The organism is Streptomyces sp. NPDC059861 (assembly GCF_042731435.1).
In the GTDB taxonomy this organism is placed as follows: domain Bacteria; phylum Actinomycetota; class Actinomycetes; order Streptomycetales; family Streptomycetaceae; genus Streptomyces.
The window spans coordinates 54,896-111,795 of sequence record NZ_JBHWJQ010000022.1; the positions used below are offsets into that span (position 1 = coordinate 54,896).

48 protein-coding genes and 4 tRNA genes (2 of these 52 running past the window's edge) are annotated in these 56,900 nt (G+C 71.2%); 29 read left to right on the top strand and 23 right to left on the bottom strand.

Annotation, left to right across the window (positions count from 1 at the left end):
• Positions 1-431 carry the 5' portion of an alpha/beta hydrolase gene (locus ACFV6X_RS20470; protein WP_385385443.1) on the bottom strand. The gene continues 268 nt to the left of window position 1, outside the view, so the window shows 431 of its 699 coding nt (coding positions 1-431); the start codon lies at positions 429-431; its stop codon lies beyond the left edge, outside the window.
• Positions 432-574: 143 nt separating this feature from the next.
• On the opposite strand from ACFV6X_RS20470, the gene ACFV6X_RS20475 reads away from it, so the two are divergent.
• A complete protein-coding gene (locus tag ACFV6X_RS20475; RefSeq protein ID WP_385385445.1) occupies positions 575-1,228 on the top strand; it encodes a helix-turn-helix domain-containing protein in 654 nt (217 codons plus the stop codon).
• Positions 1,229-1,358: 130 nt separating this feature from the next.
• On the opposite strand, the gene ACFV6X_RS20480 is transcribed toward ACFV6X_RS20475, so the two are convergent.
• A tRNA-Arg gene (locus ACFV6X_RS20480) sits at positions 1,359-1,431 on the bottom strand.
• 191 nt (positions 1,432-1,622) lie between these two features.
• Positions 1,623-1,713: transfer RNA gene (locus tag ACFV6X_RS20485), tRNA-Ser, on the bottom strand.
• Between the two features lie 168 nt (positions 1,714-1,881).
• On the opposite strand from ACFV6X_RS20485, the gene ACFV6X_RS20490 reads away from it, so the two are divergent.
• Positions 1,882-2,376 (top strand): SSI family serine proteinase inhibitor, encoded by a 495-nt coding sequence (locus ACFV6X_RS20490; protein ID WP_385385447.1) that lies wholly within the window; start codon positions 1,882-1,884, stop codon positions 2,374-2,376.
• A 312-nt stretch (positions 2,377-2,688) separates the two neighbouring features.
• Positions 2,689-7,119, top strand: a complete 4,431-nt coding sequence (locus ACFV6X_RS20495; RefSeq protein WP_385385449.1) for a PAS domain-containing protein — start codon at positions 2,689-2,691, stop codon at positions 7,117-7,119.
• A gap of 348 nt (positions 7,120-7,467) precedes the next feature.
• Here the strand turns inward: ACFV6X_RS20495 and ACFV6X_RS20500 are convergent, their stop codons facing one another.
• The 6 genes from ACFV6X_RS20500 to ACFV6X_RS20525 form a co-directional block, all read right to left on the bottom strand.
• The gene (locus ACFV6X_RS20500; protein ID WP_385385451.1) at positions 7,468-9,123 is read right to left on the bottom strand and encodes a long-chain fatty acid--CoA ligase; all 1,656 of its coding nucleotides are present in this window, start codon (positions 9,121-9,123) and stop codon (positions 7,468-7,470) included.
• Positions 9,124-9,274: 151 nt separating this feature from the next.
• The gene (locus ACFV6X_RS20505) at positions 9,275-9,832 is read right to left on the bottom strand and encodes a SigE family RNA polymerase sigma factor (RefSeq protein WP_385385453.1); all 558 of its coding nucleotides are present in this window, start codon (positions 9,830-9,832) and stop codon (positions 9,275-9,277) included.
• Between the two features lie 214 nt (positions 9,833-10,046).
• Entirely contained in the window at positions 10,047-11,186 is a 1,140-nt protein-coding gene (locus ACFV6X_RS20510; RefSeq protein WP_385385455.1) for a lipid-transfer protein, read from the bottom strand.
• On the bottom strand, positions 11,183-11,578 hold the full coding sequence (locus ACFV6X_RS20515; RefSeq protein WP_385385457.1) for a MaoC family dehydratase: 396 nt from the start codon (positions 11,576-11,578) through the stop codon (positions 11,183-11,185). The genes ACFV6X_RS20510 and ACFV6X_RS20515 overlap by 4 nt, the downstream gene beginning before the upstream one ends.
• Positions 11,575-12,846 (bottom strand): OB-fold domain-containing protein, encoded by a 1,272-nt coding sequence (locus ACFV6X_RS20520; protein ID WP_385385459.1) that lies wholly within the window; start codon positions 12,844-12,846, stop codon positions 11,575-11,577. The genes ACFV6X_RS20515 and ACFV6X_RS20520 overlap by 4 nt, the downstream gene beginning before the upstream one ends.
• Positions 12,847-13,069: 223 nt before the next feature.
• Positions 13,070-13,393: a hypothetical protein gene (locus ACFV6X_RS20525; RefSeq protein WP_365452897.1), complete on the bottom strand. Its 324-nt coding sequence runs from the start codon at positions 13,391-13,393 to the stop codon at positions 13,070-13,072.
• A gap of 362 nt (positions 13,394-13,755) precedes the next feature.
• On the opposite strand from ACFV6X_RS20525, the gene ACFV6X_RS20530 reads away from it, so the two are divergent.
• Entirely contained in the window at positions 13,756-14,631 is an 876-nt protein-coding gene (locus ACFV6X_RS20530) for a bifunctional DNA primase/polymerase (protein ID WP_385385461.1), read from the top strand.
• Positions 14,632-14,673: 42 nt separating this feature from the next.
• Positions 14,674-15,114 carry a hypothetical protein gene (locus tag ACFV6X_RS20535; RefSeq protein ID WP_385385463.1) on the top strand — a complete coding sequence of 147 codons (441 nt, stop codon included), beginning with the start codon at positions 14,674-14,676 and terminating at the stop codon, positions 15,112-15,114.
• 355 nt (positions 15,115-15,469) lie between these two features.
• Here the strand turns inward: ACFV6X_RS20535 and ACFV6X_RS20540 are convergent, their stop codons facing one another.
• The gene (locus ACFV6X_RS20540) at positions 15,470-17,926 is read right to left on the bottom strand and encodes a SpoIIE family protein phosphatase (RefSeq protein WP_385385465.1); all 2,457 of its coding nucleotides are present in this window, start codon (positions 17,924-17,926) and stop codon (positions 15,470-15,472) included.
• A 986-nt stretch (positions 17,927-18,912) separates the two neighbouring features.
• Between ACFV6X_RS20540 and ACFV6X_RS20545 the strand changes: the two genes are divergently transcribed.
• Positions 18,913-19,140, top strand: coding sequence for a hypothetical protein (locus ACFV6X_RS20545; protein ID WP_385385467.1), 228 nt, complete (start codon positions 18,913-18,915; stop codon positions 19,138-19,140).
• Between the two features lie 145 nt (positions 19,141-19,285).
• Here the strand turns inward: ACFV6X_RS20545 and ACFV6X_RS20550 are convergent.
• Together ACFV6X_RS20550 and ACFV6X_RS20555 are read right to left on the bottom strand one after the other, a co-directional pair.
• A tRNA-Ser gene (locus ACFV6X_RS20550) sits at positions 19,286-19,372 on the bottom strand.
• A 132-nt stretch (positions 19,373-19,504) separates the two neighbouring features.
• A complete protein-coding gene (locus ACFV6X_RS20555; RefSeq protein ID WP_385385468.1) occupies positions 19,505-20,182 on the bottom strand; it encodes a GAP family protein in 678 nt (225 codons plus the stop codon).
• 438 nt (positions 20,183-20,620) lie between these two features.
• Between ACFV6X_RS20555 and ACFV6X_RS20560 the strand changes: the two genes are divergently transcribed.
• From ACFV6X_RS20560 to ACFV6X_RS20570, 3 genes are all read left to right on the top strand, one after another.
• Positions 20,621-21,211 carry a hypothetical protein gene (locus ACFV6X_RS20560; protein WP_385385470.1) on the top strand — a complete coding sequence of 197 codons (591 nt, stop codon included), beginning with the start codon at positions 20,621-20,623 and terminating at the stop codon, positions 21,209-21,211.
• Between the two features lie 110 nt (positions 21,212-21,321).
• Positions 21,322-22,674 (top strand): Dyp-type peroxidase, encoded by a 1,353-nt coding sequence (locus ACFV6X_RS20565; protein ID WP_385385472.1) that lies wholly within the window; start codon positions 21,322-21,324, stop codon positions 22,672-22,674.
• 56 nt (positions 22,675-22,730) lie between these two features.
• Positions 22,731-23,867: a catalase family protein gene (locus ACFV6X_RS20570; RefSeq protein ID WP_385385474.1), complete on the top strand. Its 1,137-nt coding sequence runs from the start codon at positions 22,731-22,733 to the stop codon at positions 23,865-23,867.
• A gap of 49 nt (positions 23,868-23,916) precedes the next feature.
• On the opposite strand, the gene ACFV6X_RS20575 is transcribed toward ACFV6X_RS20570, so the two are convergent.
• Positions 23,917-25,182: a hypothetical protein gene (locus ACFV6X_RS20575; protein ID WP_385385476.1), complete on the bottom strand. Its 1,266-nt coding sequence runs from the start codon at positions 25,180-25,182 to the stop codon at positions 23,917-23,919.
• A gap of 297 nt (positions 25,183-25,479) precedes the next feature.
• Positions 25,480-26,946, bottom strand: a complete 1,467-nt coding sequence (locus ACFV6X_RS20580; protein ID WP_385385478.1) for a S1C family serine protease — start codon at positions 26,944-26,946, stop codon at positions 25,480-25,482.
• A gap of 237 nt (positions 26,947-27,183) precedes the next feature.
• Between ACFV6X_RS20580 and ACFV6X_RS20585 the strand changes: the two genes are divergently transcribed.
• The 3 genes from ACFV6X_RS20585 to ACFV6X_RS20595 all read left to right on the top strand — a co-directional run bounded on the left by ACFV6X_RS20585 (position 27,184) and on the right by ACFV6X_RS20595 (position 30,071).
• On the top strand, positions 27,184-28,008 hold the full coding sequence (locus tag ACFV6X_RS20585) for a glycerophosphodiester phosphodiesterase (RefSeq protein ID WP_385385480.1): 825 nt from the start codon (positions 27,184-27,186) through the stop codon (positions 28,006-28,008).
• 139 nt (positions 28,009-28,147) lie between these two features.
• Complete coding sequence (locus tag ACFV6X_RS20590) at positions 28,148-28,786, top strand: ATP-binding protein (RefSeq protein WP_385385481.1); 639 nt, start codon at positions 28,148-28,150, stop codon at positions 28,784-28,786.
• 319 nt (positions 28,787-29,105) lie between these two features.
• Positions 29,106-30,071: a DUF5926 family protein gene (locus tag ACFV6X_RS20595; protein ID WP_365452959.1), complete on the top strand. Its 966-nt coding sequence runs from the start codon at positions 29,106-29,108 to the stop codon at positions 30,069-30,071.
• A 263-nt stretch (positions 30,072-30,334) separates the two neighbouring features.
• On the opposite strand, the gene ACFV6X_RS20600 is transcribed toward ACFV6X_RS20595, so the two are convergent.
• The gene (locus tag ACFV6X_RS20600) at positions 30,335-30,922 is read right to left on the bottom strand and encodes a hypothetical protein (protein ID WP_385385483.1); all 588 of its coding nucleotides are present in this window, start codon (positions 30,920-30,922) and stop codon (positions 30,335-30,337) included.
• A 55-nt stretch (positions 30,923-30,977) separates the two neighbouring features.
• Positions 30,978-31,643 carry a bifunctional DNA primase/polymerase gene (locus ACFV6X_RS20605; RefSeq protein WP_385385485.1) on the bottom strand — a complete coding sequence of 222 codons (666 nt, stop codon included), beginning with the start codon at positions 31,641-31,643 and terminating at the stop codon, positions 30,978-30,980.
• A 496-nt stretch (positions 31,644-32,139) separates the two neighbouring features.
• Between ACFV6X_RS20605 and ACFV6X_RS20610 the strand changes: the two genes are divergently transcribed.
• Both ACFV6X_RS20610 and ACFV6X_RS20615 read left to right on the top strand, forming a co-directional pair.
• A complete protein-coding gene (locus ACFV6X_RS20610; protein ID WP_385385543.1) occupies positions 32,140-33,648 on the top strand; it encodes a PP2C family protein-serine/threonine phosphatase in 1,509 nt (502 codons plus the stop codon).
• Between the two features lie 82 nt (positions 33,649-33,730).
• A complete protein-coding gene (locus ACFV6X_RS20615) occupies positions 33,731-35,197 on the top strand; it encodes an aminopeptidase P family protein (RefSeq protein ID WP_385385487.1) in 1,467 nt (488 codons plus the stop codon).
• Positions 35,198-35,283: 86 nt separating this feature from the next.
• On the opposite strand, the gene ACFV6X_RS20620 is transcribed toward ACFV6X_RS20615, so the two are convergent.
• Positions 35,284-35,733: an ATP-binding protein gene (locus tag ACFV6X_RS20620; RefSeq protein WP_385385489.1), complete on the bottom strand. Its 450-nt coding sequence runs from the start codon at positions 35,731-35,733 to the stop codon at positions 35,284-35,286.
• Between the two features lie 268 nt (positions 35,734-36,001).
• Between ACFV6X_RS20620 and ACFV6X_RS20625 the strand changes: the two genes are divergently transcribed.
• From ACFV6X_RS20625 to ACFV6X_RS20665, 9 genes are all read left to right on the top strand, one after another.
• On the top strand, positions 36,002-36,814 hold the full coding sequence (locus ACFV6X_RS20625) for a hypothetical protein (RefSeq protein ID WP_385385491.1): 813 nt from the start codon (positions 36,002-36,004) through the stop codon (positions 36,812-36,814).
• A gap of 348 nt (positions 36,815-37,162) precedes the next feature.
• On the top strand, positions 37,163-37,912 hold the full coding sequence (locus tag ACFV6X_RS20630; RefSeq protein ID WP_385385493.1) for a YcnI family protein: 750 nt from the start codon (positions 37,163-37,165) through the stop codon (positions 37,910-37,912).
• Between the two features lie 75 nt (positions 37,913-37,987).
• Positions 37,988-38,644, top strand: coding sequence for an SCO family protein (locus ACFV6X_RS20635; RefSeq protein WP_385385495.1), 657 nt, complete (start codon positions 37,988-37,990; stop codon positions 38,642-38,644).
• Positions 38,641-39,084: a copper chaperone PCu(A)C gene (locus ACFV6X_RS20640; protein ID WP_385385497.1), complete on the top strand. Its 444-nt coding sequence runs from the start codon at positions 38,641-38,643 to the stop codon at positions 39,082-39,084. The genes ACFV6X_RS20635 and ACFV6X_RS20640 overlap by 4 nt, the downstream gene beginning before the upstream one ends.
• A gap of 13 nt (positions 39,085-39,097) precedes the next feature.
• Entirely contained in the window at positions 39,098-40,993 is a 1,896-nt protein-coding gene (locus ACFV6X_RS20645; RefSeq protein WP_385385499.1) for a copper resistance CopC/CopD family protein, read from the top strand.
• Between the two features lie 8 nt (positions 40,994-41,001).
• Positions 41,002-42,324 (top strand): iron uptake transporter deferrochelatase/peroxidase subunit, encoded by a 1,323-nt coding sequence (efeB, locus tag ACFV6X_RS20650; RefSeq protein ID WP_385385501.1) that lies wholly within the window; start codon positions 41,002-41,004, stop codon positions 42,322-42,324.
• Positions 42,325-42,479: 155 nt separating this feature from the next.
• Positions 42,480-43,412, top strand: a complete 933-nt coding sequence (gene pheA, locus ACFV6X_RS20655) for a prephenate dehydratase (RefSeq protein WP_385385503.1) — start codon at positions 42,480-42,482, stop codon at positions 43,410-43,412.
• Positions 43,413-43,951: 539 nt separating this feature from the next.
• Entirely contained in the window at positions 43,952-45,229 is a 1,278-nt protein-coding gene (serS, locus tag ACFV6X_RS20660; protein ID WP_365451983.1) for a serine--tRNA ligase, read from the top strand.
• Positions 45,226-46,080, top strand: coding sequence for an HAD family hydrolase (locus ACFV6X_RS20665; protein WP_385385505.1), 855 nt, complete (start codon positions 45,226-45,228; stop codon positions 46,078-46,080). The genes serS and ACFV6X_RS20665 overlap by 4 nt, the downstream gene beginning before the upstream one ends.
• Before the next feature lie 442 nt (positions 46,081-46,522).
• Here the strand turns inward: ACFV6X_RS20665 and ACFV6X_RS20670 are convergent.
• The 6 genes from ACFV6X_RS20670 to ACFV6X_RS20695 all read right to left on the bottom strand — a co-directional run bounded on the left by ACFV6X_RS20670 (position 46,523) and on the right by ACFV6X_RS20695 (position 50,816).
• Positions 46,523-46,612 (bottom strand) — tRNA-Ser (locus ACFV6X_RS20670).
• A 270-nt stretch (positions 46,613-46,882) separates the two neighbouring features.
• A complete protein-coding gene (locus ACFV6X_RS20675; protein WP_385385507.1) occupies positions 46,883-47,179 on the bottom strand; it encodes a hypothetical protein in 297 nt (98 codons plus the stop codon).
• Between the two features lie 98 nt (positions 47,180-47,277).
• The gene (locus tag ACFV6X_RS20680; RefSeq protein ID WP_385385509.1) at positions 47,278-47,997 is read right to left on the bottom strand and encodes an ABC transporter permease subunit; all 720 of its coding nucleotides are present in this window, start codon (positions 47,995-47,997) and stop codon (positions 47,278-47,280) included.
• An 11-nt stretch (positions 47,998-48,008) separates the two neighbouring features.
• Complete coding sequence (locus ACFV6X_RS20685) at positions 48,009-48,920, bottom strand: ABC transporter ATP-binding protein (RefSeq protein ID WP_365451989.1); 912 nt, start codon at positions 48,918-48,920, stop codon at positions 48,009-48,011.
• Positions 48,917-49,825, bottom strand: coding sequence for an ABC transporter permease (locus ACFV6X_RS20690; RefSeq protein ID WP_385385511.1), 909 nt, complete (start codon positions 49,823-49,825; stop codon positions 48,917-48,919). Before ACFV6X_RS20690 ends, ACFV6X_RS20685 begins: the two co-directional genes overlap by 4 nt.
• Positions 49,815-50,816: an ABC transporter ATP-binding protein gene (locus ACFV6X_RS20695; protein WP_385385544.1), complete on the bottom strand. Its 1,002-nt coding sequence runs from the start codon at positions 50,814-50,816 to the stop codon at positions 49,815-49,817. Before ACFV6X_RS20695 ends, ACFV6X_RS20690 begins: the two co-directional genes overlap by 11 nt.
• Positions 50,817-51,064: 248 nt before the next feature.
• On the opposite strand from ACFV6X_RS20695, the gene ACFV6X_RS20700 reads away from it, so the two are divergent.
• From ACFV6X_RS20700 to ACFV6X_RS20725, 6 genes are all read left to right on the top strand, one after another.
• On the top strand, positions 51,065-51,907 hold the full coding sequence (locus tag ACFV6X_RS20700; RefSeq protein ID WP_385385513.1) for a M24 family metallopeptidase: 843 nt from the start codon (positions 51,065-51,067) through the stop codon (positions 51,905-51,907).
• Between the two features lie 2 nt (positions 51,908-51,909).
• The gene (locus ACFV6X_RS20705) at positions 51,910-53,661 is read left to right on the top strand and encodes an SDR family oxidoreductase (RefSeq protein ID WP_385385546.1); all 1,752 of its coding nucleotides are present in this window, start codon (positions 51,910-51,912) and stop codon (positions 53,659-53,661) included.
• A gap of 13 nt (positions 53,662-53,674) precedes the next feature.
• Entirely contained in the window at positions 53,675-54,610 is a 936-nt protein-coding gene (locus ACFV6X_RS20710; RefSeq protein ID WP_385385515.1) for a MerR family transcriptional regulator, read from the top strand.
• 123 nt (positions 54,611-54,733) lie between these two features.
• Positions 54,734-55,291 carry an RNA 2'-phosphotransferase gene (locus tag ACFV6X_RS20715; RefSeq protein ID WP_385385517.1) on the top strand — a complete coding sequence of 186 codons (558 nt, stop codon included), beginning with the start codon at positions 54,734-54,736 and terminating at the stop codon, positions 55,289-55,291.
• 71 nt (positions 55,292-55,362) lie between these two features.
• Positions 55,363-56,265, top strand: coding sequence for an LLM class flavin-dependent oxidoreductase (locus ACFV6X_RS20720; protein ID WP_385385519.1), 903 nt, complete (start codon positions 55,363-55,365; stop codon positions 56,263-56,265).
• A gap of 120 nt (positions 56,266-56,385) precedes the next feature.
• Positions 56,386-56,900 carry the 5' portion of a Cof-type HAD-IIB family hydrolase gene (locus tag ACFV6X_RS20725; RefSeq protein WP_385385521.1) on the top strand. The gene runs 355 nt beyond the window's last position, so only the first 515 of its 870 coding nucleotides appear in the window; its start codon is at positions 56,386-56,388; its stop codon lies off the right edge, out of view.

Below are 56,900 nucleotides of genomic sequence, written 5' to 3' on the forward strand. Positions count from 1 at the left end.
CGGTGGAGCGCGCCCATGTCCACGCCGCTGACCGCGGCGACGGCCTTGATGCGACGCTCGGTCTGCGCGGCGTAGGGGACGTATCCGCCCGACGCGCAGATGCCCAGGGCGCCGATACGCTCGGGGTCCACCTCTTCGCGGGTGGTCAGGAAGGTCACGGCGCTCCTGATGTCCTCGGCACGGGCGAAGGGGTTCCCCAGGAACCGCGGCCCTCCCTCGCTCTCGCCCTGGTAGGAGGCGTCGAAGGCCACGGCGACGAAGCCCTCTGCGGCCAGCCGCTGGGCGTACAGACCGGCCGTCTGCTCCTTCACCCCGCCGAAGGGGTGTGACACCACGACGGCAGCGCGGCGGCCGCCGGTGTGGCCGTCCGGGAGATGGAGGTGCCCGGCGACCTTCAGGCCGTTGCTGACAGAACTGACGTTCGTCTTCATGATCTGTTTCTTCTGCGCAGAGACTCGGCCTTGCGCCTTCATGGGGGGAGTAGAGGAATTCCGGTGAATCCGTATTTCACGGCCACCCGATACGGGATCGCCGGGCGCAAAGCCGGACTCACACGCCGATCTGCACGCCGGAAGTGGAGGCTTACCACATAGGAGGAAACCTTCCTGTCCACGATCTTCCAGAAGTCGCGCAGCTCGCGTCGATCAGCACCGACTGCTACACCCGCCTCGAACAGGGCAGCCTCCCGGCGTCCGCCCGGGTACTGGCCGCCCTCGCCCGCGCGCTGCGCCTGGACGAGGACCAGCGGACGTATCTGTACGGCCTGGCCGGAAAGGACACCGCCCGACCCCGCCGCCGTACCGCACGATGCGTGCGCCCCCCGTGGCAGCGGATGCTGGACCAGCTCAGCGAATCTCCGACCTTGGCCCCGGGCAGATATATGGACGTTCTCGCATGGAATGCTCTGGCTGCCGCATTGATCACGGACTTCTCGGCGGTTCCGGAATCTCAGCGGAATCACGTCCTTCTCGCATTCCTGGACCCCGCCGTACGGAATCTTTTCGACGACTGGGAGAGCACGGCGCGCACCTGTGTCGCGTTCCTGCGTATGGAAGCAGCCCAGTCGCCCACCGATTCCCGCTTGGCCGCCCTGGCCGGCGAGGTGTCCGTGCGGGACGCGGACTTCCGGCAGTGGTGGGCCTCGCACGACGTCGCGAACAAGACCAGCGGCACCAAGCTCCTGCACCACCCCGTCGCCGACCCGGCTCACCCTCCCACCAGGCCCTGAGCTTCCTCACCTCCTGGACGAGGGGCACACGCGCTCAGGCGGCCACCGGCAACCGAAGTTGAGCCACCGGTCGCACGGCGCATGAGAAAACGCCAGAGGCCCCGGATCTCTCCGGGGCCTCCAACCTGTGTGCACTCGGCAGGATTCGAACCTGCAACCTTCTGATCCGTAGTCAGATGCTCTATCCGTTAAGCTACGAGTGCTTGTCTGTGTTCTGTTTTCCCGCCGCTCCCGGCCCTTCCGGCCCGCTCGCGGCGACAGGAAGAACATTACATGACTGCCGCCGTCATGTGAAATCCGTTAGCCGCACCCCTTGTGACCTGCGCAAACGCCATTCAGAGCCCCGAGACGACCGAAGCCCCGGTCCGGGGAGGACCAGGGCTTCGGTGATGGGCGGAGGCGGAGGGATTTGAACCCTCGATGGGCTTTAAGGCCCAAACCGCATTAGCAGTGCGGCGCCATAGACCGGACTAGGCGACGCCTCCAGCACAGCCGCTCTCGCGTGCGCGAGCGGTGTGTGCAGATGATGACACAGTCGAGCGTGCTGTCACCAATCGCCCCCCACGGTACTAGGCAGCCGGGCCGCAGGGCAAAGGGCTTCCCCGCCGGTGGGGCGCGCGCAACATCCGGGGGCGTGAGGCGTTGGTCAGGTCATGTTGCAGGTCATGAGTCTCACGCTGCCCCGGCTCGCCCTCGCCGCCGGCGCCTCCCTCGCCGCGCTCACCTCCCTGTCCGCACCCGCGGCCGCCGCCCCGCCCTCCCCTCTCCTCGGCCCGCTCGGCTCCCTCGGCCAGCACCGCGGACACCCCCACGCCGAGGCCGATCACCTCACCGTCACCGTCAGCGGTGTGAGCGGTGGTGCCGACGGGACTTTCGAGGTGCGATGCCATCCGAGTGGCGGGAGTCACCCGGACGCCGACGGAGCCTGTCAGACGCTGGAGAGGGAGACCCGGTGGGGACGGGGCGTCTTCGCGCCGGTGCCCCGGGACACCATGTGCACCATGCAGTACGGCGGTCCCGCCACCGCGCGCGTCACCGGGACGTGGGCCGGACGCCCCGTCGATGCCACGTTCGACCGCAGCAACGGTTGCGAGATCGCCCGCTGGGACCGGCTCGTCCCGTTGCTCCCCGAAGCGGGCCACGCCTAGGCGCCCGACAGCCACCGCTTTCACGGACCCACCCATGAGCCTCACCCCTGCCATCCCCGAGCCGCGCCCCCGCCCTCCCCCCGCTCCCTCACGTAAAGATCCGGCGCAGGCGGCGCAAACGGCGCGTGGCGGTGGTGTGCCGAGAGCCGGTACGCACTCCCGTTCGGTGTCACTTCGTCGTGCGACCTCTCTCTCATCCAGCGTCGCGAGGACAACCCCAGCCCTTAGACTCCCTCGCGTGACACGTCGCGGGCAGGTTGGCAAGATGGCCCGAGCGGTCGGCAAGGTGCGGTAACAGGAGGGAAGCGTCTCGTGAGCAGCAGGCCATCCCGAGGCGCTGCTCGCCTCGCAGCCATACTGGACGCGCTGCCCGACGCGTTGGTGCTGGTCAACGCCAACGGGACCGTCGTCAACGCGAACACCATCGCGCTGGAGGCCTTCGAGACGCCCGGCACCGCCCTGGTCGGGCGCGGGCTGCTGGATCTGCTGCCCCAGTTCGACTCGAAGCTCATCCCGGGCTCCATGCGGCGCCCCGACCACATCGACCCGCGCGGGCGGACCAAGCCGACCCGGATGACCGCCCGGCGGACGGACGGCAGCGAGTTCCCCGTCGAGGTCACCAGCGCGAACCTGGAGAACGGTCAGCAGGCCTACGACAGTTACGGCTACACCAGCGACGAGCTGCTGATGCTCGTCGTGCGCGACCTGTCCGGCACCGTCGACACAGAGGCCGAGCTGGCCCGCTCGCAGCGGCAGACCGAGATGATCCTGCGGGCCGCGTCCGAGGGCGTCGTCGGCACCGACACCGACGGCCGGATCGTGCTCGTCAACCCGGCCGCCGCCCAGATCCTCGGCTACCGCGCCGGTGAACTCGGCGGCAAGGAGCTGCACAACCTCGTCCTCCACTCCCGCGCCGACGGTTCGCCCTTCCCGTACGAGGAGTCCGCGCTCGCCGACACCCTGCGCTCCGGGCGCAAGCACCGGGTGCGGGGGCAGGTGTTGTGGTCCAAGGGCGGGGACAAGGTCTCCGTCGACCTCACGACCGCGCCCGTCCGGGACGGCGACCAGCTCGTCGGCGCCGTGATGACCTTCGCGGACCGGCGCCCGTACGACGTCCTCGCCGAGGAGAAGTCCGCCGTCGAGAAGCGGCACGCCGAGGAACTGGAGCGGCTCTCCGAGGAGCACGCCTCGGACCTCACCGCCCTGCGCCAGCAGCACGTCACCGAGCTGGAGGAGCTGCGCGAGCAGCACACGGAGGAGGTGGCGGCCGGCGAGGAGCGGTACGCCGCGCTCGCCGAGCGGGAGAAGGACCGCTACGAGGCCCTGGCCGGGCGCCACGACCAGCTGCTGACGCTGCTCGCCCGCTCGCTGCGCGGGCCGCTCGACGAACTGCGCCGCGATCTCGCGGCCCTCGCCGCCGACGACGCCGGCCAGCTGTGGCCCGAGGCCAACCAGGTCCTGCACCACCTCTCCGCCGGGTACTCCCGGATCACCCAGCTCATCGACAACGTCCTCGCCTACCAGCGGATCGACGCCGGGGCCGAGACGATCACGCGGACGAAGGTCATGCTCGACGCGGTCGTCGCGGCCGGGGTCGACGGCGCCGTCGAACTCGTCGGCCCGGGGCGCGTGCAGTTCGCCGTGCACGCGCCGCCCATCGAGGCCGAGGTCGACCCTCAGCGCCTCGCCACCGCGCTCGCGCATCTCGTCGCGGACGTGGCGGGCGTCGACGCGACCGGCAACGCGCCCGTCTCGGCGGGCGGTTACATGGACAACACGGTCGTGGTCGCGGCGGCACAGCGCGGCGAGGTCGTACGGATCGAGGTGCGCGGGCCGTACGCCGGGGGAGACCCGGTGCACGAGCCGATCGTGCGCGGCATCGTGCGCGCGCACGGCGGTGTGCTCCAGACGCACGAGGTGCCGGGCATGAGCGGCAGCGCGTACGTGCTGGAAGTGCCGCTCGGCGGCGGGGCGGGGGCCGTTGCCGCTCCGGCCGTGCCGGAAGCCGCGCCCGAGGCGGAGGAGACCTCCGGCGGCGGGCGGCGGCGGGCACGGCGTGCCTCCGTGGACGCGTTCCTGGAGATCGAGGGGCCGCAGGCCCAGGCCAAGGCCGCCGAGATCGAGGCCGCCGCTCCGACCGGACGCCGGCGGCGGCGGGCCGCGCCCGAGGTGGCGCCGGCACCCGCTGCGGCCGACCCCGGTGAGGCCGGTGGCGGTACCGGGCGGCGGCGCGGGCGGCCGGCCGAGGGCGCCGAGCTCGCGCTGCCGGGCGCTGCGACGGACGACGCGGCGGGGGACGACGTCAGCGCGGGCGCCGTCGTCACCGCCGCCGAGCATGCCGCGGGGACCGCGGCGGCCGCGAACGGCCTGGGCGGGACGGTACCGCCGCAGGGCGTACCCGGTTCCGGTGGCGGGCGGCGGGCCCGGCGGGCGGCGGGCGAACAGCACGCTCTGCCTGCGGCGTTGCCCGCCGGAGCCCCGGACACCACGGCGGCACCGGCGCCCGACACGTCCGCCGCGGTCGTGCCGGCCGGGGCCGGTGCCGAGGGGCAGCAGCAGTCGACCGGGCGTCGGCGGCGGGCGCTCGCGGCCGCGCAGGAACGGGCCGCCGCGCAGGAGACCGGCCCGCGCACGGTGTTCGCGCTCCCGCCCGCCGAGGCGGATCGGGGTGCGGCGGCTCAGGCGACGGTTCCGGCGCCCGGGCAGCCTCAGGGTCCGGCGCCGGCGGCCGTCCAGGTGCCGGGGCAGGCCGGTCCACAGGCCGTCCCGCAGATCGGCCCGGCGCAGGCACAGATGCAGGCCCATGCCCAAGCACCGGCGCAGACGCAGGTGCAGGCACAGGTGCCGAACCAGGGCTCCCCCGGTGCCGAGCACCCCGACGATCACGGCCGGCACGACGCCGTACCGCACGACCAGTCCGCGGACCACACCCCGCCGCAGCCACATCCGGCGAGCGCGCCGACGGGGCGCCGCCGTCGGGTGGCCGCCCCGCAGGCGGAGGCCAACGGCGGGCCCGCGCAAACGATCCCGGCCCCGTCGATCCCGGCCCAGGCCCAGCCTGCCGTCCAGCCCCAGCCTCAGCCCCATGCGGTCTCCGCCGCCCAGGGTGCTCCGATGGCTCAGCCGCCTCAGGCCGCTCCGGCCGCCCCGCCGCAGAGCGTCCCCGCACAGCAGCAGCCCGGCGTGCCCGCGCAGGGCGTCGCACAGCAGCAGCCCGGCGTGCCCGCGCAGGGCGTCGCACAGCCGCTGCCGGGCGCGACCGGGCCGGCTCGGCAGGCCCCGGCACAGCAGCCCGGCCCCGGCCGGCCCGCCCCCCCGCAGCCCCAGCCGGCGCAGGCCGCCGTACCGCCGCAGGCCCCGGCCGCCGGGCAGCCCCTGCCCGCCGAGGCGGCACCGGCGCACAGCACGCCGCCCCCGCAACAGTGGCCCGCCAGTGCCGGTGCGGACGAGACGCCCGGCGCGGGCACCCCCGTGCCGAAGCAGCAGCCCGGCGCCGCGACCCCCGCGCCGCGGCCCCCGGCCGCCGGTGCCCCGCTGCCTCCGGAGGCGGCGGCCGGGCCGACCGCCGCGACGCAGGCGCGGATGGCGCAGCCGCTGCCCGCCGAGGCCGGCGGTGCCGCCGCTCCGGTGGATCCGAACTCCACGCAGGGCCGGGCGATCAGCGTGCGGACGCTGGGTCAGGGTGTGCCGTTCACGCGGCAGGCGGCCCAGGTGCAGCAGCCGTCGGCCGGGGCCACCCCGCCGCCGCATCAGTCGACCGCCGGTGGCCGGCGCCGCAAGCTGGGCACGCCGCCGGAACCGGCCGCCGCGCGCCCGCACCCGCAGGGCGAGCCGCAGTCCGCCCAGCAGAAGCAGTCGGGGCAGTCACGGCTCGCGGGGCCGGCGAGCGAGGGCGCCGGACGTTCGTACGCCATAGGCGCACCGGACGAGAACGCCGCCGAGGGTCCCGAACCGCTGGACGGTCCCGGCGGGGCCGTCGAGGTCGCCGACCCGCCGCGGCCGCAGCCGATGGACGACGAACTTCCGCCGGAGCCGCTGGACAACCCGCGCCGGCTGCTGGTGTGGCCCGCGCCGGACGTGTCGACACAGCAGGCGCTGAGCGAGCGCGGCTACCGGCCGGTGATCGTGCACTCGCGCGAGGAGGTCGACGCGCAGATCGCCGCGTTCCCGGCGGCGCTGTTCGTGGACCCGCTGACCGGGCCGATCACGCGGACGGCGCTCCAGTCGCTGCGCCAGGCGGCCGTGGCGGCGGAGGTACCGGTCATGGTGACGGCCGGGCTCGGGCAGGCGACGCGCGAGGCGGCGTACGGCGCCGACCCCGCCGTCCTGCTGAAGGCCCTCGCGCCGCGGGACAGCGAGCAGCACCCGCCGCGCGTGCTGCTCATCGAGGAGCACGCGGAGATCGCGCTGGCGCTCACCGCGACGCTGGAGCGGCGCGGGATGCAGGTGGCGCGGGCGGCGAGCGACGCGGACGCGGTGACGCTGGCGGGGCAGTTCCGGCCGAACCTGGTGGTGATGGACCTGATGCAGGTGCATCGGCGCCAGTCCGGGATCGTCGACTGGTTGCGTGCGAACGGGCAGCTCAACCGCACCCCGCTGGTCGTCTACACGGCCGCCGTCGACCAGGCCGACCTGCCGCGGCTCGCCTCCGGCGAGACGGTGCTGTTCCTCGCGGAGCGGTCCACGAGCACGGAGGTGCAGAGCCGGATCGTGGAACTGCTGGCGCGGATCGGGACAAACTGACCGGCGGCTCCGTTCGGTCTGGGGCGGCTGCGCTCGGTCACCTGGAGTCGGAGGCGGACCGGCGGGAGAAGCGTTCGCCGCGGGCCACGTCCTCCTCGGTCAGGACCCGCCCGCACCATTCGCCCCGCCCCGGCGTGCGGTCGTCGAACGGGACGGCGGCGACCGGGCGGAGCGGGATGCCGCGTGCTCAATACGTCAGGTTCATGACGTACTAGACGATCACTCGACCCGGACGGATGCGGCGAACACCGTGCGTCGTGGATCACTCTCAGCGCGCTGTCGGACGCCGCGCCGGCCACCGCGTCCGTACGGCGGTGGAGGCCGCCGCCGTACGGACCTGTGCGTCTCTCAGAGCTGGGTGATGTCCAGCTCCCCCTCGGCGTACCGGCGGCGCAGCACCTTCTTGTCGAACTTGCCGACGCTCGTCTTCGGGACGGCCGGGATGACCGTCCAGCGCTCCGGGAGCTGCCACTTGGCGATCTTGCCCTCGTCGGCCAGGAACGCGCGCAGGGTCTCGAAGTCGGCCGTGGCGCCCTCCTTCAGCACCACCGTGGCCAGCGGACGCTCGCCCCACTTCTCGTCGGGGACGGCGACCACGGCGGCCTCGGCGACGTCCGGGTGGGACATCAGGGCGTTCTCCAGGTCCACCGAGGAGATCCACTCGCCGCCGGACTTGATGACATCCTTGGCGCGGTCGGTGAGGGTGAGGTAGCCGTCGGCGCTGATCGTGCCGACGTCGCCGGTCTTGAGCCAACCGTCCTCGCTGAACTTGTCGGCGGGGCGCAGGGGGTCGGCGTCGGAGCCGTTGTAGTAGGCGCCCGCGATCCAGGGGCCGCGGACCTCCAGCTCGCCGGCGGACTCGCCGTCCCAGGGCAGGCGCTCGCCGCCGGGACCGGTGAGGCGGGCCTCGACGCCCGCCGGGAAGCGGCCCTGGGTGAGCCGGTAGGCGAACTCCTCGTCGGTGCCGACCGCGTGGGCCGGCGGACGGGCGACCGTGCCGAGCGGGGAGGTCTCGGTCATGCCCCAGGCGTGACAGACCCGCATGCCCAGCTCGTCGAAGGCCGCCATGAGCGAGGGCGGGCAGGCCGAGCCGCCGATGGTGACCTGGGTGAGGGAGCGGACGTCACGCGGGTTGGCGGTCAGCTCGGCCAGCAGGCCCTGCCAGATGGTCGGCACCGCGGCGGCGTGCGTCGGCTTCTCCCGCTCGATCATCTCGGCGAGCGGGGCGGGCTGCAGGAAGCGGTCCGGCATCAGCATGTTGACGCCGGTCATGAAGGTGGCGTGCGGCAGGCCCCAGGCGTTGACGTGGAACTGGGGGACCACCACGAGGGAGGTGTCCTCGTCGGTCAGGCCCATCGACTGGGTCATGTTGACCTGCATGGAGTGCAGGTAGATCGAACGGTGACTGTAGACCACGCCCTTGGGGTCGCCCGTGGTGCCGGAGGTGTAGCACATGGCGGCGGCCTGACGCTCGTCCAGCTCCGGCCAGTCGTAGGTGACAGGCCTGTCGGCGATCAGGTCCTCGTACTCGTGCACCTGGACGTCGGCCTCGGCGAGCAGGGAGCGGTCGCCCGGACCGGCGACGACGACGTGCTTGAGCGTCTTCAGATGCGGCAGGAGGGGTGCCAGCAGCGGGAGCAGGGAGCCGTTGGCGATCACCACGCGGTCGGCGGCGTGGTTGACGATCCAGGCCAGCTGCTCCGCAGGGAGGCGAAGGTTCAGGGTGTGCAGGACCGCGCCCATGCAGGGGATCGCGAAGTACGCCTCGACATGCTCGGCGTTGTTCCACATCAGGGTGGCGACCCGGTCGTCGGCCTCGACCCCGAGGTCCTCACGCAGGGCGTTCGCCAGCTGGGCGGCGCGGGCGCCGATCTCGGCGTAGGAGCGGCGCTGCGGATCACCCTCGCCGGTCCAGGTGATCACCTGCGACGATCCGTGGATCGTGGCCCCATGGGTCAGGATCCTTGAGATCAGCAGCGGTACGTCCTGCATGGTGCTCAGCACGGCGGTCCTCCCGGGGCGACATTGCCTACGCGGCGGTAAGGCGTGCGCTGATTCTGCGCACATACCGCGCGGTATGTCACTAGATCCGGCTGATCGATCACCGCACGTTGCCGGACAGAATGCCGCGAGAACGAACAACTCGCCGCTCAGCTCAGCGGACCAGCCCGAGCTCGGCGTCCTCACGCAGCTTGCCCAGCGCCCGTGAGACCGCCGACTTCACCGTGCCGACGGACACATCGAGCACCTCGGCCGTCTGGGCCTCGCTCAGGTCCTCGTAGTACCTGAGGACGACCATCGCCCGCTGCCGGGCCGGGAGTCTCATGATCGCCCGCCACATGGCGTCGCGCAGCGCCTGCTGCTCGGCCGGGTCGTCACCGCCGGTCAGCGGCTCGGGCTCGGGCAGCTCGTCGCAGGCGAACTCGTCCACCCGGCGCTTGCGCCACTGCGAGGTACGGGTGTTCAGCAGCGCGCGGCGGACATAGCCGTCCAGCGCGCGGTGGTCCTCGATGCGCTCCCAGGCGACATACGTCTTGGTGAGCGCGGTCTGCAGCAGGTCCTCCGCGTCGCACGGGTTCGCGGTGAGCGACCGGGCGGTGCGCAGCAGCACGGGCTGGCGGGCCCGGACGTACGACGCGAAGGACGGGTACGTGGGGGTCTGCGTCCGAGGTGCGGCCGCGTTCGAGGCGGTGGTGCAGACGGGTGTGGTCATGGCTACAAGCTAGGTTCGGGACCCCCTCTCGCGGATCGCCCGCAGGTCCCGAAGCCGGGTCCCCCTCAGGGTGTAGAGGTGGGGCCCGCTGCACCTCCTGGAGGTGGACGAGCGGTGGACCCGGCCTGCGGGTGCGCCCCCTAGGGGGCGCGAGGAACGGGGCCTGGAACGGGGGCTTCCGGAGGGCGCCGCCCTTGTGGGGTGCCGGGTGCGTTCACCTCCCGGACGTCAGCACCAGTCCCGACGTCGGCACGCCCGTCCCCGCCGTCACCAGCGCCCGTTCCGCCCCCCGCACCTGGTTCACGGACGTGCCGCGCAGCTGCCGTACCGCCTCCGCGATCCCGTTCATGCCGTGCAGGTACGCCTCCCCGAGCTGGCCCCCGTGCGTGTTCATCGGCAGCCGGTCCTCGGCGACGAAGGCGGCCGCCTCGCCGCGTCCGCAGAACCCGTACTCCTCGAGTTGCATGAGCACGAACGGCGTGAAGTGGTCGTACAGGATCCCCACGTCGATGTCGGCCGGGCCGCAGCCCGCCGTCCGCCACAGCCGCCGCGCCACCACCGCGGCCTCCGGCAGCCCGGTCAGGTCGCCGGTGTAGAAGCTCGTCATCTGCTCCTGCGCGCGCCCCGCCCCCTGGGCTGCCGCCGCGATAACGGCGGGGCGGTGCCGCAGATCCCGCGCGCGTTCGGGCGAGGTGACGACGAGGGCCTGGCCGCCGTCCGTCTCCTGGCAGCAGTCCAGCAGCCGCAGCGGTTCGGCGATCCAGCGGGAGGCGGCGTGGTCGGCGAGGGTGACGGGGCGGCCGTGGAAGTACGCCGCCGGGTTGGCCGCGGCGTGCCGGCGGGCCATGACGGCGACCGGCCCGAAGGCATCCGTGGAGGTCAGCCCGTACGTGTGCAGATACCGCTGCGCCGCCATCGCCACCCAGGACGCGGGCGTCAGCAGCCCGAAGGGCATCACCCAGCCCAGCGCGACGCCCTCAGCCGTCGGCTCCCGGTGCCGGACGCCGGAACCGAAGCGGCGGCCCGAACGTTCGTTGAACGCGCGATAGCAGACGACCACTTCCGCCGCCCCGGACGCCACCGCCAGCGCCGCCTGCTGCACGGTCGCGCACGCCGCGCCACCGCCGTAGTGGACGCGGGAGAAGAAGGACAGCTCGCCGATGCCGCATGCCCGGGCGACGGTGATCTCCGGGTTGGTGTCCATGGTGAAGGTCACCATGCCGTCCACGTCGGCGGGCGTCAGCCCGGCGTCGTCGAGCGCCGCACGCACCGCCTCGACGGCCAGGCGCAGTTCGCTGCGCCCGGAGTCCTTGGAGAACTCGGTCGCGCCGATGCCGGCGATCGCGGCCCTCACGAGGTGCCCCCGGCGGGCAGCGTGAGGGTCACCGTGCCGGTGACGTGCCGGCCGATGCCGTTGTCGCCGGTCACGCGGATCACGGCGGTCGGCCCGTCGACCGCCTCGACGCGGCCGTTCAGCACCATGGTGTCGCCCGGGTGGTTGGGCGCGCCGAGCCGGATGGCGACCTTGCGCAGGACGGCGGCGGGGCCGAAGTGGTCGGTGAGATAGCGGCCGACGAGGCCGTTCGTGGTCAGGATGTTCATGAAGACGTCCGGCGAGCCCTTCTGCCGGGCGAGCTCCGGGTCGTGGTGCACGTCCTGGTAGTCGCGCGAGGCGATCGCCCCGGCCACGATCAGGGTGCGGGTGATCGCGATCTCCAGCGGCGGCAGCTCGTCCCCCACCTTCACGACAGCCCTCCCCGGAAGACGGGCAGCACCAACTCGTCGTCGTACCGCCGGAACTCCAGCCGCACCCGCATCCCGATCCGCACCTTGTCGTACGGCACCCCGACCACGTTGCTGACGATCCGCACGCCCTCCGCCAGCTCGACCAGGCCGACGGCGTAGGGCGGGCCGAAGGCCGGGAAGGGCGGGTGGTGCATGACGACGTACGAATGGACCGTGCCGTCCCCGGCCGCCCGGACGGTGTCCCAGTCGAGGCCGCCGCACGCGGCGCAGCCGGGGAGCCAGGGGAACCGCAGGGTGCGGCAGCCGGTGCAGCGCTGGATCAGCAGCTCGTGCCGCCGGACACCCTCCCAGAAGCCGGCGTTGTCTCGGCTCACGACGGGGCGGGGCCGGGTCTCTGCCGGGGTCCGCTGCCGCTGGGCGGGGGCGTACTTGAGGATGCGGAAGCGGTGGGTCCCGGCGAGTTCGCCGGCGGCGTGGACGCGGGTGCGGGTGGTGACGAAGTAGCCGGTGCCCAGCTTGGTGGTCTTCCTCGGCGAGACCGACTCGATCACCGTGTCGAAGGTGATCTCGTCGCCGGGGCGCAGGGGGCGCAGATACTCCTGCTCGCAGTCGGTGGCGACGACCGAGGTGCAGCCGGCCTCGTCGAGCATCCCGAGAAGTTCGTCGTAGGCCGGTGTCCGGTCCGGGGGGCCGGAGGGGCGGGCAGGGGCGGAAGCGGCAGAACCTGCCGAGCGGGCCGGGGCGGAGGCGGGACCGGAGCCGGGGGCGGCGGGATCAGGGGCAGGGGCAGAAGTGGCGGGACCTGCCGGGCGGCCTGGGGCGGAGGCGGCGGAACCTGCCGAGCGGCCAGGGGCGGAAGCGGCGGAACCTGCCGAGCGGCCAGGGGCGGAAGCGGCGGAACCTGCCGAGCGGGCCGGGGCGGAGGCGGCGGGACCGGAGCCGGGGGCGGCCGGAGCACTCGGGCCCGGGACGGCCGGCACGTCGGGCCCCGGGACGCCCGGAGCACTGGGCCCCAAGACGGCCGAAGCGTGGAAGCCCGGGTGGGCCGGAGCCTTGGGCCCGGAGAGGCCGGCCATCGTCCAGGCCTGGAGCATGGTGGGCGGGGCGACGGCGCCAGGGCCGGTGTACGCCGGGTTGGTGTCGCCGAGGGCCTCGCACCAGTGCCGGATCATGGGCAGGTTGACCGGGTCCTTGCCGGTGCCGGCGAGCGTGGCGGGACGCCCCTCGTAGGCCTTGAGGCGCGCGAACAGGTCGTCGTCGTCAGCCATGGCCGTCGTAATCCCTTCCCTCGGACGGTTTCTGACTGTCCGTCAGGCAAGGGGGGACTGTCAAGGCCGGTACACGCAAGGGACGGGCGCGACCGACGGCGGGAGGGAGAACGTCTGCGCGGCGGTGCAGAAGCACCGCCGCGCGGACTGACCTTGTTCACCCCACTGAACACGCCCCACACGCGAGTCGAGGGGACCGGCGCCGCGCACCGGCCCCCTCAGATCACCACCAGGGGTAGAAGTTGACGGCGACGTTCTCGTTGCCCTGCTGGATGGCCGTGTACGCCGAGTCGTCGACCTGCGCGGTGTTGCTCTGGTTCGAGGCGCCCGCGCCGACCGCCTGCTGCTGCGTGGTCGACGAGTTGCCGTTGTTGTCGTCGCCGACACCACTGCCGATGATGCCCGCGAACGCGTTGGTGACGGAGGCGGTCGATCCGTTGTCCGCGAAGGAGCCGTTGTCCGCCGTCGCAACACCGGCGAAGAGGGCGGCTGCGAGCGGAAGGGCGGAGACGGCGGCGACCACGCGAGCGGTACGGATGCTTGCCATGTTGGGTTCCTCCAGTAGCAAATACGCCCGGCCGGATGGCCTCGAGCGCGTGAAGTACGGCTTTCACCAGGGCGGTTGGCCGACCGCCCCGGCGGTGTGAGCACGACGTCGCGAGATCAGGATTGCCCACCGAATCCCCGGCGAACCACCCCGGAAGTGGTGATTCGCCCTCAAGCGTGATGACAAGTCGATAAACCCCTTAGGCCATGTTGAGCCCGCGCTTCAGGGCACACGGGACGCCTCCTCACCAAGGGACACAAGAGGGGAAGCGTTCCGCCAACTTTTCCGACAATCGCCTGGTCACCGGCGCGTCGAGCGTGCCCCCTCTTCCCTTCTTCGAACACTCGTACGAAAATAGAGGCATGGCCACCATCGACCGGCAGGCCACGACGCTGGCCCTCGCACACGCCCTGTCAGCCGCCGAACGCGGCCTGGCCGTCATCCCCCTGTCCCGGACCAAGCTCCCGGCCCTCCGCTCCCCCCACCGAACCGACCCCGAGGCCCCCGCCTGCCACGGGGAATGCGGCCGCTTCGGACACGGGGTGTACGACGCCTCGACCGACCCGCGCCGGATCCGCGAACTGTTCGCCGCCGCACCCTGGGCCACCGGCTACGGCATCGCCTGCGGGCTGCCACCGCACCATCTGATCGGCGTCGACCTGGACACCAAGTCGGGCACGGACTCCTCGGCCGCCCTGCGCGAACTGGCACTGCGGCATCTGTTCACGATCCCGGAGACGGTGGTCGTCCTCACCCCCAGCGGCGGCCGGCACCTGTGGCTCACCGGCCCCCCGGACACCGTCGTCCCCAACTCGGCGGGCCGCCTCGCCCCCGGCATCGACATCCGCGGCGCCGGCGGCTACCTCGTCGGCCCCGGCTCCCGTACCGACCACGGCGTCTACGGCGCCGCGCCCGGCACGGCCCACCTGGCCCCGGCCCTCTGCCCACCGGCCCTGCTCCGCCTGCTCCTGCCACCGCCCCGCACGCCCACCACGCCGAACTCCAGTACCGGGCACGGCGGCGGCCACGGCCAGGGCCTCGTCCAGTTCGTCCTCGCCGCGCACGAGGGTCAGCGCAACACCCGCCTGTTCTGGGCGGCCTGCCGCGCCTACGAGAACGGGCTGGCCCCGGACCTGCTCCCCGCGCTGATCGAGGCGGCCCTCGGGACGGGGCTCAGCGAGCGGGAGGCGCGGGCGACGATCGCCTCGGCCGCCCGCCTGACCGGGCACCGCCCGTGAAACCGGGTGATCGGCCCCGCGCGCTCACCCTAATGTGGGCCCATGTCGCTGACCCGGGTCCTCCTCTCCTCCGGCCGTTCGATCGAACTGACCGAGCTGCGCATGACGTCGACGTACGGCGACATGCTGGAGGGCTGTCCCTGTGAGCAGATCAACGACATGAAGATCAACGCGCTGGTGCGGGGCGCGCAACGCGCCTGGCCGACGACCCGGGTCCACCTGATCCCACCGCAGCGCGAGTACCCCGACCAGCAGGCGGGCGGCTTCGGCCCGGTGGAGGTCCTGCCTGCGGTGGGCTGCGCCGGGGCGTTCCGCTCCACGCCGGTGGACGGGTCCCACGACCCGCTCGACCCGGTCCTGCACCGTTCCCGCCTCACGGTGGTCTGGTTCCAGCCGACACCGGCGACGCCGTCGGGACACGAGGCGGATGCGGGCCTGCTGGCCCTGGACTGGGAGGGACTGGCACAGAACCACGAACTCTGAGCCAGACCGACGGGCCCGGGAGCGGCGAGGGAAGAGGTCGCGCATCCCGATCCGGGGAGCGGACGGTGAGTGGCATCGGTGGGTCGAACGCTGGACAGTCATCCTTCGCTGATGTCCCCCTGTTTTCCCGCAGCTCACGACAGTCAGTCACGGTGGCGGGTGTCTTGACGGTTCAGGCGCGCGTGCGCCTCGCCGTACCCCACCGGCCTCAGCTACAGCTCCGTTGCCATCGGCCGGAGCAAGCCACGACGGCCGGCTCGTGACGACGGTGCCTAGGCCCTCACCTTGGGAAGGTGAAGTCGTCAGGGATCGATCACCTCACCCACTTGACGTCGGCGCCCCGACGGGCAATCGATCAGAGGCCGGATGCGTGGGCAAGGTCGGCCTCGGCCCAGACGACCTTGCCGCCCGGTGTCGGGCGGGTGCCCCATCTGCGGGACAGCTGGGAGACGAGGAAGAGGCCGCGTCCGTGCTCGTCGGTGGTGCCCGCGTTACGCGGACGCGGGGAGCCGGCGCCGGTGTCCGACACTTCGACGGTCAGGACCTGGTGCCAGGTCAGACGCAGATCGATCGGGCTGGTGCTGTGGCGGACGGCATTGGTGACCAGTTCGCTGACGATCAGCTTCGTGGAATCCTCAAGACCGTCCAGGCCCCATTCGGCCAGTTGACTGGCTGTCAGGTTCCGGGCGCGGCGGACAGTGGTGTCGTCGCTTGGCAGTGTCCAGGAGGCGACCTGGTTCGGGCTGAGTGCGTGGGTGCGGACCAGGAGCAGGCTGGCGTCGTCGCACGCCGCTTGACCTTGGACGGTCTCCATCGCGCGGGTGCAGAGGCCTTCCAGAGAGAGATCCGATTGCGCGAGGGCGGTGCCCAGGCGGTGCATTCCCCCTTCGATGTCGTCCTCGCGGGTCTCGACCAGGCCGTCGGTGTACAGGGCGACGAGACTCCCCTCGGGCAGTTCCAGCTCCACGGCCTCGAAGAGGACCCCCAGCCCGATGCCGAGCGGGGCTCCGGCGGGAAGGTCGGGGAAGGTCACCCGGCCCTGCGGGTCGATGATCGCGGGCGGGAGGTGTCCGGCCGTGGCCATGGTGCACTTCCGGGTGACCGGGTCGTAGACGGCGTACAGACAGGTGGCGCCCACCACGGTGGCAGCCTGGTCCGAGTCATCGGTGTCCTCTTCCGCCAGTCGCTGGACCGTGTCGTCGAGGCGGGCCAGCACTTCGTCGGGAGGCAGCTCCATGTCCGCGAGCGTGCGTACGGCGGTGCGGAGGCTGCCCATGGCCGCGGCGGCGTTGATGCCGTGTCCAACCACATCGCCGACGACGAGGGCCACCCGGGCGCCGGACAGCGGGATCACGTCGAACCAGTCACCCCCGACACCGCGGTCCGCGTCGGCGGGCAGGTAGCGCGAGGCCGCCTCCACCGCCAAGCCTCCCCTGAGACGGCGTGGGAGCAGATTGCACTGGAGCGCCAGGGCCGCGGTCTGCTCGCGGCAGTACCGGCGAGCGTTGTCCAACGACACCGCGGCGCGGCCGACGAGCTCTTCGGCCAGGAGCAGATCGCACTCTTGGAACGGCACCGGGTTCTCGGTGCGGACGAACAACGCCGCGCCCAGCAGGACGCGCCGCGCGCGGATGGGGACGACCATCACGGAGTGCATGCCGTTCTCGCGGATCCTCTGCGCCAGTGCAGGGTTCTGGTCGATCCATGTGCCTGGCGCGGTGTCCAGGATCGGCTCCAGATGGGGCCTCCCGGTGCGCAGGATATCGGTGAAGGGTGAGTCGGGCGGCACGGGGACCCGCTCACCGCGCCCCCACGCGGATTCGGTGCTCCCTGGGCGGATCGAGGCCAGACCGGCACGCCGGAACACGGGCAGGCGCTCGCCCACCGCGCCGATGCGGACCGGAGCCCCCTCGCCGCGCAGGACCGACTGCTCCAGGTCCACCGTGACGAGGTCGGCGAACAGGGGGACGGCGAGATCGGCCAGTTCCTGGCCGGTCTGCATCACGTCCAGGGTGCTGCCAAGGCGCGTGCCGGCCTCGCCGAGGACGGCGAGGCGCTCGCGCACCCGTCGGCTCTCGGCGACGTCGACGCTGATGTTGCATACCCCCCGGGGCTGGCCGTCGGCGCCTTGGAGGCAGGAGAACGAAACCGCGAACGGGTGCTCCTGGCCCAGACTCGCCGGCAGCCACGTGCGGTACTCGTGGACCGTGGTGGTGCCGCTCGCCAGCACCTGCCGCAACATCGCCTCGATCGTTGCGGCCTCGACACCGGACTGCACATCGGTGACTCGACATCCGAGCCGCCGGCCAGGGGAAATGCCGTCGTGGCTCTCCATCACGTCGTTCACCCAGGTGCAGTGCAGCTGCAGGTCACGAACAGAGACGCCGATCGGCGCGCGGTCAAGGATCGCCCCCCACACCGATCCGCTCGCCGCGTCCCCGGACTGCACGCCGATGTCGGTCACGGTCGCAAGCGACCGCACCGCACCGTCCTGCCCCTGCAGAGGCGAGATCCGCAGGCCGACGTCGAGCACTTGGCCGTCCCGGTGGCGCACCGCCGTCGCGCCCAACCAGCCGTTCCGGGCACGGCACTGCTCGACGAACGCGGGCATCGCCGACGCTTCACCGAAGGACGGCAGGACGAGTGCGGCGGACCGGCCGACCACCTCGCCGGCGGAGTATCCGACAAGGTGCTGAGCGGCCTGCGTCCAGGCCACCACCGTCCCCTGCTCGTCGAGCAGCGCGAACGCCGTGTCGGATATGTCAGACGCGTGTATCTGCCTACCGAGTGTCACTCGGTCGGTGCTGGTCATCGAGCTGTCGTCCTCCGACGGCTTGGGAATGGGCGACATGGGGCATAGAAGTAAATTTGCCTCTTACGGGGCAATGACAAGACAGCGCTCTGCCCTGTGACAACGTCGCAGCCGTGGCTGATACCAGGTCGGTCAGGCAAGCCCGCTGACGGGCTGCGAGGCGGGCGCAGCAAGTGGACGGCATGCGTGCGGCAGCCCGGGAACGGCGCCCAGGAAGCAAGCATTCTCTGCGGCCGGCCTCCGCGACGTTTCCCCGACTGTCGCCGTGGTCGGCTCGACAAGGTGCTTGATCTTGCCTTGGCACTGCTCGACCGGAGATCGGTGGTCACCACTGGTCGCATACCTCTCCAACGCCAGCACCCCCGGCAGGGTGGTCGACCTGGACAACGCCAAGCGCGTGCGCACGGTGCTTGAGCACCTGGCCATGCGACAGGACGGCAAGGCGGCTGCCGCCAACACGTTCCGGCGCCGCCGCGCCGTGCTCAGCAACTGCCTGCGTCTGGCCGTGGAACACGAGCTGCTGCCCGGCAACCCCCTGCTCCGTGTGCACTGGGAGACGCCCAAGGCGGTAGAGGAGCTGGACGTACGCAGCGTCGCCACGCCCGCACAAGCGCGGGCCCTGCTCGACGCGGTCCGCGCACAAGGTCCACGCGGCGCCCACCTGGTCGCGTTCTTCACCTGCATCTACTACGCCGCGATGCGACCCGAAGAGGTGTCCATGCTGAGCGCCGACCAGTGCGACCTTCCAGCGGAAGGGTGGGGGCGGCTCATGCTCGCCGGCGCCCGGCCGCAGGTGGGATCGGCCCGGACCGACGACGGGAAGCCGTACGAGGAAGCAGCTCGAGCACCGGGCCCACCGCGCGGTCCGCGCCCACCTCGAAGCGGTCGGCACCACGACCGAGGGCCGTCTGTTCAGTGCCGTGCGAGGTGGCCCGGTCCGGTCACAGTAGTACGGCGCGGTGTGGAAGGAGGCTCGCAGGGAGGCGTTGACCGCCGCACAGGAGGCTTCCCCACTCGCCGCCATCCCGTACGACCTGCGGCACGCGTGCGTGTCGTTCTGGCTCCGCTCTGGGGTGAGCCTCGCCGAGACGGCCCGGCGTGCCGACCAGAGCGTCGCGGTACTCCAGTGCTACTACGCCAAGGTGCTGGACGGCGAGGAGGCGCGGATGAACGCGCTGATCGAGCAGGGATTGGCGAGGGCGAGAGCGGGGTGAGGGGCCGTGAATCCTGGCCGCAGGTTGGCCGCACACCCTGGTCAGAGCTGGGAAACCGGCGAGCCAGGATGAGACAAGGTCAGGTGGAAGGGGTGCCGCTCCGGAGAGTGGCACCCCTTCTGACCTGCAAGCTTCTGACCTACCGCGGTGGGTGTGGGATTTGAACCCACGGTGACATCGCTGCCACGACGGTTTTCAAGACCGTTCCCTTAGGCCGCTCGGGCAACCCACCTCCGCGCCGCCCACCAGTGGCGGAGCGGATACAGAGTACCGGGAGGCGCCGGTGCCTGGGGGCTGTGGTCCGCACGGGGTCCCCGGCTGCCGCCCACGCCGTGGAGCGATCCGCCCGGAAGCGCCCTCGGTGTCAGGAGGTGAGGACGCTGATGCCGTCGCCGAGCAGTTTCGACCCGAGAACGAAGAACAGGACCGCCATGACGGCGACGTTGTGCTGAGCTGCCCAGTCCTTCCAGTTCCCGAGCGTGGTCTTCGCTCGCTCTCCCCCGAGCAGGAAGACACCGAGCGGGACCAGCAGCCCGAGGGTGGCGATCAGGACGAAGATGGCCAGCGACGCGATCTGCTGCCCGAGCGGCAGTCCGGCTGAGCCGATCGTGGCGCCCGCGGCGATGGTCAGCGGGGCGTTCTTGGCGTTGAGCGCGGCCAGGGCCAGTCCGAGTGCGAAGACCTTGACCGGAGTGAGGCGGTCGATCGCACCCATCCACTTCGGCAGCTTGGCCTGCGAGGGATCCTTCGGGCGCCGGTGCCACTGCCGGACGCCGAAGAGGAGGAGGAACAGGCCCAGAGCGAGCTTGAGGGCTCCCACCCAGGTGGCGGGCTGACCGTTCGTGGAGGCTCCTGCGGGAGAGGCGATCGCCAGCATCACCGCGCCCAGCGCCGAGAGGCCCAGGACCCAGCCGACCGTGAAGAGCACTCCGTTGAGACGCCCCCGAGGCGTGGCGAGTATGAGGATGACCGCGATGATCGGGAGCGGGCTGACCGCGACGGCGGCCGCGAACCCCAGCACGTCACCGAGAACTTCGCCCATGGTGGCCTCCGTGCGGGGTTCGGGTGGCGATCCGGGCGAGCGGGGCCTGGCGGAAGCGGATGCCCGAACGCCTCGGCGGCGCAACGGGGCGTCGCGCGATCGGCTACGCCACTGGCTTCACGGCTGCGCGGAAGTGCTGCCCGAGAAGGGTGGGGACGGCTACGCGGCACGTCACCCCGCTTCCATCTTCCTGCGTCCGGCCCGATCTGTCCTAGGGAGCCTCGCAGGACGCGAGGACCCCCGGCCCCGGCCCTCATCGGCCTCCCCCCTTCCAAGGAATCCCCGGGATTCCAAGAAATCCCCCGGACGACCACGGCCCGGGGGCCGAGATGCAGGGCATCACACCTGAAGTGAGGATGGAGAAGTGAGGGCGATGGCGCCTCATGTCCGGGCGCGCTTGGCGACCCTCGCACCGATCGACGGCAGGAGAATCTCACGATGACTGCGACGACAGGTGCGGCCCCGTCAGCTCACCCCGAGCGGCCAGGCCGGTCGGACGGGGTCTGCAGCGAGTTCACCGTCTTCACCAGGATCAAGCCGGGCGAGGCGGACGCACTCCGTGAGGATCTCGCCAGGCTCGCCGACGCGGCGGACAGCGAGAGGGTTCATGCGGCGGTGCGCCAGATCGGCACCCTGCATGACGCACGGCACGTGATCTTCGACAACGACACGCGGTTCATGTTCGCCAGCGTCTTCGACGGCTCCTGGGACACCTACATCGACGACTTCGCCAAGACGGTGGTCGGGGCCCGCTTCGACCAGGTCTTCTCGCACAGCGAAGGGTTCCCCGGCGTCAAGGATCCAGGGGTGAAGGACTGGTTCGTCGCCCACCAGGCACCCGCTGGGGTCTTCGTCAGCGCCTATCCCGATCTGACCGTCCAGCAGATCTACAAGGACCACCGCGTGGAGGAGGCGTTCGAGGAGGTTCTGGACACCTCTGAGTTCCGGGCGGCGCTGGAGAACCCGGCGAACGCGGAGCTGGTGGCCACGCCGGCCTTCCAGAAGCTGCTGGAGGAAGCCTCGGCCTAGGCCCCGGACACCACCACCGTGCGGAACCGACCCGACATCCGGCGGATCGCGTCGGCGGGCGCGGTGGCTCCCGCAGAGGCTGTCAGACCGATGGGGAGGCACAAGCGATCATGAACACCGCGGACAGCGGCAGCGCCGCCGACGTGCACGTCGAGATCGACGACGTCCAGAGCGGGGCCCTGCGTCCGCGGCCCGTCCCGTACGAGGGGAAGTACGTCTTCCTGCGCGTCGACGACCGCCACGCCGGGCGCGCACTGCTGCGGCGGTTGATCCCGGTGACGGCGGGTGGCCTGCCCGGCGCGGATCGGAGCCAGGAGGCCTGGGTGGCTGTGGCGTTCACCTACGAGGGACTGAGAGCCCTCGGGGTGCCACAGGAGTCGCTGGACAGTTTTCCGCAGGCGTTCCGCGAGGGCATGGCCGCTCGTGCGCACCTGATCGGCGACGTGGGCGAGAGTGCGCCGGCCCACTGGGAGACACCGTTCGGAACGGGCGACGTCCACATCGCCCTGAGCGCCCTCTCCTCCGATGCGGCGCTGCTGGAGAAGGAGCTGGAGCGGGCACGTGTCGCCTACGAGGACACACCAGGTGTCCAGGTGATCTGGCAGCAGGACGTCCACCAGCTCCCGACCGGGCGCACCACCTTCGGCTTCCGCGACGGCATCAGCCATCCGAACATCGAGGGCGTCGGGCTGCCCGGCTCGAACCCACAGGAAGCCCCCATCAAGGCGGGCGAGTTCATCCTCGGCTACCCCGACGAAACCGGCAGCCTGCCGCCCATGCCCAGCCCCGACGCCCTGGGGCGCAACGGGACCTACGCGGCCGTACGCAAGATCCATACCAACGTGGCGGCCTGGCGCCGGTACCTGCGGGCGAACAGCTCCGGCGCCGAGGAGGAGGCGCTCCTGGCGGCGAAGATGGTCGGGCGCTGGCCCAGCGGGGCGCCGTTGGCGCTGGCGCCGGAGCAGGACGACCCCGAGCTGGCGGCCGATCCGCACCGTGTCAACAACTTCCTGTACCGGGAGAAGGACGACCGGGGGTTCCGCTGCCCCGCCGGTGCGCACATCCGGCGCACCAACCCCCGCGACGCCACCATCATCGGAGACGCACGGATGCACCGCCTCATCCGCCGAGGCACCACCTACGGGCCGCCGCTGCCCGAGGACGTACTGGAGGACGACGGCGCCGACCGGGGCCTGGTCGGCGTCTTCCTCGGCGCCCACCTGGAACGGCAGTTCGAGTTCATCAAGGCCGAGTGGGTCAACGACGGCAACTTCATCGGCCACCCCGGCGAGCAGGATCCGGTGGCCGGGCATCACGGCGGAACCGGCAGCGTCACCATCCCGGAGAAGCCGGTCCGACGTCGTCTGCAGAACCTGCCCAGCTTCGTCGTCACCCGGGGCGGTGAGTACTGCTTCGTACCGGGTCTGCGCGCTTTGCGCTGGCTCGCCGAACTGGAGGGCTGAGGGCGGTCGCCCACCCTCCGAGGTCCGATCGCGCTCTCCGAGGAGAGGTCGAAGTCATGGCACGACAGTTCGTCCCCTACACGCCTGACGTCGAAGACGACGACCCGCACTTCGACAAGAACCTGCAGACGGTGATCGAGAGGACCGAGAGTTACATCGCCGAGTCGGTCAGCGCCGGCGGCACCGGGAACGCCCTCCGTGACGCGCATGCCAAGGGCTACGGGCTGGTCCGCGGCGAAGTGGAGATCCTGGACGGGCTGCCCCCGGAGTACGCCCAGGGGATCTACGCGACTGCGGGAACCCACGATGCGCTCGTCCGCTTCTCCAACGGCTCACCGCACGCCGGAGCCGACGCGCGACTGGGCGCCGCCACCGGACTGGCGCTGAAGATCTTCGACATCCCTGGGCCGACCCTGCTGGAAGACGAACCGGACACGGGCACGTTCGACTACGCCAACATCAACGGCCCGATCTTCTTCTGCAACACGGTCGAGCACTACCTGTTCATCCAGGAACTGTTCCTGAACGCGCCCGCCTACTTCTCCCAGGGCCGCCCCGGCGCACATCGCTTCTTCACCGAGTTCGTGACCGGGAAGGGAACGCTGGCCCAGGGCAACTGGGCGTGGGACGAGTTCCTCGCCTTCCTGCGCCTGTCGAAAACCCCTCCGGCGAACGTCCTGCTGTCGACCTACTGGACCATGGGCGCGGTACGGCACGGGGACTACATCGCCAAGGTGCGCATCGCCCCCGACCCTGTCTTCGCCGCCGCGGTGGTCCGGCGCGACATCGACCCGACCTCGGCGGCAGAGGTCTTCCGACCGGCGCTGCAGGGCGAACTGCGGGAGCGGCCCTACGCCTTCGACATCCAGGTGCAGCTCTGCGCCGACCTGGACCGCATGCCGGTGGAGGACACCACCGTCGAATGGCCCGAACAGCTCTCGCCGTCCGTCACCGTGGCGAAACTGCGGCTGCCGCGGCAGGACATCTCCGGCCCGGAGAACCTGGAGAAGATGGACTCGCTGTCCTTCACCCCCTGGCGGGTCACCGCCGAGCACGCCCCGCTGGGCAACATCATGCGGGCCCGCAAGGAGGTCTACCGGCGATCCTCCATCGAGCGCCACCAGCTCAACCAGCAGCCGCGCACCGAACCGCGCAGCGCCGGCGAGGTGCTCGGAGCGGAAGACCCACGGTGAACGAAGGTTCTCAGCCGGCGTCCTGCGTCGGTGGTTCCCTCTCACTCCCTCACGGCGCCGGACAGGCGTCCGGTCCGCCCTGCTCGAACGCGGCCTTCGTGCAGTAGGTGATGGTCGGGGCGTAGTCCCCCATCACGGATGCGGGGTCCTGGCCCTTCTGGACGTTCTGGACGGCCTGGGGGAAGTCCGCGGCCGGCAACATGTTGCGGAAGAGCAGGATGCTGTCGACGTTGGTGGGACCCCAGTCCATCCATGTCACGCTGTCGGCGGTGGTCGCGTTGGCGGGTCGGTCCTGCGAGGTGGAGACCACGACGGTGTAGCGCCCCTCCTCGTCCAGGGCCGTCTGGTAGTCGGCGGCACAACTGCTGGAGGGGTAGGGAAGCTGCCACTGGTTCTGGCAGAGGGACCAGTACCGGAGCTGAGTTCTCATCAGCACCGACTGGCCTTCCCGGGTGTTGGGGAAGGTCGCGGCCTTGCCACGGACCACGGCGATGCGGCCGGATTCATACGACATCGGCGTGCACAGGTACTTGTTGTACGGGTTGGGGAACAGGCCGCCTGCCTTGTTGGGCACGGCGAAGCCCGGGCTCTTCACGCTCGCCTCCCCGCATCCCTCGAAGCCTCCGGGAGGCGCGTTGTCCTTGACCAGGTCCCTGATGTAGCCGGCCAGCGGACCGTCGGCGCCCTGCGTCGAGTCCGCACCCGCGCACGGCGAGAGCGAACGGACGCTGCCGTCGTCCCTCTGTATCGACAGGGAGGGCAGCGGGACCTCACCCGCGGGGTCGGACGCCTCGGCGGGCACATAGATCCGCAGTGCGAGGATGCCGGTCCCGGACGTGGCACTCCCGCTCGTACCCGCGAGAACGTTGCCTCCGGAGCCCGCCGCGACGCCCTCCTCCAGCGTGACCTGGTACTTGTGCTGCGCCGGGTCGCTGCCCGCGTTCGGGGCACTGAAGGGGTTCCGGCTGCCCGGGCTGGGGGCGATCTCGTAGTCGGCGAGCGAGTCGATCGGTGATCCCTTGACGTCGTAGGAGGTCAGCGACGTGAAGCGAGCCGACGGGTAGGTCCCCTCCACACGTATCCGGTCGCCCTGACCAAGGCGGTACGGCATCAGCCAGTACGTCGCGTTCGTCTCGGGGAACGCGAAGTTCAGCCTGTCCGGGCTCACCACGGCCGGCCACGCACAGGAGACCTGCGGCAACGGGTCCCGCGCGGTCTGGGCCGGAACGGCCGCACCGGCCGACTGCGCGGCCAGCAGCGTGAAGACGCCGGCCAGTGCCAGGGCGCCCGCTCTCAGGTTCCGGAGTGCGTACATGGAGCCGCTCCATCCGTGGATCGGGAAAGGGCGGCGGCGCGCCGGCTCCTCGAAGGGGCGCACGATGCCATGGGCGGAGTCGGGAAGGTGTGTCATGGCTCGGAAGCGGGCGCGGCGCATGGCCCGCACCGCGAGGGGGACTTCCGGTGGCACAACCACCAATGCCAGTCTCTGCCCGCCGCCGGCCCGCTGCAACGCGGAAGCGGTGCACCGCGGAACCCGCCCGTCGGGCCATGCGGAAGGGGCGCCCCTCGGTGAGGGACGCCCCTGTCGGTCGGCGGGCGGGCCCGCCCGGGGTCAGCTGTCGCCGACGCGGGAGCCCAGGGTGACGTCGACCGTGTCGGTCCTGCCGCCGCGTTCGTAGGTGATCGTCACCTTGTCGCCGGGCTTGTGGGTCCAGATCTCGCCGATCAGGGTCGGACCGCTGTCGATCACCGTCTGGTCGAGCTTGGTGATGACGTCGCCGGGCTTCAGGCCGGCCTTGTCGGCGGGGCCGCCCGCCTCGACCGGGTCCGTGCCGCCCGCACCGGTGTCGGTGATCTTCGCGCCGCCGCTCGAGTCCTCCAGGGAGACGGACGCGCCGATCTTCGCGTACACCGGCTTGCCCGTCTTGATCAGTTCCTGGGCGACGTACTTCGCCTGGTTGATCGGGATGGCGAAGCCCAGGCCGATGGAGCCGGACTGGCCGGTGCCGAAGCCGCCGTTGCTGCTGGACTGGATCGCGGAGTTGATGCCGATGACATTGCCCTTGGCGTCCAGCAGCGGGCCGCCGGAGTTGCCGGGGTTGATCGAGGCGTCGGTCTGCAGCGCGCTCATGTACGACGCCTGGCTGCTGGTGCCGTCGCTGGAGGCCACCGGGCGGTCCTTGGCGCTGATGATGCCGGTCGTCACCGTGTTCGACAGACCGAAGGGGGCGCCGATCGCGATCGTGGAGTCGCCGACGGCCACCTTGTCGGAGTCGCCCAGGGTGAGCGGCTTCAGGTCCGAGGGGGCGTTCTTGAGCTTGACGACCGCCACGTCGTAGCCCTGCGCGTTGCCCACGACCTCGGCGTCGTACTTCTTGCCGTTCGGGAACGTGGCCGTCAGCTTGCCGCCGTCGACCGCGTCGGCCACCACGTGGTTGTTGGTGATGATGTGGCCCTCGGTGTCGAAGACGAAGCCCGTGCCCGTGCCGCCCTCGCCGCTGCTGCTCTCGGCCTCGATGGTGACCGTGCTCGGCAGCGCCTTGGCGGTCACCGCGGCGACCGTGCCGGAGTCACGCTTCAGGTCGCCGCCGCTGTCCGAGGCGGAGACGGTGGTGGAGCTGGAGTCGTCGTCCCTGGCCAGCGTGTAGCCGATGCCGCCGCCCAGGCCGCCCGCGACCAGCGCGGCCACCAGGACCGCGGCGAGCAGACCACCGCGCCGTCCGCCGGGCTTCGGCGCGGGCTGCGCGTGCGGCGTTCCCCAGCCGGAGCCGTCGCCCGGGCCGCCGGGGGCGGGCTCGGGGTGCGCGTGCGTCGGGGGCGGCGGGGGCGGCCAGCCGCCCTCGGGGGCCCCGCCCTGGGGGTTCGCCGACGCGTACGCCGGTATGCCAGGGGCATGGGGCGGCTGCTCCGGGGCGCCGGGAGCGCCGGGTGGCGTGACGGGCATCGGCGCCGTCGTGGCGTCGTCGGCTTGGGCGTAGGGGGGTGCGGGTTGTTGCGGGGAGGCTGCGGGAATGTCCACCGGCACGGGGGGTGCAGACGGGGCCGGGGGTACCGCAGTGCCCTCGTTCTCGGTGCTCACAGCTTGTCTCCTCGGTCCACTGCTGTTGGTCAGGCGCGATGCGGCGGTTTCTGCGCTCGCTTGTGAGTTTGTATGCCGTCAGCTTTTCCCACAGGCCGTCAGGGCACCATAAGCGGTTGCTGTGGGTGTTCGACTCACCTTTATATGGGACCAGTCCTATTAAAGAGTCGCATTCCGGCGGCGGCCACATTACCTCCGCCTCCACGGCTACCCGGGGCCGATGGCACCATGACGCGGGTGACCCACGCACGACAGCAGATCCAGGTCGTCGCCCACCGCGGGGCCTCCGAGGACGCCCCCGAGCACACCCTGGCCGCGTACAAGAGGGCGATCGAGGACGGGGCGGACGCTCTGGAGTGCGATGTGCGGCTGACCGCGGACGGACACCTCGTGTGCGTCCACGACCGTCGCGTCAACCGTACGTCCAACGGCCGCGGCGCGGTCTCCGCCCTGGAGCTCGCCGACCTCGCCACCCTGGACTTCGGCTCCTGGAAGTACCGCGGGTCACTGCACCACCGGGACGAGGAGCCCGACTGGGTGCATCGCCCGGAGGACCCGGCCGAGACCTCCGTGCTCACCCTGGAGCGACTGCTCGGCCTGGTCGCGGACGCCGGGCGGCGGGTGGAACTGGCGATCGAGACGAAGCACCCCACCCGATGGGCCGGGCAGGTGGAGGAGCGGCTGCTGACGCTCCTGAAGCGGTTCGGGCTGGACGCTCCGGCCTCCCCGGAGGAATCCGCCGTACGGGTCATGAGCTTCTCGGCGCGCTCCCTGAACCGCGTCCGGGTCGCCTCGCCGACGCTGCCCGTGGTCTATCTGCTGCAGTTCCTCTCACCCCGGCTGCGTGACGGGCGGCTGCCCGCGGGTGTCCGAATCGCGGGCCCCTCGATTCGGATCGTGCGCAATCACCCGACGTACATCCAGCGTCTGAAGCGAGCCGGCCACCAGGTGCACGTGTGGACCGTGAACGAGCCCGAGGACGTGGATCTCTGCGTTGACCTGGGCATCGACGCCATCATCACCAACCGCCCACGCGCGGTACTGGACCAACTGGGTCGTTGATCCATGAAACGAACCTTGACCTCCGGGCCTTCCTGCACCATTCTCCGATCTCGGCCACACCGTCGAAATCCAGCCATACGTTGACCGGTCCATTACAGGGAGTGCTCCGGCGCGTTCGTTCCGTGTCCGATCGTTGCGAATGCGTCTCCGGACCTGGACCGGCCGGTTTCCGGTACAGGCCAATGGGGCATCCACACCGTGGCGTGGGGCGAAGGAGGTCTCGGGGGTGGCGTTGGTGGTGGCACAGGAGGTGCCCACGTCGTCGAGCATGGCCGTACCCCATGGCCCTGCGGGCGTGGGCAAGGCGCGACACCGGATGCGCGATCAGTTGCGCAGGGGCGGTGTGGCGGAATCGGTCATCGACGATGCCGTTCTGATCCTTTCCGAACTTTTGAGCAACGCGTGCAAACACGGGCGGCCGCTGGGCGATGCCCTGGCCGGGGACGGCGACGTCCGGGCCGCGTGGCGCGTGGACCAGGGCGGCAGGCTCCTGGTCGAGGTGACGGACGGTGGCGGACCGACGCGTCCGGCCCCGGCGACACCCTCGGTGACCGCCCACGGCGGCCGCGGGCTCAACATCATCACGGCGCTGGCCGACGACTGGGGCGTACGGGACGACACCCAGGGCGAGGTCACCGTCTGGGTGATGGTCCACGACGACGTGCACGATCCGGCTGCGGGGCACCGCCGCGACGACTTCGCTACGCGTGTCACAGCCCCGCCTGTGTCGGCCATACCCGAACTGGATTTCGCGGACGCGTTCGACGACCTGGACTGAGCCTGGCGGCCGGCTTCGACGGAACGCCGGCCGGGATCGGGGTGACAGGCACACCGACGGGCCGAGCCGGGGACGGACCGCTGGCGGGCAACGGCGAACCGCCGCCCTCCCAGAACGCGCTCCGGCGGAGCACAGGCCGATCGCGGGCAGCGGAGGCCGGCCTGCCGGGAGCCGCCCCCCTCCAGGACCGACGCCCCTCACCCTGAGGCCCGCGCAGGTTGTCCACAACGCCCCGCGCATCCACAGGGTCCCGTCACCCCGCGCACAAGCGGCTAGGCTCCCGCCGTACCAGACGAGCCGTATCCGGGAGACACCCATCATGGCCAAGAAGCGACCCCAGACGAAGGCCACGCGCCCGCAGCTCACGGACGGAGAGATCCCGGTTGTCGGCGCCCGTGAGCCCTGCCCCTGCGGCAGCGGACGCCGTTACAAGGCGTGCCACGGCCGGGCCGCCGCACAGGCCGCGACCGAGCTGGTGCACCGCCCGTTCGAGGGCCTGCCCGGCGAGTGCGACTGGGTCGCCCTGCGCGAGCTGGTCCCGGCGGCGACCGCCGAGCTGACCCTGAAGGACGGCCTTCCCGAGGGCGTCCCCTCGGTCACGCTCGCCACGGTGCTGCCGATGGCCTGGCCCGCCCTGCGCCGCGACGACGGCTCGGTCCTGATCGGCCTGCAGAACGACACCGCGTCCGGCGACATCAGCCGCGACCTCGCCGACACCCTGACGCGCGCCCTGGAGGCGCAGCCCGGCACGCCGGTCAAGGGCCGCCGCGCCCCGGCCGACGGGCCTCGCCTGCAGGACCTGCTCGACCCCAAGGCGCCGTTCGAGCCCGTCGTGCACCCCGGTTTCGAGTTCTGGGTGCCGGACCCGGAAAACGCCACGCCGGACGTGAGCGCCTCCCTGGAGCGGGCCAACGCCGCCGCGATCCCGACCGTCAAGCTCCAGGGCGTCGACGCGGCGTACTGGTGCGAGACGCCGGAGAAGAACCACCTGCGCTGGGTCATGCCGCACCCGGAGGAACAGCTTCTGGACGCCCTCGCGCGGCTGCACGCGGCGGGCCGGTCCGGCCTCGGCGAGGGCACGCGGCTCGTCGGCTCCTTCCGCGGTCACGGCCTGACCGTGCCGGTGTGGGACCTGCCTAGCGGTGTCACCGCCGACGACATCGAGAAGCCGGCGGCCGAGTTCGCCGAGCGCCTCGCCGCCGCCCTGGCCACGGACGCGCCGCTCACCGCGGACGAGCGCCGCGCGCGCGGCGGCCTGACCAACCGGCAGGTCACGCTCAGCTGACGCAAACCCTTTCGACACCGTTCGGCTGACCGGTCGGTCAGCCGAACCGGCTCCCCCGGAACGGGTGACTCCAGTCACAACTCCCGTTGCTCACAGGCCAGTCGGTGTCCGAAAGGTCGAGGAAAACAAGAGATCGAATTTGCGAACCGCCGATCTCTTGTTACCGTTTCAGTACCCCGGTTGCTGGTGCATCCCCCGTCGCCAGCAACCGGGTCTTTTCATTCGGCGTCGCCCCGGCATCGCTCACGCAACGATGCGACGGCTCAACTGCCCGTAGCCGCATCGGAGTTGCTTCCCGAGCGCAGCAGAGACGGCCCCAGTCCGCCACGCGCCCCGAACTCCGTGATCGCCGAATAGGCCGCGGGCTCGCCGTGCGTCCGCTCCCGCGGCGTCTCACAGCTGGCCGGCTCGTCCTCGGCGCCCACCGCGCACCGCATCTGCACGGTCCGGCCGTCCGGCCCCATCATGCTCAGTACGGCGTCCATGGCGTCGCCGGTCGCGTTGCGGTAGTACGTGCGCGCCCAGGTCTCCTCGCCCTGCGTCAGCACACAGGTCTGTGCCTCGATGCCGTCGGGCGAGGTGACTTCGGGGCCGCAGCGGGTGGCGGTGGCGAGCCCCAGGCCGAGGAGGTGGGCCGAGCGGGAGGGATCGGGCGCGGTGGGGTCCTCGCCGGGAGCCCCGGCGTCACCGCGCGGCCCCTCGTCGACCGGCACCTTGGCGGCACCGCGTCCCGGGACCGGCGCGGCCTTGGCGTCACGGTCGTCACCCGCGGGCCCCGCGGACGCCATGGCCAGCGGCAGCGCCACCGCGCACGTCACGACGGCCGCGAGAGCGAGCAGGCGGAGGTTCATGAGGGGACGATAACGATTGGGGCCGGGCGCCCGGTTCCGTGAGCGCCCGACACCCTCAGAACTCGGGTGCGCTCACACCCGTACGAGTGAGTGCGTCAACGACGGCGTCCACCACGGCCTCGACGTCGGGTACCCAAGGCGCGGCCGAGCCGGGCAGCGGCGCGCGCTCCCAGTGGATCTGTCCCTGACCGGTCTCCGACGGCGGCAACGCGACATAGCCGCCCTCGCTGTGGAAGCGCAGCGAGCCGGGCACGAAGTCCTTCGCGTAGAGCAGTTCGCCCAACTGTTCCATGGAGTACGGCCTGACGAGCACGGCCCAGCGGGTGCCGGAGGCGAGGACCGGGCCGAGGCGCATGCCCGTGCGGTCCAGCGCGGCCAGGGCGCGCGCCGCGGCGGGGGCCGGGAGGCTGACCGCGCAGGGCGCCGTGCCGCCGGTGGCCAGGATGATCGGCGCCGTGGGCCGGTTGGTCCACCACCAGCGCACCATGCGCTCGTCGGTGGTGGCCGCGAGGAGGCCGGGGTCGAAGGGGTGCGCTCCGGGCACCGTGCACTCCGGGTCGGGGCAGCCGCAGCGAGCCCGGCCCTGCGGGTCCGCCGTGACGCCCGGGAGTACGGGCCATTTCCATTCCGCCGCGAAGGTCAGGGCCGCGCTGAGCATTTCAGGCCTCCCGTCGTTCCGCCTGGTCAGGAGCCTGCGTCGCCTTCCGAGGATCTCGCGCATGAGCGCTCGTTCCTTTCCGTTGCACGCCTGGCAACACCGAATCACATCATGTGTCGATCACTTCACTGTGCGTACCTGTCGGCGCATCACATCCCGGCTATCCAGCACGGGTAACCCCTATGGGCCGAGCGTGGGCTGTGTCCGCGCCCATACCGAGTCCATCAAATGGATGGGCGTGGCGTGGGGTGGCGAAGTGTGGCGTTTGCCGTCGCGCGTATTTCTCTTCGCCGCCGTCACGGGAGGATGGGGCTCGGTCGTCGGTGGCTAAGACGCCCGGCTCCGTCACCAGGTTCCGGGTGCCCCCATCCACCCCTGGCCTTCACCGAGTACGTACCCCTCACGACCGCTGTGACGCTCCGTCGAGCAAGACCAGTCGACCGCAATAACGCATTACCTTAAGCAGTTTTCAGCCAACTTCCGCTTTCCGCAAGAGATCCCGGGAGATCCGCCCGGGAACCACGACAAGCCCGTGGACACCAGGAATCCCAGCAGGACAATGCTGGACATCCCCTCACGAGTGCGTGTACATGTGGAGACACCGCTAGCGGCGCAAAATGACATGGGGGTTTGCGATGCTTCTAAGCAAAACGCACCGGTCGGAAAGCCGGACGCCATGAACGCCCCGCACCCTCCGAAAGTGGCTGGAATCGATTCTGCTGTTCCGCCCCCCGCACACACTGTCGCGCCCTCCTCACCGGCCACCGCCGCCGTCACCACCGGCCCCGGTGCCCTCCTCCAGGATCGGCTCGCCGGCTGGGTCTCGGACCTCACCACGCTGCACGAACTCACCGAACGCCTGGCCCGTACGGGCACCCTGGCCGACGCGCTCCAGGAGCTGCTGCGTGCCGGAGCCGCCCTGGTGGGCGCCCGGCGCGGCCTCGTCGTACTGGAGCCGGTCGACGGCCTCGGCCCCTGCAGCACCATCGGTCTGGGCCTTGCCCAGGCGGATCTCGGACACATCGAGACCGTGCCGCGCGGTGCGATGCCGTACGGCGATCTGCTCGAGGCCCCGGTGGGGCCGCCGGGCGGTGTGCGGGAGATCGTCCGGCCCGATCTGTTCGCCGAGGACGGCCTCGACCCACGCCACCGCGAGGTGGCCGGCCGTCTCGGCTACGCCGCGAGCTACGCGCTCCCCCTGGCCAACGACGCCGCGGGCCGGCTCGGCGCCGCGGTGTGGCTCTACGACGAGCCCGCCGAGCCGGTCGAGCGGCAGCGCCATCTGGCCGGTCTGTACGCCCGGTACGCCGGCGAGCATCTCGCCCGGCTGCTGGAGGTCGAGCGCACGCGCGCGTCCATGGCGACCATCTCCGAGGAACTGCTCCCCTCCCGGCTCCCCCGCGTCTCCGGCGTCCAGCTCGCCGCCCGCCACCGCACCGGCCCGCGCGGCGGCGGCGACTGGTACGACGCCCTGCCGCTGCCGGACGCGGCCCTGGGCCTCGCCGTCGGCTCCGTCACCGGGTCGGGGCCCAGCGCGGTCGCCGCGATGGGACGGCTGCGGGCCTCCTTGCGCGCGTACGCCGTGATGGAGGGCGAGGACCCGGTCGCCGTCCTGTCCGACCTGGAGCTGCTGCTCCGGCTGACCGAGCCCGCCCGATCGGCCACCGCCCTGTTCACCTACGTCGAACCCGCCCTGCACAAGATCACGCTGGCCGGCGCCGGGCACTGCCCGCCGCTGCTGATCGGGGAGCGGCGCACGGAGTTCGTGGAGACGTCCGTCTCGGCGCCGCTCGGAATGCTCGCCTGCTGGGAGGCGCCCAGCGTGGAGGTGCAGGCAGAACCCGGAGAGACGGTTCTGCTGTACACCGACGGGCTGCTCCAGCGCACCGGCGACCCCATGGACCGGGCGTTCGCGCGACTGCACGCGGCGGCGGCCGGTGTGCCGCGGGCCAAGCGGCGGGACCCGGGCGCGCTCACCGACCACGTCCTGCGGACGGTGCTGCCGGACGGGCTGGACTCGGCGGACAGCGAGGAGGACGTGGTGCTGCTGGCGGCGCGGTTCGAGTGACGCCGGTCATGGGTCTTCCGGCCCTGGGCCCCCCATTCGTGCGACCGTACGATGGAGGAGGTCGAGTGCCGTATCTAGGAGGATGACCGTGGCCGAAGAGCTCCCGGAGACCCCGGTGGAGACTTCTGAGGAAGAGCCCATCAAGCAGCGGAAGAACGGACTGTACCCGGGCGTGTCCGACGAGCTGGCCGAGAACATGAAGTCCGGCTGGGCCGACACCGAGCTGCACGACCTGCAGCCGATCCCGCAGGCCGCCGAGACGGCCGCCCGCCGTGCCGCGCTCTCCGCCCGCTTCCCGGGCGAGCGCCTGGTGATCCCGGCGGGCAACCTGAAGACCCGCTCGAACGACACGGAGTACGCCTTCCGCGCCTCGGTCGAGTACGCCTACCTCACCGGCAACCAGACCGAGGACGGCGTCCTGGTCCTGGAGCCCACGAGCGACGGCCACAAGGCCACGATCTACCTGCTGCCCCGCTCGGACCGCGAGAACGGCGAGTTCTGGCTGGACGGCCAGGGCGAACTGTGGGTCGGCCGCCGGCACTCGCTCACCGAGGCGGAGCAGCTCCACGGCATCCCCGCCTCCGACGTCCGCGAGCTGGCCGACGCGCTGCGCGAGGCGACCGGCCCGGTGCGGGTCGTGCGCGGGTACGACGCCGGCATCGAGGCCGCGCTGACCGACAAGGTCACCGCCGAGCGGGACGAGGAGCTGCGGGTCTTCCTCTCCGAGGCGCGGCTGGTCAAGGACGAGTTCGAGGTCGGCGAGCTGCAGAAGGCGGTCGACTCCACCGTGCGCGGCTTCGAGGACGTCGTGAAGGTCCTCGACAAGGCCGAGGCGACGAGCGAGCGCTACATCGAGGGCACGTTCTTCCTCCGCGCGCGCGTCGAGGGCAACGACGTCGGCTACGGCTCCATCTGCGCGTCCGGCCCGCACGCCTGCACGCTGCACTGGGTGCGCAACGACGGGCCGGTGCGCTCGGGTGATCTGCTGCTGCTGGACGCGGGCGTGGAGACGCACACGTACTACACGGCGGACGTGACGCGGACGCTGCCGGTCAACGGTCGGTTCAACGAGATCCAGCGCAAGATCTACGACGCGGTGTACGAGGCCCAGGAGGCCGGCATCGCCGCGGTGAAGCCGGGGGCGAAGTACCGGAACTTCCACGACGCCGCCCAGCGCGTGCTCGCCGGGAGGCTGGTCGAGTGGGGGCTCGTCGAGGGGCCGGTCGAGCGCGTGCTGGAGCTGGGGCTTCAGCGCCGGTGGACGCTGCACGGCACCGGGCACATGCTCGGGATGGACGTCCACGACTGCGCGGCGGCGCGGACCGAGACGTATGTGGACGGCGTCCTGGAGCCGGGGATGTGCCTGACCGTCGAGCCGGGGCTGTACTTCCAGGCCGACGATCTGACCGTCCCCGAGGAGTACCGGGGCATCGGCGTCCGGATCGAGGACGACATCCTGGTGACCGAGGACGGCAACCGCAATCTGTCGGCGGGGCTTCCCCGGCGGTCGGACGAGGTCGAGGAGTGGATGGCCTCGCTCAAGGGCTGAGCCGGGTTCGGGCGAAGTGAGGCGACGGCCGGGTACCGGGAGGTGCCCGGCCGTCGGCGTGTGCCGCGAAAGCGATCGCCGGGCGGCTACACCGCCATCAGCGGAGCGTCCTCTCTCCACTTGAGGATCTTGTCGAAACTCACCACCGCGCCGTCCCGGCCGGGGTTGTTGCCGATGTGGACGTGATCGGCCAGCTCCTCGATGAGGCACAGGCCGCGGCCGTGTTCGGCGTCGGTGCGGGCGGGCAGCGGGCGCGGGTGGAGACGCGCGAAGCCGGGGCCGGAGTCGGTGACCTCGATACGGCACTTCTCGCCGTCGAGATAGGCGGTGACCCGGTACGCCCCGGTGGAGACGCCGTGCGCGGTGTCCCCGCCGTGCTCAACCGCGTTCGCGCAGGCCTCGGTGAGGGCGACGGAGAGGTCGTACGAGACGTCGGGGTCGACACCCGCCGTCTCCATCGTGCCGAGCAGCAGGCGCCGGGCGAGCGGCACGCTCGCGGCTTCGCGCCGCAGATGGAGAGACCACCAGATGCTCATGCTCCAGCCTCCTGGCTGCGGCTCGACATACCGTTACGTATTACCGCGCGTACGCGTATGTAAGCGCAGAATCAACATGATGCCGCCCATACGGGGGATGTGCTCAGGGTGGCGAACGGTGTATGTGGGACGTAAGCGTTCCGGACGGGTGAGCGGCGGTAGCCGTCGCACCGTACAGATCGGCACAAAAAGGAACCTTCCGGATCGTACGGAACCTTGTGGACCTGCCGTATGGCGGCCGTGGGCGCAGTGCGATGATGAGGCCGCCATGTCTGCCCCCCACCGGCGCACTGTGCGCCCCGGAGCCGGACTCCGGATCCCGCGGGCCGCGGTCTTCGCCGCGGTCTGCGTCGTGCTGTCCGGGGCGGGGCACGCCATCGCCTCCTGCGCCACGGTGCCGCTGTGGACGCTGGGCGCGGGTTTCCTGGGCGTCCTCGCGGTCGCGGTGCCGCTCACGGGACGGGAGCGCTCGCTTCCCGGCATCGCGGCGCTGCTGGCGGTCGGACAGACCGTGCTGCACACGCTCTTCGGGCTGGGGCAGCACGCCACGGCGGCCTCCCAGGCCACCCAGACCGACGCCACGCTGGTCGCGCGGGCCGCGCGGCTGGTGTGCGGGGGCACGGTTGCCGCGATCAGCCCGGCACAGGCCCAGCGGATGCTCGCCGATGCCCGGCTGTACCCCGGCGGCGACTCGGGCGCGCACGCCGCCCACCACCCGGCGGACGCCATGTCCACCGCCACCGACTCCTCCGTCGCGCTGCTGCCGTCCCTGCCCATGCTGCTCGGCCACGTCCTCGCGGCGGTCGCCGCGGGCTGGCTGCTGCGGCGCGGCGACCTCGCTCTGCTGCGGATCACCGAACTCTCGGCGCATTCGGTCGCGGAGGGGGCGCTCGTACGATCCCTGCGCGCGGCGTTCGCGCTGGCGCGCGCCCTGCGTGCCGGGCTCCCGCGGACCCCGGAAGCCCGCCCGCGTGTCCGGCGCGCTCCCGTCCGTGCGGTTCCCGAGCCCCGCACCCTCGCACTCCAGCACACCGTGATCCGGCGCGGACCACCCGCCGCCGTGCTCGTTCTCGCCGCCTGACGCGACGCGCGCCGCCACCGCTCTGCGTGGTCCCGCCGCCGCTGCCGCGCGGCACGCGCGCGTACCCACCGCTCCACGGCCCCACCGCCCCGCGGACCTACCGCTTCACGGACCCACCGCTCGACGGTCCCGTTCCCCGACGGTCCCGTTGTCCGACGGTCCCGTTGTTCGACGGACCGGCTGTTCGACGGACCGACTGTTCGACGGACCCACCTTTCGGGCGGACCCGCGGTTCGGCGACGCTCTTCGGTGGACCCGCTTTTCGGTGAGGCCCCCAACGGGCACCTCCACGCGCGCGTACCCCTCTTCACCAACGGATCCCTCACTCGAAGTGGAGTGCTCATCGCCATGAAGGCTTCCCGTCTCACCGCCGCCGCCGTCGTCGCCGGCTCGGCCGTCCTCGTCCTGTCCGCCCCCGCCTTCGCGCACGTCAGCGTGCAGCCGGAGGGCTCGGCCGCCAAGGGCGGCTACGCGGTCGTCGACTTCAAGGTCCCCAACGAGCGCGACGACGCCTCGACCACCAAGCTGGAGGTCAGCTTCCCGACCGAGCACCCGCTGTCGTCGGTGATGCCGGAGCCTGTGCCGGGCTGGAAGATCGAGGTCACCAAGTCCAAGCTGGACAAGCCGATCGAGGCGCACGGCCGGCAGCTCACCGAGGCGGTCAGCAAGGTGACCTGGACCGCCGCCGGCAAGGGCGTCGAGCCGGGCTACTTCCAGAAGTTCCCGGTCTCCCTGGGCGCGCTGCCCGAGGACACCGACGAACTGGTCTTCAAGGCGATCCAGACGTACTCCAACGACGAGGTCGTGCGCTGGATCGAGGTGCCGCAGGAGGGCGAGGAAGAGCCGGAGAACCCGGCCCCGGTGCTGGAGCTGTCCGCCGCCGAGGACGACCACCACGGCTCCGCGGGTCCGGAGAAGGAGTCCGAGCAGCCCTCCGACGACGCCTCGGCCGCCGCCAGGACCACCTCCGAGGCCGCCGAGCCGGCCGACAGCACCGACACCACCGCCCGCGTCCTGGGCATCGTCGGCATCGTCATCGGCGCCGCCGGTGTGGCCTACGGCGTGCTGGCCGGACGTCGGCGCGGCACCGCCGCCTGACGCCGCCCGTTCCGACGGTGTGCGCCGGTACGCCACCGGCGCACGCCGGAGATCTCACATCTGGGACATTTTTCTATGCGTAAGAAGACGTTCACGGCGGCCGCGCTGCTCGCTGCCGCCACCCTGACCCTGTCGGCCTGCGGGAGCGGGAACGACGACAGCGGCTCGCCCGTCTCGGTGGTCTCCGAGGAGGGCGGCGGCGACGCCAGGGCGGCCACCGTCCTCGACCAGCCGTTCGAGAAGCCGGATCTGGTGCTGACGGACACGAAGGGCGGGAAGTACGACCTCCGCAAGGAGACCGCGGGCAGGCCGACGCTGATCTACTTCGGCTACACCAACTGCCCCGACGTGTGCCCGCTGACGATGAACAACATCGCCGTCGCCAAGACCAAGCTGCCCGAGGCGGACCAGGACGAGCTGCGGATCGTGTTCGTCACCACCGACCCGGACCGGGACACCCCGGCCGCGCTCGGCAAGTGGCTCAAGGGCATCGATCCGCAAGCCGTCGGCCTGTCCGGCGACTTCGCCACCATCCAGGCCGCCGCCCGCTCGCTCGGCATCTCCATCGAGCCGCCGCACAAGGAGAAGGGCGAGATCGTCTCCACGCACGGCACGCAGGTCGTCGCCTTCTCCCCGAAGACCGACGCGGGGTACGTCCTCTACGGCGAGGACGCCACCGTCGACGACTACATCAAGGACCTCCCCAAGCTGGCCAAGGGGGAGAAGCCGTGAGGCGTACGGCGGTGACGGCGGCCCTGCTGACGGGGGCGCTGGCACTCACGGGCTGCGGCTCGGACTCGGAGGCGGACGTCTCCGTCAGCGCCGCCTACATGCCGCAGCCCGTCTCGGACTCCATGGCGGCCGGCTTTCTGAGCATCGTCAACAAGGGCGATGCGGCGGACGAGTTGACGTCGGTGACCAGCGACATCGGCGAGGTGACCGTGCACCGGACGGTCGACTCGGCGATGCGCGAGGTCAAGCAGCTGCCGGTACCCGCGCACGGTGAACTCGTGCTGGAGAGCGGGGGGGACCACCTGATGTTCGAGAACCTCAAGCGCAAGCCGAAGCAGGGCGAGACGGTCTCCGTCGCACTGCGCTTCGCCGCATCCGGCACGGTCACGGTGAAGATGCCGGTGAAGTCCGCCACATACACCCCGGATTCCGGGCACTGAGGGAGGGACCACCTTGACACCGACCATCGCCCCCCGCTTCCGGAGCCTGGTGCTGCTGCTCCTGGCCGCCGCCGGGCTGCTCCTCGGCGGCGCCGGGACCGCCTCCGCGCATGCCGCGCTGACCGGCAGCGACCCCCAGCAGGGGGCTGTGGTCGACAAGGCCCCGGCACAGGTCTCGCTCACCTTCTCCGAGGCGGTCTCGCTCTCCGACGGCTCGCTCCAGGTCCTCGACCCCAAGGGCGAGCGGGCCGACACGGGCGAGGCGAGCAACGTCAGCGGGACGACGTACGCCGTGAAACTGCACTCGGGTCTGCCCGACGGCACCTACACGGTGGCCTATCAGGTGGTGTCCGCCGACAGCCATCCCATCGCCGGCGCCTACACCTTCTCCATCGGCGCTCCCTCGTCGACCTCCGTCTCGGTGGCGGACCGGACGGCCGGCGGCGGGGCCGTGGGATGGCTGTACGGGATCGGGCGGTACGTGTCGTACGCCGGATTCATCGTGCTGGCCGGTGGGGCCGCCTTCGTGCTGGCCTGCTGGCCGCGCGGCGCGGGTGTGCGGGCCGTGCAGCGGTTCGTCGTCTCGGGTTGGGTGACGCTCACGGCGGCGACGCTGGGACTGCTGTTGCTGCGCGGCGCGTACACGCGGTCCGGGTCGCTCGGTGACGTCTTCGACCTCGATCTGCTCGGGCAGGTGCTTCAGACCAAGACGGGTGCGGCGCTCGTCTCGCGTCTGCTGCTGCTCGCCGCGGCGGCGCTCTTCATCGCCGTGCTCTTCGGGGCGTACGAGAAGCGGGACGACGAGGAGAAGCGGGATCTGACGTTCGGGCTGGCGCTCGGCGGGGGTGTCGTGGCCGCGGGGATCGCCGCGTCCTGGGCCATGGCCGAGCATGCCTCCAGCGGGCTCCAGCCGGGGATCGCGATGCCCGTCGACGTCGTGCATCTGCTGGCGGTGGCGGCGTGGCTGGGTGGGCTCGGCGCGCTGCTGGTGTCGCTCTACCGGGCTCCGGCACAGACCCCGCTGGAGGCCGACGCGGTACGGCGGTTCTCCCAGGTCGCCTTCGGCAGTGTGATCGCGCTGGTCGTGACCGGCCTCTACCAGTCGTGGCGGCAGGTCGGCTCCTGGTCGGCGCTCACCGGGACGCGGTACGGGCAGCTGCTGCTGGTCAAGGTGGCACTGGTGGTGTTGCTGGTCGGGGTGGCGTGGATCTCGCGGCGGTGGACCGGGCAGCTGACGGACGCCGGGGTCGCCGGTACGGCGGGCAGGCGGCGGGAGCGGGAGAGCGCCAAGGCCGCGGCGCGGTCGGGGTCCGGCGGCTCCGGCGACACCAAGCGGGCCGCGCAGCTCGCGCGGCAGCGAGCCGCCGTGGACACCGCCCGGCAGAAGCGTGAGCGGAACGCCGATCCGAACCGTTATGGGTTGCGTCGCTCGGTGCTGGCCGAGGCGGGCGTCGCGGTGGTCCTGCTCGCCGTGACGACCGCGCTGACGTCCACCGAGCCGGGGCGCACCGTGGAGGAGGCCGAGGCGGCCGCCGCGTCCTCGTCGTCCGCCGCATCCTCGGCCACCGGCGTGGTCACGCTGGACATCCCCTTCGACACGGGCGGCTCGGACGGCAAGGGCGTCGTCCGCATCGACATCGACCCCGCACGGGTCGGGGCCAACGAGATGCACGTCTACGTGCAGCGCCCCAACGGCCGGGCCTTCGACATCCCCGAGGTGAAGGTCGCCTTCACCCTGAAGTCCAAGAACGTCGGGCCGCTGCCCGTCGTCCCCGACCACATCACCACTGGACACTGGTCGGCGAGCGGAGTGCAGATCCCCATGGCGGGCGAGTGGGAGATCGCCGTGACCGTGCGCACGTCCGACATCGACCAGGTGACCGTCTCCAAGAACGCGCAGATCGGCTGAACATCACCATGGCTGAGCAGATTGCCGACCACACGGCCGACCGGCCCGTCCCGCGGACACGTGCCGCTGAGACGCCTCCCCTGGGGGCCGTCTCGGCAGAGGCGCTCCCCGGGGAGGGCATCTCGCGGCGGGCGCTGCTCGGTACCGCCGGTGCCACCGGCCTGGTCCTGGGGGCGGCGGGCGGCGTCGCCGGGTACGCGGCAGCGCCCGCTCGGGCGACGCCGCTCACGTCGCTGGGCGCCGACCGGGTGATGTTTCACGGGAAACATCAACCCGGAATCACCACGCCGATACAGGCACGGGGGCATGTCGTCGCCTTCGACCTCGCCGCCGGCGCCGGCCGCAAGGAGGCCGCCGCCCTGCTGCGCCGCTGGTCGGACACTGCCCGGCGGCTGATGGCGGGCGAGCCCGCGCGGGACGGCGACACGAGTGTGGCGCAGGACGCCGGGCCCTCGTCGCTGACGATCACCTTCGGGTTCGGGCACAGCTTCTTCGGCCGTACGGGGCTGGAGAAGCTGCGTCCGGTCGCCCTCGATCCGCTGCCCGCCTTCTCCTCCGACCAGCTCGACAAGGCGCGGAGCGAGGGCGACCTGTGGGTGCAGATCGGCGCCGACGACGCCCTGGTCGCCTTTCACGCCCTGCGCGCGATCCAGAAGGACGCGGGCGGCGCGGCCCGGGTCCGGTGGCAGATGAACGGCTTCAACCGGTCGCCGGGGGCCACGGCCCACCCCATGACGGCGCGCAATCTCATGGGCCAGATCGACGGGACGCGCAATCCCAAGCCCGCGGAGGCCGACTTCGACCGGCGGATCTTCGTGCCGGAGTCCGGGGCGGCCGACCCGGCCTGGATGGCGGGCGGCTCCTACGCCGTCGTACGCCGCATCCGCATGCTCCTCGACGACTGGGAGCAGCTCTCGCTCAAGGAGCAGGAGGACGTCATAGGGCGGCGCAAGGCCGACGGGGCGCCGCTGTCGGGCGGGACCGAGACCACCGCGATGGACCTGGAGAAGACGGACGCCGAGGGCAACCTGGTCGTCCCGATCAACGCGCACGCGCGGATCAGCCGGCCCGACCAGAACGGGGGGGCGACGATGCTGCGCCGCCCGTTCTCCTTCCACGACGGCATCGACGGCGACGGGGTCCCGGACGCCGGGCTGCTGTTCATCTGCTGGCAGGCGGATCCCTTGCGCGGGTTCGTGACCGTGCAGCGGAAGCTGGACCGGGGCGACGCGCTGTCGCGGTTCGTCCGGCACGAGGCGAGCGGGTTGTTCGCGGTGCCGGGTGGGGCGGCGCAGGGGGAGTACGTGGGGCAGGAGCTGCTGGAGGGCTGAGAGCTGCCGGAGGGCTGCCGAAGAGCTGAGACCTGCCGTCCCCGGGACGGCCGCACCTGGTGTGGATCACTCCTCGGAGGGGGCGCGTTCACTCACCTGAGGGGGTCTCGTGAGACGCGAGAGCCGGGTGCGCGGAGGCCCATTAGGGTGAGGACATGCCAGCGAGCTATGCGTATCTCGGCCCCGAGGGCACCTTCACCGAAGTCGCTCTGCGTACGCTGCCGGAAGCGGCGACCCGCGAGCTGATCCCTTACGTGTCCGTGCAGTCCGCGCTGGACGCGGTGCGCGGAGGTGAGGCCGAGGCCGCGTTCGTGCCGATCGAGAACTCCGTCGAGGGCGGCATCACGACGACCCTCGACGAACTGGTCGCGGGCGCGCCGCTGATGATCTACCGCGAGGTGCTGCTGTCGATCACCTTCGCGCTGCTGGTCAGGCCGGGCACCTCGCTGTCGGACATCAAGACGGTCTCCGCACATCCGGCGGCCCAGCCGCAGGTGCGCAACTGGCTGCGGAAGAACCTGCCGGACGCGACCTGGGAGTCGGCCGCCTCGAACGCGGACGCCGCCCGTCTGGTCCAGGACGGCCGGTACGACGCCGCCTTCGCGGGCGAGTTCGCGGCCGCCCGGTACGGTCTGACAGCCCTGGAGACCGGGATCCACGACGCGGAGAACGCGCAGACCCGCTTCGTGCTGGTCGGCCGCCCCGCCCGGCCTGCCGCGCCGACCGGTGCGGACAAGACGTCCATCGTGCTGTGGCAGCGCGACGACCACCCCGGCGGCCTGCGCGACCTGCTGGGCGAGTTCGCCACCCGGGGCATCAACCTGATGCTGCTCCAGTCCCGGCCGACCGGCGCCGGCATCGGCAACTACTGCTTCTGCATCGACGCCGAGGGGCACATCTCCGACCGCCGGGTCGCCGAGACCCTGATGGGGCTCAAGCGGATCTGCCTCCAGGTGCGGTTCCTCGGGTCGTACCCTCGCGCGGACATGAAGCCGGGGGATGTGGGGCGTCCGCTGCCCGGCACGTCGGACGACGAGTTCACCTCGGCGGCGGACTGGGTCGCCCGATGCCAGGACGGCCGGTTCTAGCCGATACCGTTGGTCCGACCTGCATATTTTCGTTATCCACAGACGTTATCCACAGGTCCGCATCTCGACCTGGGGACAAGTCGACAGCGAGGGACGACCCTGTCGACAAATCGCCCTGCAGGGCTTCTCGGCGTCCACCGGCCCGCAGGTCACTCTTCGTCCACTCTTTTCCTTAGGTCAACCCTTTGGAGTGACGCAACTCCACTCAAAAGTGGGCGTAAGGGAAGTTTTCCATGGGAATCCAAAGATCCATCGGGATCCTTCGGATTGATCAATTCCGAATCCACAGATCTCCCACACAGCCTGTGGATAACTTTTCGGAGGGCGTGGGCTCCTGTGGACAACCCAGGCCTCAAGTCCCGTTCCCCGCAAGGAAATCCAGTCAACCGACCACTCCTAACCTGCCCCGATCAAGGGATCATGAAGATCTTTATTGACGAGGGTGTACGACAGCGGGCAATTACGTCATAACGGTATGTAATCCTCGGCGCGGAATAGTGAGTCGTGGGCGCTCATCCCGCACCGGTAGCCTGGTGCGCGTGATTGACCTTCGCCTGCTCCGTGAGGACCCCGACCGTGTGCGCGCCTCCCAGCGTGCCCGTGGAGAGGACGTCGCGCTCGTCGACGCTCTCCTGTCCGCCGACGAACGGCGCAGGTCGTCCGGCGTCCGCTTCGACGAGCTGCGCAACGAGCAGAAGGGCCTCGGCAAGCTCATCGGCAAGGCCTCCGGCGACGAGAAGGCCGAGCTGCTGAAGCGGGCGAGCCAGCTCGCCGCCGACGTCAAGGCGGCCGACGCCGAGCGCGACGCGGCCGACGCCGAGACCCAGGAGCTGCTCCAACGGCTCGGCAACCTCGTCCACCCCGACGTCCCGGTGGGCGGCGAGGAGGACTTCGTCACCCTGGAGACGCACGGCACGATCCGCGACTTCGGTGCCGAGGGCTTCGAGCCCCGGGACCACCTGGAGCTCGGGCAGCTCCTCGGCGCGATCGACGTCGAGCGCGGCGCGAAGGTCTCGGGCTCGCGTTTCTACTTCCTCACGGGCGTCGGCGCCCTGCTGGAGCTCGCCCTGGTGAACGCCGCGATGGCGCAGGCCACGGCGGCCGGCTTCACCCCGATGCTCACGCCCGCGCTGGTCCGCCCGCAGTCGATGGCCGGCACCGGCTTCCTCGGCCAGGCCGCCCAGGACGTCTACCACCTCGCCGCCGACGACCTCTACCTCGTCGGCACCTCCGAGGTCGCGCTCGCCGCGTACCACATGGACGAGATCCTCGACGCCGACAAGCTCCCGCTGCGCTACGCGGGCTTCTCGCCCTGCTTCCGCCGCGAGGCCGGCTCGCACGGCAAGGACACGCGGGGCATCTTCCGCGTGCACCAGTTCGACAAGGTCGAGATGTTCTCGTACGTCGCCCCCGAGGACTCGCAGGCCGAGCACCAGCGCCTGCTGGAGTGGGAGAAGCAGTGGCTGACCTCGCTGGAGCTGCCGTACCGCGTGATCGACGTGGCCTCCGGTGACCTGGGCGCCTCGGCCTCACGCAAGTTCGACTGCGAGGCGTGGATCCCGACGCAGGGCAAGTACCGCGAGCTGACCTCGACCTCGGACTGCACCGAGTTCCAGTCCCGCCGGCTGTCGATCCGGGTCCGCGAGGACAAGAAGGTGCGCCCGTTGGCCACCCTGAACGGCACCCTGTGCGCCGTGCCGCGCACGATCGTCGCGATCCTGGAGAACCACCAGCAGGCCGACGGGTCCGTGCGCGTGCCCGAGGTGCTGCGTCCGTACCTCGGCGGCCGGGAGGTCCTGGAGCCGGTGGCCAAGTGAGCGACACGGCTCCCGCCGCCGGGTTCCCGTACCGGCTGATCGCCACCGACCTCGACGGCACACTGCTGCGTTCCGACAAGTCGGTCTCGCGACGCACCCGCGAGGCACTCACCGAGGCCACCGCGGCGGGCGCCGCCCACATCGTCGTCACCGGACGCGCGGTCCCGTGGACCCGGCACATACTCGACGACCTCGACTACACCGGTCTCGCCGTCTGCGGCCAGGGCGCACAGGTGTACGACGCGGGCGAGCATCGCCTGCTGACGTCGGTGACCCTGGACCGGCAGCTGGCGGGGGTGGCCCTGGCCAAGATCGAGGCGGAGGTCGGCCCGCTGTATCTGGCGGCGAGCCGCGACGGACTGGACGGCGAGGTGCTGGTCGGGCCGGGCTACGCGCTCCAGGGCGGGCTGCCGGCGACGCCCTTCACGGAGGCGGCGGACCTCTGGTCGGCGCCGCTGAACAAGATCTACATCCAGCACCCGACCCTGACCGACGACGAGCTCGCGGAGGTCGCCCTGCGGGCCGCGGGCGGCTTCGTCTCCGTCACCATGGCGGGCCAGGGCATAGTCGAACTCCTCCCCCTCGGCCTGTCCAAGGCGACGGGGCTGTCGCTGGCCGCCCGGCGTCTGGGCATGAAGGCCGCGGACACCATAGCCTTCGGCGACATGCCCAACGACATCCCGATGTTCGCCTGGGCGGCGCGGGGTGTGGCGATGGCCAACGCGCACGAGGAACTGCGGGCCGTGGCCGACGAGGTGACCGCGTCCAACGAGGAGGACGGGATCGCGGTGGTGCTGGAGCGCTTGCTGGGAGCGGCGGCTTCAGCCCGGCCGGAGACCGGTTCGGCTTGAGTCCGGAGACCGGATCGGCTTGAGTCCGGAGACCGGTTCGGCTTGAGTCCGGAGACCGGATCGGCTTGAGTCCGGAGACCGGATCGGCTTGAGTCCGGAGACCGGATCGGCTTGAGTCCGGAGACCGGTTCGGCTTGAGTCCGGAGACCGGATCGGCTTGAGTCCGAAGACCGGATCGGCCTTAGTCCGGAGACCGCATCGGCTTGGGACCTGGCTCAGTGTCGGTCGCGCTGGGGGCCGGTGCCGGTTGGTGTTTGCCGAGCCCGGTGCCGGATCGGCTGGCGCCCGTTGGCGTGGGTCGAGCTGGGTGCCGGATCGGCTTGGTGGCGTTGGGCATGGGCCTAGCCCGGCGCCCGGTCAACTCGGAGCCGTGACGGTCGGCGTGGGCCCAGCCCGGCGCCGGGGCTGCTCGGCGTCGGTCCAGCCGGGTGCCGGTTCGGCGTGGCGGAGGATGCACGGATCGAACGTGCGCGGGCTTTTACGCCCGACCACGGCTTAGCAAGCCGGTGCCTTGCCACTCGGCCAATCCTCCGGGTGGGCGGCCCACGCGAGAGCGACGTCGCGTGCTCGAAGCGGCCGCCCCGGGCAGCTCCCCGTGCGGGGCGAGCTCGGCGGAGTGGTGGCGACTACTCCGGAGCCCGCCGCAGGCTGCCCTGACGGGAGCTGGACGTACTGTCGTGCATGGACATCGTCCGGCTCCTCTCCCAGTACATGGCGCCGGTTCGACCCGGCCTCGGGGACACAACCACTCTGCCCGTACACGGAGTTGGCCGCCACTGATTAAAGAGGCGGCCGGGCCCCGCTACCGGCGGCGCCACCAGCGCCGACGGGCCTTGCTGAAGAACCACCCGGCAGGCGGTTCGTCCGAGCGCCACGGCTGCGGCTCGGGCTCGTCGCGGCGCCAGCGCTCGGCCAGCATGCGGGCGCGGGCCGAGGGCTCGGAGGTGCCCGCGGCCCGGACGAAGTCCTCGTCCAGGACGAGGTCGTCCCATCCGTCGCTCACATCCCCGGCGTTCACAGCCGGTTTGTTCATGGCCGCGTCGCTCATGTCGTCGCCCGACCGCCCGCGATCCTCGTGCTGGGGCGTCTCCTGCGTCATGCCCGTACCTCCCAGCCGTGCGTCCAGGTCAGCCCAGTGTGCCCGGAACGGGGTGAGGCCCCCGTCAAGAACCGAGGGCCTCACCGTCCGGGGTCATGTCACTCCTCGCCGGCCAGCGTCAGCGATCGCAGCTTCTGCCCGGCGTACCAGGTGGCGAGCACGGTGACCACGACAAGCAGCACCGTCGCCGTCGTCAGCCCGACGTCCGAGGTCACCAGTTCGCCGTTGCCCACCTTGTGGGCCACGGCCAGCGACCACTGCTGGACGCTGAGCGTGCGCGCGCCGGCCACCAGGGAGCCGAAAAGGGCCTCCCAGACCAGTGCGTAGACCAGGCCGAACACCACCGCGTGCCGGGACACCGTGCCCAGCAGCAGGAAGAGCGCGGCGTAGGCGATGGAGGCGACCAGCGCGGCCACCGTGTAGGCGACGGCGACCTGCTGGCTGTTGCCGTTCAGGATGAAGCCGGCGATCAGCGTGGGCACCGCTGAGAACACCATCGTCACCCCGATGGCCACGATCAGCTTGGTGAAGATGATCGTCGGCCGCTTCACGGGCTTGGACAGCAGATACACCACCGAGCCGTCGTCGATCTCCGGGCCGATCGCTCCCGTGCCCGCGATGACGCCGATGATCGGCACCATCGTGGCCAGCGCGAGTCCGCCCAGAAGGTCGGCGGCGGTCTGGTCGTCGGCGCCGGCGAGGGCGCGCACGACCACGGAGATGGCGATCAGCAGCAGGGGCAGAGCACCGAGGATGAGGGCGCGGCGCCGGCCGAGCAGGGCCCGGTAAGTGAGCCGGGCGACTGTGGGGTCGTACATTCTTCGGCCTCCTACGCCGTGACCAGATACGAGAACACGGATTCGAGGGACTCGTCGGACGGCGAGACCGTCAGCAGACGGATGCCATGGTCCCGGGCCACCCGCGGCAGCAGGGCGGTGAAGCGAGGGAAGTCGACTGCCTGGATACGCAACGCGCCCTCGGTGAGGTCCACTTCGATGCCGGACGTCGACGGGTCGGCGATCAGCGCGGCCGCGAGGGCGCGGTCGTCGCTGGAACGCACCAGGTAGCGGTGCGGCCGGTCGGTCATCAGACGGCGGATCTTGCGGAAGTCACCGCTGGCCGCGTGCCGTCCGGCGACCACGACCTCGATGTGCCAGGCGAGTTGCTCGACCTCTTCGAGGATGTGGGAGGAGAACAGCACCGTGCGGCCCTCGTCGCCCATCCGCCGCAGCAGATCCATCAGCTGCATGCGCTGGCGCGGGTCCATGCCGTTGAAGGGCTCGTCCAGCAGCAACAGCGACGGCTCGTGGACCAGGGCTGACGCCATCTTCACGCGCTGGCGCATGCCCTTGGAGTACGTGGCGATCTTGCGGTCCTGCGCGTACTCCATCTCGACCGTCGCGAGGGCCTTCTGGGCCGCCTTGGCGCCCAGGCCGTGCAGCTCGGCGTTGGCGACGACGAACTCGCGGCCGGTGAGGAAGTCGTACATCGCCTCGCGCTCGGGGACGATGCCGATCTGCTTGTAGATCTGCTCGTTGCGCCACACCTGCTGACCGTCGAGCGTGACGGTGCCGGTCGAGGGGGCCAGGAAGCCGCCCATCATGTTGATCAGGGTGGACTTTCCGGCGCCGTTGGGGCCGAGCAGGCCGGTGACGCCGGGGCCGATCGTCATGGTGATGTCGTTGACGGCGACCACGTTGCCGAACCAGCGGGAGACGTGGTCGATGGAGAGCGTGGTCACAGTCCCACCTTCTTGTAGCGGCGGATGAGGAGGCCGTAGCTCGCGGCGATCAGGCCGAGGGCGACGACGACGTAGACGACGCCCTCGCCGTTCGTCGGGCCGACCCCGCCGGGGAACGCCGATTCCGCGCCGAGGAAGGCGGACTGGACTCCGTCGATGAGGGTGACGGGCGAGAAGAGGCCGATCCAGGCGATGGAGCCCGAGGTACCCTGCGCGTCCGCGATGGCCTGCAGGGTGGACACCGCGCCGTAGGAGATGGTCAGCACGGCGATCACGGCCGCGATGCCGAAGCCGCGTCGCGGCGTGACCGAGGCGATGACCAGGCCGATGCCGGCGAAGAGCAGTGAGAGCAGTGCCACGGAGACGAGTCCCTGTGCGAATCCCTTGGTCTGGTCGGCGAAGTCGAGCTTGGCCAGCAGCGCGCCCACGTAGAGGACGAGCAGCGGGGCCGCGGTGAGGATGAACAGCGCCGAGGCCAGCGCCGCGTACTTGGCGCGCACGTAGTCCGCGGTCTCGATGGGCCGCGAGAAGTACAGCGGCACGGTCTTGAAGCGCAGGTCGCGCGAGACGGACTGGGGTGCCTGTGAGGCGATGTACAGGCTGATCACGGCCTGCATGATGATCGCGTAGCGCGTGTAGTCCACGGGCAGGTCGTTGGACTTGGTGGCGACCGCGACGGCGACCATGATGGCCGCGGGCACGCACATCACCACGAACAGCAGCATCGGCAGCACCTTGGACTTCACCGAGCGACCGAGGCCGTAGGAGCCGCGCAGGGACTGCGAGTAGAGGGAGCGCGTCGCGTAGGAGCGGCCGAGGCGGGGGCCGTCGTACGTGCGGTAGCCGATGTTGTGGATGCGGGTCTGGTCACCCGGCGCCGTGGGTACGGGCTGCTCAACCGCCATGGCGGACCGCCTCCTTCCGCTGCTCGTCGGTGTCGGTACCGGTCTCGGTGTCGGTGCCGGTGTCCGTGCCGGTCGTGAAGACCTCGGAGATGTGGTGCCGGCGCTGCTCCATGCGCACCAGGCCCAGACCGAGGTCGGCGACCGTGTCCCGGACCAGGTCGTAGGTCTCCTCGCCCTGCGCGGTGAGCAGCAGGACATGGCCGGCGCCGGGGAGTCCGCTGCCGGCGGCGACGGTCACGCCGCGCGCGTGGAGCGCGTCGCGCACCGCGCGGGTGCCGTCCGGGTGCTCGTCGGTGTCGGTGACCTCGATGGCGAGGGTCGTCGTGGTCTGCGTGAAGTCCGTGGTGGAGCTGGAGCGCAGGAGCTTGCCGCCGTCGACCACGACCACGTGGTCGCAGGTGCGCTCGAGCTCGCCCAGCAGATGCGAGGTGACCAGCACGGAGATGCCGAAGTCGGTGTAGATCCGGCGGATCAGGCCGAGCATCTCGTCGCGGCCGACCGGGTCGAGGCCGTTCGTCGGCTCGTCCAGGAAGACCAGTTGCGGATCGTGGACCAGGGCCTGCGCCAGCTTGACGCGCTGCTTCATGCCTGTCGAGTAGCCGCCGATGGGGCGGTAGCGCTCCTCGTACAGGCCGACGTGACGCAGCGTGTCCGCGGTGCGCTCGCGCGCGGCGGTGGGCGGCAGGCCGGACATGCGCGCCATGTGGACGACGAACTCGGTGGCCGAGACGTCGGGCGGCAGACAGTCGTGCTCCGGCATGTACCCCACGCGCTCACGGATGGCGGCGCCCTTGGTGGCGACATCGAGTCCGAGCACTTCGGCGCGGCCCTCGGTGGCGGGGGACAGACCCAGCAGGATCTTGATCAGTGTGGACTTGCCGGCTCCATTGGCTCCGACGAGTCCGGTCACACCGGGCCCGACGTCCACGGAGAGCCGGTCAAGCGCGGTCACCCGGGGGAACCGCTTGCTCAGGCTTTCGGTCGCGATCACAGTCACGTCTACGACGGTAGTGATGAGAGCCACGCAAGTCGTCAGACCCCAGAGCCGTCTTCACGTCACTCTCGAGTATTACGGGACCCTGAGGGTCACCCTGAAGGTCGAACCGCACGTCATGAGTTGTCCACATCCGTGCTGTTGTCCACAGCCCGGCGCAGGCCTATTGACGCAGCCTCCAACAACTGTCACATTCACCGATGTCAAGTTACGAGCACGTACCGCGACCGGTGGGACGGGGTGCCATGGCGACGGCAGTGACCAGTGAACGCTCGGCGGAGCTGGGCGGGTTCCGGCGAGTGCAGCGCCTCGCCTACGAGTGCGCGGAGGCCGTGGCCGCCCAGCTGAAGCCGGGCGTGACCGAGCGTGAGGCGGCGCGGATGCAGCGGGAGTGGCTGCGCGCGCGGGGCGTACGGGACTGGTTCCACCTGCCGTTCGCCTGGTTCGGCGACCGCACGGCGTTCGCCGGCTTCCGCGTCCCGCTGCAGTTCTTCCCCACCAACAGGCGCCTCGAGCCGGGGATGCCGTTCATCCTGGACATGGCTCCGGTGTTCGAGGGGCACACGGCGGACATCGGCTACTCCGGCTCGCTCGGCATCAACCCCGTGCAGAACAAGCTGATGGCCGATCTGGAGGCGCACCGCGAACTGATCCTTCGCGAGGTGCGCGAGCGGCGCCCGCTGCGGGAGATCTACGAGGACGTGGACCGCCTCATGGTCCGACAGGGCTACGCCAACCGGCATCGCGCGTACCCCTTCGGAGTGATCGCCCACAAGGTGGACCGGGTGCGGGAGCGCCGCTGGTCCCCGCGCCTGTTCGGGTTCGGCACGCAGTCCCTGAAGGGGCTCGTCGGCGACGTGCTGCACGGCCACCGCGAGGGCTGGTCCCCGCTCTGGTCGCCGTACCGCTTCTCGGACCACCCGCCGCGGCCGGGCCTGTGGGCGGTCGAACCCCACCTCGGGTTCCGGGGCACGGGCGCGAAGTTCGAGGAGATCCTCGTCGTCACCGACTCCAGGGACCTCGAGGAGAGCGCCTACTGGCTGGACGACGATCTGCCGCACGTGCGGCGCTGGGCGGAGGAGAAGTGACGATGCTCGCAGGCGCGCGGGAGCGCCGGGTGCGCACGGGCGGGATCGAGCTGTGCGTGGCCGAGCTGGGCGATCCGCAGCAGCCGACGGTCGTCCTCGTGCACGGCTATCCGGACACCAAGGAGGTGTGGTCCGAGGTCGCGAACCGCCTCGCGCACCGCTTCCACGTCGTGTTGTACGACGTCCGGGGCCACGGCCGGTCGACGGCACCGCGGCCGCTGCGCGGCGGGTTCACGCTGGGGAAGCTGACGGACGACTTCCTGGCCGTCGTGGACGCGGTGAGCCCGGACCGCCCGGTGCATGTGGTGGGGCACGACTGGGGCTCGGTGCAGTCCTGGGAGTTCGTCACCGTCCGGCGCACCGAGGGCCGCATCGCGTCGTTCACCTCGATGTCCGGACCGTCCCTGGACCACTTCGGACACTGGGTCAGGCAGCGGGTCAGGCGCCCCACCCCGCGCCGGCTCGGCCAGCTCGTCGGCCAGGGCGCCAAGTCCTGGTACGTGTACCTGCTGCACACGCCCGTCCTGCCCGAGCTGGCCTGGCGCGGCCCCCTCGGCAAGCACTTGCCGCGCATCCTGGAGCTCATGGAGAGGGTCCCGGGCGACACCTATCCGACGTCGTCGCTGCCCACGGACGCGGCGCACGGGGCCTGGCTGTACCGGGACAACGTACGGCGTCGGCTTCGCAGCCCCCGTCCGGACGCCTACGCGCACGCGCCCGTGCAGCTCATCACACCCCTGGGCGACGCGTTTCTGTCCGAGCGGCTCTACGACGAGCTGGAGAGGTGGGCTCCGCAGCTGACGCGGCGGACGCTGCCCGCCAGGCACTGGATCCCGCGCAGCCGTCCGGACCAGCTGGCCGCCTGGATCGAGGAATTCGTGATCGCCAACGAAGGAGGCAGGCCGGTGATCGAGGCGACGGGCCGGTACGCGGACCGTTTCGGCGGGCAGCTCGTGCTGGTCACGGGCGCGGGCAGCGGCATCGGCAGGGCCACGGCGTTCGCGTTCGCGGAGGCCGGCGCCCGGGTGGTCGCCGTCGACCGGGACGCGGAGGGGGCGGCCAGGACCGCCGAGATGTCCCGTCTGATCGGTGCGCCGCAGGCCTGGGCCGAGACCGTCGACGTCTCCGACGAGCAGGCGATGGAGAAGCTCGCGGAGAAGGTCGCGACGGAGTACGGCGTCGTGGACGTGCTGGTGAACAACGCCGGGATCGGACTGTCAGGAGCCTTCCTGGACACCACCCCCGAGGACTGGCGCAAGGTCCTCGACGTCAACCTGTGGGGCGTGATCCACGGTTGCCGGATCTTCGGCCGGCAGATGGCCGAGCGCGGGCAGGGCGGCCACATCGTCAACACCGCGTCGGCGGCGGCGTACCAGCCCTCCCGGGTGCTGCCCGCGTACAGCACCTCCAAGGCCGCCGTGCTGATGTTGAGCGAGTGCCTGCGCGCCGAACTCGCCGGGCGGGGCATCGGTGTCACGGCGATATGCCCCGGCTTCGTCAACACCGACATCACGTCGACGGCGCGCTTCGCGGGCGTGGACCCGGCGGAGGAGAAGCGGCGCCAGAAGCGGACCGCGCGGTGGTACGGGATGCGGAACTATCCGCCGGAGAAGGTCGCCGCGGCGATCCTGCGGGCGGTCGTGCGCAACGAGGCGGTGGTGCCGGTGACTCCCGAGGCGCGAGGCGCGCACCTGATCTCGCGGTTCATGCCGGGGGCGCTGCGCAGGATCGCCCGGGTGGAACCGCGGTGGTGAGCGGGGCACTCACATGAGCGCAAGAACGTACCGCATCGAGGACCTCGCCCACCTCACCGGCACCACCGTCCGCACCATCCGGGCCTACCAGGACCGCGGCGTCCTCCCCCGGCCGGAACGCCGTGGCCGTGCCAACGCCTACACGGACACGCACGTCCACCGCCTCCGCCAGATCGCCGACCTCCTCGACCGGGGCTACACCCTGGCCTCGATCAAGGAACTGCTGGAGGCCCACGACACCGGCCGCGGTCTCGGCGGGGTCCTGGGACTCGTGGCCGAGGTGGACGGTCCGTGGACCGACGAGGAGCCCGCCCGGATCACCCGTGGCGAACTGACCGAGCGCTTCGGCGGCACCCCCGACGACGCGGCGATCGCTCAGGCCGTCGAGCTGGGGGTGCTGGAGCCGGTGCCGGGCGACGCGGAGGTGTTCGTCGTCCCGAGCCCTCAAGAGCTCGCCGTGGCGGTGGAATTGCACGCGGCGGGGGTGCCGCTGTCGGCGATCTCCGCTCACCTGCGGGAGTTGAGGGCGCAGGTGGAGCACATCGCCTCCCGCTTCCTAAAGTTCACCACCGAGCATGTCTTCGCCCGCTACCTCGACGGAGCGCACCCTCCGACGGACACGGACGCGGCGGAAGCGGCGTCTCTCGTACGACGGCTGCGCCCGCTCGCCCGGCACACGGTGGACGCGGAACTGGCGCGTGCGATGCGCGTGTTGTCGTCCCGGCATCTGCTCCGGCATCTCGGTGGCAGCGCGAGCGAGGGGACAGGGGACGAGACACGGCTGGTGCCGATACCGGCCGACACGATGCGCGCCGTGGAGGCGCTGGTCGGCGCCGAGCAGGCCGGTACGTTTGTCGCTCTCGCCGCCGAACGGGAGGTGCGGGCGCGAGCCTTGGACCAGCTGGCCTCAAAAGGTACAAAACACTCAAATATTGATCAAAACACCTGAAACACCTGGGCACTTGTCCACAGCTCCGCCAATTGCCCTGTGGATAACTACAGTTAGTTGTGGATCAACCCTGTGGAGCAAAATCAAGTGCGTGATCCACGTCTCGCCCGGCACCCTGGGGGCATGGACGAAAGACGCACCGTGAAGGTCTCGAAGTACCTCTCGAAGCACCTGCGCCACCAACCCGAGCGGATCGGGCTCACGCTCGACGAGGGCGGCTGGATCGAGATCGAGACGTTGATCGCGGCGGCGACCGCGCACGGCTTCCGGTTCACCCGCGAAGAGCTGGACCATGTGGTCGCGGCGAACGACAAGAAGCGCTTCGCCGTCGACGGCACGCGGATACGGGCCAGCCAGGGCCACAGCGTCGAGGTCGACCTCGGGCTGCCCCCGGCGACCCCACCGGCGTACCTGTACCACGGCACCGTGGCCGGCAGTCTGGACGCGATCCGCGCCGAAGGGCTCAGCCCCATGGGACGCCACGACGTGCACCTCTCCGCCGACCGCGAGACCGCGACCCGCGTCGGCGCCCGCCGCGGCCGGCCCGTGGTGCTGGCGGTGGACGCGGGCGCGATGCACCGCGACGGCCATGTGTTCCAGGTCAGCGCGAACGGCGTGTGGCTGACCCAGACCGTCCCACCGCAGTACCTGCGCTTTCCTGCATGGCCCCAGGCTCGCTGACGCCGTGGCTGAGCAGCCACGTACGGTGACAGTTTCACGTGAAACAGTGGAGGCCGCTTAGGCTCGGATCCATGAGTCTGCGTCTGAGCACTGTGATCCTCCCGTACCGCCGTTGGCACGAGGGCGGCCGTGCGGCCTGGCAGCGCGCTGAGCAGCTCGGCTTCCACACCGCGTACACCTACGACCACCTGTCCTGGCGCAGCTTCCGGGACGGCCCGTGGTTCGGTGCCGTGCCGACACTGACCGCAGCCGCGGCCGTCACCGACCGCCTGCGGCTGGGCACCCTGGTCACCTCGCCGAACTTCCGGCACCCGGTGACCCTCGCCAAGGAACTGATCTCCCTCGACGACATCTCCGGCGGCCGGATCACGCTCGGCATAGGAGCCGGCGGCACCGGCTTCGACGCCACCGCGCTGGGGCAGGAGGCCTGGGCCCCGAAGGAGCGTGCCGACCGGTTCGGCGAGTTCCTGCCGCTGCTGGACCGGCTGCTGACCGAGGACGCGGTGTCGTACACCGGCGACTACTACGCGGCGCACGAGGCACGCAACATCCCCGGCTGTGTGCAGCGCCCCCGGCTGCCGTTCGCGGTGGCCGCGACCGGCCCTCGCGGTCTGAAGCTCGCCGCGCGCCACGGCCAGGCCTGGGTGACCACCGGTGACCCGAAGCTCTACGAGGACGGCACGCCCGCGCAGTCGGTTCAGGCCCTTCGCCGGCAGACCGAGAAGCTCGCCGACGCCTGCGCCGAGATCGGACGCGGCAGCTCCGGCATGGACAAGGTCCTGCTCACCGGGTTCACCCCCGACCGCAACCTGCCGCTGAGCTCCCTCGACGCGTTCGTGGACTTCGCGGGGCGGCACCAGGAGCTCGGCTTCACCGACATCGTGATCCACTGGCCCATCCCGGACTCGGACTTCGCCGCGGACGACAAGATCTTCGAGCAGATCGCGATGGAGGCCCTGGCGCAGCTGGGCTGAGCCGGGCGACTTCCCCGTGAGCCTGAGCCGTCGCGGGGCAACGGTGCAGGTGGGAGTTGCATGCACTCAGCTGCGCGGGCTCCCGCACCCCCGTGCAGGCACGTGCGCGAGAATGGCCGGGTGACCTCAGCGACTCGACAGCCCGAGACCCCGGCAGCCGCGGTTCCACCACGGCTGATCGCCACCGACCTCGACGGCACGCTGCTCCGGGACGACAAGTCGGTGTCCCCGCGCACGATCGCCGCCCTCGCGGCGGCCGAGGAGGCGGGCATCGAGGTCTTCTTCGTCACCGGCCGCCCGGCCCGCTGGATGGACGTCGTCAGTGACCACGTCCACGGTCACGGCCTCGCGATCTGCGGCAACGGCGCCGCCGTGGTCGACCTGCACGGCGGCCCGGGCACCCACCGGTTCGTGAAGGTGCGGGAGCTGGCCCGCGAGAACGCGCTGGACGCCGTACGGCTTCTGCGCGACGCGGCCCCCGGCACGGTGTACGCGGTCGAGCAGACGTACGGCTTCTACCAGGAGCCGGACTATCCCAAGCTGCACATGGAGGCCCCCGACACCCTCGCGCCGGCCGAGCGGCTGCTGGCGCCGGACGCGCCCGGGGCGGGCGAGCCCGTGCTGAAGATCCTCGC

Excerpts from the sequence above, each read along its gene's own strand:
- ACFV6X_RS20490 (WP_385385447.1), top strand. The coding sequence starts at position 1,882 with ATGTTGCAGGTCATGAGTCTCACGCTGCCCCGGCTCGCCCTCGCCGCC.
- ACFV6X_RS20505 (WP_385385453.1), bottom strand. The coding sequence starts at position 9,832 with ATGACCACACCCGTCTGCACCACCGCCTCGAACGCGGCCGCACCTCGG.
- ACFV6X_RS20520 (WP_385385459.1), bottom strand. The coding sequence starts at position 12,846 with ATGGCTGACGACGACGACCTGTTCGCGCGCCTCAAGGCCTACGAGGGG.
- ACFV6X_RS20525 (WP_365452897.1), bottom strand. The coding sequence starts at position 13,393 with ATGGCAAGCATCCGTACCGCTCGCGTGGTCGCCGCCGTCTCCGCCCTT.
- ACFV6X_RS20530 (WP_385385461.1), top strand. The coding sequence starts at position 13,756 with ATGGCCACCATCGACCGGCAGGCCACGACGCTGGCCCTCGCACACGCC.
- ACFV6X_RS20535 (WP_385385463.1), top strand. The coding sequence starts at position 14,674 with ATGTCGCTGACCCGGGTCCTCCTCTCCTCCGGCCGTTCGATCGAACTG.
- ACFV6X_RS20540 (WP_385385465.1), bottom strand. The coding sequence starts at position 17,926 with ATGACCAGCACCGACCGAGTGACACTCGGTAGGCAGATACACGCGTCT.
- ACFV6X_RS20555 (WP_385385468.1), bottom strand. The coding sequence starts at position 20,182 with ATGGGCGAAGTTCTCGGTGACGTGCTGGGGTTCGCGGCCGCCGTCGCG.
- ACFV6X_RS20560 (WP_385385470.1), top strand. The coding sequence starts at position 20,621 with ATGACTGCGACGACAGGTGCGGCCCCGTCAGCTCACCCCGAGCGGCCA.
- ACFV6X_RS20565 (WP_385385472.1), top strand. The coding sequence starts at position 21,322 with ATGAACACCGCGGACAGCGGCAGCGCCGCCGACGTGCACGTCGAGATC.
- ACFV6X_RS20570 (WP_385385474.1), top strand. The coding sequence starts at position 22,731 with ATGGCACGACAGTTCGTCCCCTACACGCCTGACGTCGAAGACGACGAC.
- ACFV6X_RS20575 (WP_385385476.1), bottom strand. The coding sequence starts at position 25,182 with ATGTACGCACTCCGGAACCTGAGAGCGGGCGCCCTGGCACTGGCCGGC.
- ACFV6X_RS20590 (WP_385385481.1), top strand. The coding sequence starts at position 28,148 with ATGCGTCTCCGGACCTGGACCGGCCGGTTTCCGGTACAGGCCAATGGG.
- ACFV6X_RS20595 (WP_365452959.1), top strand. The coding sequence starts at position 29,106 with ATGGCCAAGAAGCGACCCCAGACGAAGGCCACGCGCCCGCAGCTCACG.
- ACFV6X_RS20600 (WP_385385483.1), bottom strand. The coding sequence starts at position 30,922 with ATGAACCTCCGCCTGCTCGCTCTCGCGGCCGTCGTGACGTGCGCGGTG.
- ACFV6X_RS20605 (WP_385385485.1), bottom strand. The coding sequence starts at position 31,643 with ATGCGCGAGATCCTCGGAAGGCGACGCAGGCTCCTGACCAGGCGGAAC.
- ACFV6X_RS20610 (WP_385385543.1), top strand. The coding sequence starts at position 32,140 with ATGCTGGACATCCCCTCACGAGTGCGTGTACATGTGGAGACACCGCTA.
- ACFV6X_RS20615 (WP_385385487.1), top strand. The coding sequence starts at position 33,731 with ATGACCGTGGCCGAAGAGCTCCCGGAGACCCCGGTGGAGACTTCTGAG.
- ACFV6X_RS20620 (WP_385385489.1), bottom strand. The coding sequence starts at position 35,733 with ATGAGCATCTGGTGGTCTCTCCATCTGCGGCGCGAAGCCGCGAGCGTG.
- ACFV6X_RS20625 (WP_385385491.1), top strand. The coding sequence starts at position 36,002 with ATGTCTGCCCCCCACCGGCGCACTGTGCGCCCCGGAGCCGGACTCCGG.
- ACFV6X_RS20630 (WP_385385493.1), top strand. The coding sequence starts at position 37,163 with ATGAAGGCTTCCCGTCTCACCGCCGCCGCCGTCGTCGCCGGCTCGGCC.
- ACFV6X_RS20635 (WP_385385495.1), top strand. The coding sequence starts at position 37,988 with ATGCGTAAGAAGACGTTCACGGCGGCCGCGCTGCTCGCTGCCGCCACC.
- efeB (WP_385385501.1), top strand. The coding sequence starts at position 41,002 with ATGGCTGAGCAGATTGCCGACCACACGGCCGACCGGCCCGTCCCGCGG.
- pheA (WP_385385503.1), top strand. The coding sequence starts at position 42,480 with ATGCCAGCGAGCTATGCGTATCTCGGCCCCGAGGGCACCTTCACCGAA.
- ACFV6X_RS20675 (WP_385385507.1), bottom strand. The coding sequence starts at position 47,179 with ATGACGCAGGAGACGCCCCAGCACGAGGATCGCGGGCGGTCGGGCGAC.
- ACFV6X_RS20680 (WP_385385509.1), bottom strand. The coding sequence starts at position 47,997 with ATGTACGACCCCACAGTCGCCCGGCTCACTTACCGGGCCCTGCTCGGC.
- ACFV6X_RS20690 (WP_385385511.1), bottom strand. The coding sequence starts at position 49,825 with ATGGCGGTTGAGCAGCCCGTACCCACGGCGCCGGGTGACCAGACCCGC.
- ACFV6X_RS20700 (WP_385385513.1), top strand. The coding sequence starts at position 51,065 with ATGGCGACGGCAGTGACCAGTGAACGCTCGGCGGAGCTGGGCGGGTTC.
- ACFV6X_RS20705 (WP_385385546.1), top strand. The coding sequence starts at position 51,910 with ATGCTCGCAGGCGCGCGGGAGCGCCGGGTGCGCACGGGCGGGATCGAG.
- ACFV6X_RS20710 (WP_385385515.1), top strand. The coding sequence starts at position 53,675 with ATGAGCGCAAGAACGTACCGCATCGAGGACCTCGCCCACCTCACCGGC.
- ACFV6X_RS20715 (WP_385385517.1), top strand. The coding sequence starts at position 54,734 with ATGGACGAAAGACGCACCGTGAAGGTCTCGAAGTACCTCTCGAAGCAC.
- ACFV6X_RS20720 (WP_385385519.1), top strand. The coding sequence starts at position 55,363 with ATGAGTCTGCGTCTGAGCACTGTGATCCTCCCGTACCGCCGTTGGCAC.